The organism is Pseudomonas sp. NBRC 111143 (assembly GCF_001320965.1).
GTDB lineage: Bacteria > Pseudomonadota > Gammaproteobacteria > Pseudomonadales > Pseudomonadaceae > Aquipseudomonas > Aquipseudomonas machongensis.
In genome coordinates this window covers 1-57,671 of the sequence record NZ_BCBT01000010.1, presented here as the reverse complement: position 1 = coordinate 57,671, position 57,671 = coordinate 1, and the positions used below count along the sequence as shown (strand labels likewise).

At 63.7% G+C, this 57,671-nt stretch carries 44 protein-coding genes and 2 pseudogenes (1 of these 46 running past the window's edge); 19 read left to right on the top strand and 27 right to left on the bottom strand.

Going from position 1 to position 57,671, the window contains the following annotated elements; translation table 11 throughout:
* Positions 1-153, bottom strand: the 5' portion of a protein-coding gene (locus tag APH44_RS08105) for a glycine cleavage system protein R (protein WP_054892180.1). The gene continues 366 nt to the left of window position 1, outside the view; only the first 153 of its 519 coding nucleotides appear in the window; its start codon is at positions 151-153; its stop codon lies beyond the left edge, outside the window.
* A 435-nt stretch (positions 154-588) separates the two neighbouring features.
* On the opposite strand from APH44_RS08105, the gene APH44_RS08100 reads away from it, so the two are divergent.
* On the top strand, positions 589-2,766 hold the full coding sequence (locus APH44_RS08100; RefSeq protein ID WP_054892179.1) for a malate synthase G: 2,178 nt from the start codon (positions 589-591) through the stop codon (positions 2,764-2,766).
* 146 nt (positions 2,767-2,912) lie between these two features.
* Here APH44_RS08100 and APH44_RS08095 read toward each other — a convergent pair whose 3' ends face one another.
* Positions 2,913-3,356, bottom strand: a complete 444-nt coding sequence (locus APH44_RS08095) for a response regulator (protein WP_054892255.1) — start codon at positions 3,354-3,356, stop codon at positions 2,913-2,915.
* 216 nt (positions 3,357-3,572) lie between these two features.
* Between APH44_RS08095 and APH44_RS08090 the strand changes: the two genes are divergently transcribed.
* The 8 genes and pseudogenes from APH44_RS08090 (at position 3,573) to APH44_RS08060 (ending at position 14,713) form a co-directional block, all read left to right on the top strand.
* Entirely contained in the window at positions 3,573-5,510 is a 1,938-nt protein-coding gene (locus tag APH44_RS08090; RefSeq protein ID WP_054892178.1) for a putative nucleotidyltransferase substrate binding domain-containing protein, read from the top strand.
* Entirely contained in the window at positions 5,507-6,217 is a 711-nt protein-coding gene (locus APH44_RS08085; protein WP_054892177.1) for a PolC-type DNA polymerase III, read from the top strand. The genes APH44_RS08090 and APH44_RS08085 overlap by 4 nt, the downstream gene beginning before the upstream one ends.
* 136 nt (positions 6,218-6,353) lie before the next feature.
* A complete protein-coding gene (locus APH44_RS08080; protein WP_054892176.1) occupies positions 6,354-6,872 on the top strand; it encodes an RNA polymerase sigma factor in 519 nt (172 codons plus the stop codon).
* Positions 6,869-7,825: a FecR domain-containing protein gene (locus APH44_RS08075; RefSeq protein WP_054892175.1), complete on the top strand. Its 957-nt coding sequence runs from the start codon at positions 6,869-6,871 to the stop codon at positions 7,823-7,825. The genes APH44_RS08080 and APH44_RS08075 overlap by 4 nt, the downstream gene beginning before the upstream one ends.
* A 184-nt stretch (positions 7,826-8,009) precedes the next feature.
* Positions 8,010-10,441: pseudogene (locus tag APH44_RS08070) on the top strand (TonB-dependent siderophore receptor).
* Between the two features lie 115 nt (positions 10,442-10,556).
* Complete coding sequence (locus APH44_RS08065) at positions 10,557-11,669, top strand: PepSY domain-containing protein (RefSeq protein ID WP_054892174.1); 1,113 nt, start codon at positions 10,557-10,559, stop codon at positions 11,667-11,669.
* Positions 11,666-11,842 (top strand): hypothetical protein, encoded by a 177-nt coding sequence (locus APH44_RS30045; RefSeq protein ID WP_177339330.1) that lies wholly within the window; start codon positions 11,666-11,668, stop codon positions 11,840-11,842. The genes APH44_RS08065 and APH44_RS30045 overlap by 4 nt, the downstream gene beginning before the upstream one ends.
* Before the next feature lie 72 nt (positions 11,843-11,914).
* Positions 11,915-14,713, top strand: coding sequence for a dermonecrotic toxin domain-containing protein (locus tag APH44_RS08060; protein ID WP_054892173.1), 2,799 nt, complete (start codon positions 11,915-11,917; stop codon positions 14,711-14,713).
* Here the strand turns inward: APH44_RS08060 and APH44_RS08055 are convergent.
* The 8 genes from APH44_RS08055 to glnE all read right to left on the bottom strand — a co-directional run bounded on the left by APH44_RS08055 (position 14,686) and on the right by glnE (position 24,783).
* Positions 14,686-16,128 carry a lipopolysaccharide kinase InaA family protein gene (locus APH44_RS08055; RefSeq protein ID WP_054892172.1) on the bottom strand — a complete coding sequence of 481 codons (1,443 nt, stop codon included), beginning with the start codon at positions 16,126-16,128 and terminating at the stop codon, positions 14,686-14,688. The two genes, APH44_RS08060 and APH44_RS08055, sit on opposite strands and share 28 nt — an antisense overlap.
* Entirely contained in the window at positions 16,128-16,880 is a 753-nt protein-coding gene (locus tag APH44_RS08050; protein ID WP_054892171.1) for a lipopolysaccharide kinase InaA family protein, read from the bottom strand. Before APH44_RS08050 ends, APH44_RS08055 begins: the two co-directional genes overlap by 1 nt.
* The gene (locus tag APH44_RS08045; protein WP_054892170.1) at positions 16,877-17,611 is read right to left on the bottom strand and encodes a lipopolysaccharide kinase InaA family protein; all 735 of its coding nucleotides are present in this window, start codon (positions 17,609-17,611) and stop codon (positions 16,877-16,879) included. The genes APH44_RS08050 and APH44_RS08045 overlap by 4 nt, the downstream gene beginning before the upstream one ends.
* A complete protein-coding gene (gene rfaP, locus APH44_RS08040) occupies positions 17,611-18,417 on the bottom strand; it encodes a lipopolysaccharide core heptose(I) kinase RfaP (protein ID WP_054892169.1) in 807 nt (268 codons plus the stop codon). The genes APH44_RS08045 and rfaP overlap by 1 nt, the downstream gene beginning before the upstream one ends.
* Positions 18,414-19,538: a glycosyltransferase family 4 protein gene (locus APH44_RS08035; RefSeq protein ID WP_054892168.1), complete on the bottom strand. Its 1,125-nt coding sequence runs from the start codon at positions 19,536-19,538 to the stop codon at positions 18,414-18,416. The genes rfaP and APH44_RS08035 overlap by 4 nt, the downstream gene beginning before the upstream one ends.
* Complete coding sequence (gene waaC / locus APH44_RS08030; protein WP_054892167.1) at positions 19,538-20,596, bottom strand: lipopolysaccharide heptosyltransferase I; 1,059 nt, start codon at positions 20,594-20,596, stop codon at positions 19,538-19,540. Before waaC ends, APH44_RS08035 begins: the two co-directional genes overlap by 1 nt.
* Complete coding sequence (waaF, locus tag APH44_RS08025; protein WP_054892166.1) at positions 20,597-21,646, bottom strand: lipopolysaccharide heptosyltransferase II; 1,050 nt, start codon at positions 21,644-21,646, stop codon at positions 20,597-20,599.
* A gap of 203 nt (positions 21,647-21,849) precedes the next feature.
* Complete coding sequence (gene glnE / locus APH44_RS08020; RefSeq protein WP_054892165.1) at positions 21,850-24,783, bottom strand: bifunctional [glutamate--ammonia ligase]-adenylyl-L-tyrosine phosphorylase/[glutamate--ammonia-ligase] adenylyltransferase; 2,934 nt, start codon at positions 24,781-24,783, stop codon at positions 21,850-21,852.
* A gap of 384 nt (positions 24,784-25,167) precedes the next feature.
* Here glnE and aceE point away from each other — a divergent pair, with 384 nt between their 5' ends.
* The 5 genes from aceE (at position 25,168) to APH44_RS07995 (ending at position 33,894) form a co-directional block, all read left to right on the top strand.
* Positions 25,168-27,813, top strand: a complete 2,646-nt coding sequence (gene aceE / locus APH44_RS08015) for a pyruvate dehydrogenase (acetyl-transferring), homodimeric type (protein ID WP_054892164.1) — start codon at positions 25,168-25,170, stop codon at positions 27,811-27,813.
* A 12-nt stretch (positions 27,814-27,825) separates the two neighbouring features.
* Complete coding sequence (aceF, locus tag APH44_RS08010) at positions 27,826-29,472, top strand: dihydrolipoyllysine-residue acetyltransferase (protein WP_054892163.1); 1,647 nt, start codon at positions 27,826-27,828, stop codon at positions 29,470-29,472.
* A 284-nt stretch (positions 29,473-29,756) separates the two neighbouring features.
* Positions 29,757-32,450, top strand: coding sequence for a bifunctional diguanylate cyclase/phosphodiesterase (locus APH44_RS08005; protein ID WP_054892162.1), 2,694 nt, complete (start codon positions 29,757-29,759; stop codon positions 32,448-32,450).
* A 153-nt stretch (positions 32,451-32,603) separates the two neighbouring features.
* A complete protein-coding gene (gene msrA / locus APH44_RS08000) occupies positions 32,604-33,272 on the top strand; it encodes a peptide-methionine (S)-S-oxide reductase MsrA (protein ID WP_054892161.1) in 669 nt (222 codons plus the stop codon).
* Positions 33,273-33,279: 7 nt separating this feature from the next.
* Positions 33,280-33,894: a glutathione S-transferase gene (locus APH44_RS07995; RefSeq protein ID WP_054892254.1), complete on the top strand. Its 615-nt coding sequence runs from the start codon at positions 33,280-33,282 to the stop codon at positions 33,892-33,894.
* Between the two features lie 103 nt (positions 33,895-33,997).
* On the opposite strand, the gene creD is transcribed toward APH44_RS07995, so the two are convergent.
* The 4 genes from creD to APH44_RS07975 all read right to left on the bottom strand — a co-directional run bounded on the left by creD (position 33,998) and on the right by APH44_RS07975 (position 38,183).
* Complete coding sequence (gene creD / locus APH44_RS07990) at positions 33,998-35,326, bottom strand: cell envelope integrity protein CreD (RefSeq protein ID WP_054892160.1); 1,329 nt, start codon at positions 35,324-35,326, stop codon at positions 33,998-34,000.
* 106 nt (positions 35,327-35,432) lie between these two features.
* On the bottom strand, positions 35,433-36,866 hold the full coding sequence (creC, locus tag APH44_RS07985; protein WP_054892159.1) for a two-component system sensor histidine kinase CreC: 1,434 nt from the start codon (positions 36,864-36,866) through the stop codon (positions 35,433-35,435).
* Positions 36,866-37,546, bottom strand: coding sequence for a two-component system response regulator CreB (gene creB / locus APH44_RS07980; RefSeq protein WP_054892158.1), 681 nt, complete (start codon positions 37,544-37,546; stop codon positions 36,866-36,868). Before creB ends, creC begins: the two co-directional genes overlap by 1 nt.
* Positions 37,547-37,679: 133 nt before the next feature.
* The gene (locus APH44_RS07975; RefSeq protein WP_054892157.1) at positions 37,680-38,183 is read right to left on the bottom strand and encodes an ATP-dependent zinc protease; all 504 of its coding nucleotides are present in this window, start codon (positions 38,181-38,183) and stop codon (positions 37,680-37,682) included.
* A gap of 194 nt (positions 38,184-38,377) precedes the next feature.
* Here APH44_RS07975 and APH44_RS07970 point away from each other — a divergent pair, with 194 nt between their 5' ends.
* Complete coding sequence (locus APH44_RS07970; protein WP_054892156.1) at positions 38,378-39,265, top strand: acyltransferase; 888 nt, start codon at positions 38,378-38,380, stop codon at positions 39,263-39,265.
* 30 nt (positions 39,266-39,295) lie between these two features.
* Here APH44_RS07970 and APH44_RS07965 read toward each other — a convergent pair whose 3' ends face one another.
* The 8 genes from APH44_RS07965 to APH44_RS07930 all read right to left on the bottom strand — a co-directional run bounded on the left by APH44_RS07965 (position 39,296) and on the right by APH44_RS07930 (position 49,036).
* Positions 39,296-39,859, bottom strand: a complete 564-nt coding sequence (locus APH44_RS07965; protein ID WP_054892155.1) for a DUF2780 domain-containing protein — start codon at positions 39,857-39,859, stop codon at positions 39,296-39,298.
* A gap of 172 nt (positions 39,860-40,031) precedes the next feature.
* The gene (fdhA, locus tag APH44_RS07960; protein WP_054892154.1) at positions 40,032-41,231 is read right to left on the bottom strand and encodes a formaldehyde dehydrogenase, glutathione-independent; all 1,200 of its coding nucleotides are present in this window, start codon (positions 41,229-41,231) and stop codon (positions 40,032-40,034) included.
* Between the two features lie 266 nt (positions 41,232-41,497).
* Positions 41,498-42,355: a formyltetrahydrofolate deformylase gene (purU, locus tag APH44_RS07955; protein WP_054892153.1), complete on the bottom strand. Its 858-nt coding sequence runs from the start codon at positions 42,353-42,355 to the stop codon at positions 41,498-41,500.
* Positions 42,356-42,367: 12 nt separating this feature from the next.
* The gene (locus APH44_RS07950) at positions 42,368-43,000 is read right to left on the bottom strand and encodes a sarcosine oxidase subunit gamma (RefSeq protein ID WP_054892152.1); all 633 of its coding nucleotides are present in this window, start codon (positions 42,998-43,000) and stop codon (positions 42,368-42,370) included.
* 150 nt (positions 43,001-43,150) lie between these two features.
* A complete protein-coding gene (locus APH44_RS07945) occupies positions 43,151-46,168 on the bottom strand; it encodes a sarcosine oxidase subunit alpha (RefSeq protein WP_054892151.1) in 3,018 nt (1,005 codons plus the stop codon).
* Positions 46,165-46,500: a sarcosine oxidase subunit delta gene (locus APH44_RS07940; protein WP_054892150.1), complete on the bottom strand. Its 336-nt coding sequence runs from the start codon at positions 46,498-46,500 to the stop codon at positions 46,165-46,167. The genes APH44_RS07945 and APH44_RS07940 overlap by 4 nt, the downstream gene beginning before the upstream one ends.
* A 16-nt stretch (positions 46,501-46,516) precedes the next feature.
* On the bottom strand, positions 46,517-47,767 hold the full coding sequence (locus APH44_RS07935; protein ID WP_054892149.1) for a sarcosine oxidase subunit beta family protein: 1,251 nt from the start codon (positions 47,765-47,767) through the stop codon (positions 46,517-46,519).
* 15 nt (positions 47,768-47,782) lie between these two features.
* Positions 47,783-49,036 carry a serine hydroxymethyltransferase gene (locus APH44_RS07930; RefSeq protein WP_054892148.1) on the bottom strand — a complete coding sequence of 418 codons (1,254 nt, stop codon included), beginning with the start codon at positions 49,034-49,036 and terminating at the stop codon, positions 47,783-47,785.
* 270 nt (positions 49,037-49,306) lie between these two features.
* On the opposite strand from APH44_RS07930, the gene APH44_RS07925 reads away from it, so the two are divergent.
* Positions 49,307-50,347, top strand: a complete 1,041-nt coding sequence (locus APH44_RS07925) for a low specificity L-threonine aldolase (protein WP_054892147.1) — start codon at positions 49,307-49,309, stop codon at positions 50,345-50,347.
* A gap of 97 nt (positions 50,348-50,444) precedes the next feature.
* Here the strand turns inward: APH44_RS07925 and APH44_RS07920 are convergent, their stop codons facing one another.
* Together APH44_RS07920 and APH44_RS07915 are read right to left on the bottom strand one after the other, a co-directional pair.
* Positions 50,445-50,747: a cell division protein ZapA gene (locus tag APH44_RS07920; RefSeq protein ID WP_054892146.1), complete on the bottom strand. Its 303-nt coding sequence runs from the start codon at positions 50,745-50,747 to the stop codon at positions 50,445-50,447.
* A complete protein-coding gene (locus tag APH44_RS07915) occupies positions 50,744-50,974 on the bottom strand; it encodes a hypothetical protein (RefSeq protein ID WP_054892145.1) in 231 nt (76 codons plus the stop codon). The genes APH44_RS07920 and APH44_RS07915 overlap by 4 nt, the downstream gene beginning before the upstream one ends.
* Positions 50,975-51,243: 269 nt before the next feature.
* On the opposite strand from APH44_RS07915, the pseudogene APH44_RS30650 reads away from it, so the two are divergent.
* Both APH44_RS30650 and APH44_RS30645 read left to right on the top strand, forming a co-directional pair.
* Positions 51,244-52,008, top strand: a pseudogene (locus APH44_RS30650) (MCP four helix bundle domain-containing protein); the annotation flags it as partial.
* Positions 51,991-52,863, top strand: a complete 873-nt coding sequence (locus APH44_RS30645) for a methyl-accepting chemotaxis protein (RefSeq protein ID WP_370671078.1) — start codon at positions 51,991-51,993, stop codon at positions 52,861-52,863. The pseudogene APH44_RS30650 and the gene APH44_RS30645, both read left to right, overlap by 18 nt.
* Before the next feature lie 147 nt (positions 52,864-53,010).
* Here APH44_RS30645 and gbcB read toward each other — a convergent pair whose 3' ends face one another.
* A complete protein-coding gene (gene gbcB, locus APH44_RS07905) occupies positions 53,011-54,111 on the bottom strand; it encodes a glycine-betaine demethylase subunit GbcB (protein WP_054892143.1) in 1,101 nt (366 codons plus the stop codon).
* Between the two features lie 296 nt (positions 54,112-54,407).
* Between gbcB and gbcA the strand changes: the two genes are divergently transcribed.
* Positions 54,408-55,700 carry a glycine-betaine demethylase subunit GbcA gene (gbcA, locus tag APH44_RS07900; RefSeq protein WP_054892142.1) on the top strand — a complete coding sequence of 431 codons (1,293 nt, stop codon included), beginning with the start codon at positions 54,408-54,410 and terminating at the stop codon, positions 55,698-55,700.
* A gap of 615 nt (positions 55,701-56,315) precedes the next feature.
* On the opposite strand, the gene APH44_RS07895 is transcribed toward gbcA, so the two are convergent.
* Both APH44_RS07895 and APH44_RS07890 read right to left on the bottom strand, forming a co-directional pair.
* Positions 56,316-57,086, bottom strand: coding sequence for an electron transfer flavoprotein subunit beta (locus APH44_RS07895; RefSeq protein WP_054892141.1), 771 nt, complete (start codon positions 57,084-57,086; stop codon positions 56,316-56,318).
* A 10-nt stretch (positions 57,087-57,096) separates the two neighbouring features.
* Positions 57,097-57,671: electron transfer flavoprotein subunit alpha/FixB family protein (locus APH44_RS07890; protein WP_177342470.1), on the bottom strand; the 575-nt coding region annotated here is incomplete at its 5' end.

Genomic DNA, 57,671 nt, shown 5'->3' with positions numbered 1-57,671 from the left:
CACCGCCACCCGCAGGATACCGGCGAACTGCCCGGCCATGCGCGACATGCGGCTTTCCAGCCAGTTACCGCTGTGATCTGAGATGCACTGGGCGATGCGGTCGACCTGTCCGGCCTTGTCAGGGGCGATCACGGTGAGTACAAGATGATCCACGGGCCACTCCTCTACCTGCTCTTACAAGGGCATCGAATCAGTATAGGCAAGGCGCGGCAACCTGCCGCAGGGCAGACCGAGCAACAAATCGTGTACCGTTTAGAGATTTATCTGGAACAATCCACAGGTTTTTTGCGAACATACCGTCTCCCAGCGTGACCCCATGCGACCAACGGGTCGCACAACGACGCTTTTAGTCTGATGTTCACTCGCCTACTGCATCATGTAGTATGCGCCAGCGCGGACTACAAAACGTCGTTTGGATGTCTGCCAAGGCGCCTGTGAAAATACGCGAATCGCCCGCCAGCCTGTCTGGCAGGCTGCACCCAGCCGCGCTCGGGCTGCATGACGAGGGCATGTACTGGCCGCGTGTTTAGAGAAGCGCTACAGGCTTAATACAGAAGAGCGAAATAGCTGAGCAGAGTGAGGCAAGCAATGACTGGATACGTTCAAGTCGGTGGCCTTCAGGTCGCCAAGGTCCTGTACGACTTCGTCAACGACGAAGCCATTGCGGGGACCGGCATCGTCGCCGAGCAGTTCTGGGCCGGTGCAGAGAAGATCATCAACGACCTCGCTCCAAAGAACAAAGCCCTGCTCGCCAAGCGTGACGAGCTGCAAGCCAAGATCGATGCCTGGCACCAGGCACGCCAGGGTCAGGCCCACGACGCCGCGACCTACAAAGCATTCCTCCAGGAAATCGGCTACCTGCTGCCACAAGCCGACGATTTCCAGGCCACCACGCAAAACGTCGACGAAGAAATCGCCCATATGGCCGGCCCGCAGCTGGTGGTGCCGGTGATGAACGCGCGCTTCGCCCTGAACGCCGCCAACGCCCGCTGGGGTTCGCTGTATGACGCACTGTATGGCACCGACGCTATCAGCGAAGAAGGCGGCGCCGAAAAAGGCCAGGGCTACAACAAGGTACGCGGCGACAAAGTCATCGCCTTCGCCCGCGCCTTCCTCGATGAGGCCGCGCCCCTGGCTGCCGGCTCACACGTCGATTCCACCGGCTATCGCATCGACGCCGGCAAGCTGGTCGTCGCCCTCAAGGGCGGCAGCAACAGCGGCCTGCGCGACGACGCCCAGCTGATCGGTTTCCATGGCGACGCCGCAGCGCCGACGGCCGTGCTGCTCAAGCACAACGGCCTGCACTTCGAGATCCAGATCGACGCCAGCACCCCGGTCGGCAGCACCGACGCCGCCGGCGTGAAAGACATCCTGATGGAATCGGCACTGACCACCATCATGGACTGCGAAGACTCTGTCGCCGCCGTCGATGCCGACGACAAGGTCGTCGTCTACCGCAACTGGCTGGGCCTGATGAAGGGCGACCTGGCCGAAAGCGTGACCAAGGGTGGCAAGACCTTCACCCGCACCATGAACCCCGACCGCGAGTACGCAGCGCCCAATGGCGGCAGCGTCACCCTGCACGGTCGTTCGCTTCTGTTCGTGCGTAACGTCGGTCACCTGATGACCAACCCGGCGATCCTCGATGCCCAGGGCAACGAAATTCCCGAAGGTATCCAGGACGCCCTGTTCACCAACCTGATCGCGCTGCACAACCTCAACGGCAACACCAGCCGCAAGAACACCCGTAGCGGCAGCGTGTACATCGTCAAGCCGAAGATGCACGGCCCTGAGGAAGTGGCGTTCGCCGCCGAGATCTTCAGCCGCGTCGAAGACCTGCTGGGCATGCCGCGCAACACCGTCAAAGTGGGCATCATGGACGAGGAGCGCCGCACCACGGTCAACCTCAAGGCCTGCATCAAGTCGGCAGCCGACCGCGTGGTGTTCATCAACACCGGTTTCCTCGACCGCACTGGCGATGAGATCCACACCTCGATGGAAGCCGGCGCCATGGTGCGCAAGGGCGCCATGAAGAGCGAGAAATGGATCGGCGCGTACGAGAACAACAACGTCGACATCGGCCTGGCGACTGGACTGCAAGGCCGTGCCCAGATCGGCAAGGGCATGTGGGCCATGCCTGACCTGATGGCGGCGATGCTCGAACAGAAGATCGCCCACCCGCTGTCCGGCGCCAACACCGCCTGGGTCCCTTCGCCAACCGCCGCGACCCTGCACGCGCTGCACTACCACAAGGTCGACGTCCAGGCGCGCCAGCGCGAGCTGGCCTCGCGTACCCCGGCCTCGGTGGACGACATCCTGACCATTCCGCTGGCGACCAACACCCACTGGTCTGCCGACGAGATCCGCAACGAGCTGGACAACAACGCCCAGGGCATCCTCGGCTACGTCGTACGCTGGATCGACCACGGTGTGGGCTGCTCGAAGGTGCCGGACATCAATAACGTCGGGCTGATGGAAGACCGCGCCACCCTGCGCATTTCCGCCCAGTTGCTGGCCAACTGGCTGCGTCATGGCATCGTCACCCAGGAGCAGGTGCTGGAAAGCCTCAAGCGCATGGCAGCGGTGGTCGACAAGCAGAACGCCGGCGACGCCCAGTACCGCCCGATGGCGCCGAACATCGATGACAACATCGCGTTCCAGGCCGCGGTCGAGCTGGTCGTCGAAGGTGCGAAGCAGCCGAACGGCTATACCGAGCCGGTACTGCATCGCCGCCGTCGCGAGTTCAAGGCGCGTAACGGGCTGTAAGTTAGATCTACGACGGGGGTCGCTTTGCGGCCCAATCGCGGCACAAGGCCGCTCCCACAGGTACAGTGCACGGTTCGAAGCTTGCGCCGTACCTGTGGGAGCGGCCTTGTGCCGCGATTGGGCTGCGAAGCAGCCCTAGTCCTGCATTACTCGATCTTCAATTCTCTTTTCACCAGCCCCAGCAATTTCCCCAGATCCACCGGTTTAAGCAGAAAATCCACCACCCCCAGGTGCATCACGTCCACCGCCTCCTTCACATCGGTGTCACCCGACACCACGATGATCGACAACGCCGCCCGCTCCGACTCGCGAATCTGCCGAATCAGCTCCAGGCCATCCTTGGGCTCCATGCGCAGATCGGTGATCATCAGCGCGATGCGCGGTTCGTAGTGCAGCTTGAACATCGCCTCCTGCGCACCATCGGCCATCATGCAGTCGATGCCACGGCTTTTCAGGTACAGGCTCAGGGCCTCGCTGTTCACCGGGTTGTCGTCCACCACCAGCACCACCGGCCTGGGCGCCACTGGCGCGCTCACCACGGCCAACGCCTCGCGCTCGGCGTCACTCAGTATTTCGTCATGCTCAGCCATGGCCATCTCGTCAAAAAAATCTCGTGCTAGGTTTAGGACCGCGAAAACCGGCGTAGCCTACCCACCTTTCGTCGGATCCTTGACAGCGACTCTCACCGATAGACTTACGTCCAATGGGCATCCACGGGCAGCCAGCCGACCATGGAGGCCGAAAACAACAAAGCCGATACCTATAGATAGATATATATAGTTCGGCATAGCGATACGGTCAGCTTCATGAGCAAAAAGGACGCCTACACCCAGGCCGGCAGGACAGCGGTGCTGCAGAACATCCAAGGTACGCTGCAGTTTCTGCAGCGCTTCCCGCCGTTCAATCAGATGGAACAGGGCCACCTCGCCTATCTGGTGGAGCAGTGCCAACTGCGCTTCTATGCCAGCGGCGAAAGCATCATCAAGCCCGCCGACGGGCCCGTGGAACACTTCTACATCGTCAAGCAGGGCCGGGTGGTGGGCGAACGCCAGCATGTCACCGGCCCCGGTGTGGAAACCACCTTCGAGATCGCCAGCGGCGAATGCTTCCCCCTGGCCGCACTGCTCGGCGAACGGGCCACGCGCACCGAACACCTGGCCGGCGAAGACACCTTCTGCCTGCAACTGAACAAGGCGGCGTTCATCCGCGTGTTCTCGTTGTCCGGCGTATTTCGCGACTTCGCCCTGCGTGGCGTCAGCAGCCTGCTCGACCAGGTCAACCAGCAGGTGCGCCAGCGCGCCGTGGAAACCCTCGGCACGCAGTATTCGCTCAATACACCGCTGGGCGAGCTGGCCATGCGTCATCCGGTGGTGTGCACGCCCGACACGCCGCTGCGCGACGCGGTACGGTCGATGCACGAACAACAGGTGGGGAGCATTGCCATCGTCGATGAGCAGCGCTTCCCCATCGGGATCTTTACCCTGCGCGACCTGCGCCAGGTGGTCGCCGACGCCAGCGCCGAGCTCAGCGCACCGATCGACCGGCACATGACCGTCGCACCTTTCTACCTAAGCCCCCAGGCCAGCGCCTTCGATGCCGCCATGGCGATGACCGAACGGCATATCGCGCATGTCTGCCTGGTGGACAACGGTCGCCTTTGTGGGGTGGTGTCCGAGCGCGACCTGTTCTCCCTGCAGCGGGTCGACCTGGTGCATCTGGCCCGCACCATCCGCCACGCGCCGCGCCTGGAAGTGCTGGTGGCATTGCGCGGCGAGATCGGCCAGCTGGTCGAGCGCATGCTCGCCCATGGTGCTTCCTCGACGCAGATCACCCAGATCATCACCCTGCTCAACGACCATACCGTCTGCCGGGTGATCGAGCTGGCGCTGGCCGAACGCGGCGACCCCGGCGTGGCGTTCAGTTGGCTGTGCTTCGGCAGCGAGGGACGCCGCGAGCAGACCCTGCACACCGACCAGGACAATGGCATTCTCTTCGAGGCACGCGACAGCGCCGAAGCCGACGCCATTCGCGCGCGCCTGCTGCCACTGGCGCAATACATCAACCACAACCTCGCCCAGTGTGGCTTCACCCTGTGCAAGGGCAATGTCATGGCCGGCAACCCCGAGCTATGCCTGTCGCGTGCCGAATGGGCGCGGCGCTTTGCCGGTTTCATCCGCGAAGCCAGCCCGGAAAACCTGCTGGGTTCGAGCATCTACTTCGACCTGCGCGTGGTCTGGGGCGATGAGCAAGGCTGCGAAGTGCTTCGTCAGGGCATCCTCGCCCAGGTTGCCGACAACCGTATCTTCCAGCGCATGATGGCTGACAACGCCCTGCGCCAGCGCCCGCCGGTCGGGCGCCTGCGCGAGTTCGTGCTGACCCGTCAGGGCAACGACAAGGCCGCCACCCTCGACCTCAAAGTCCAGGGCCTGACACCCTTCGTCGATGGCGCCCGCCTGCTCGCCCTGGCCAACGGCATCGGTGCCAACAACACACTGGAACGGTTGCGCCAGCTGGTGGCCAAGGGCGTCATCGATGCCCTCGATGGCGCCGCCTTCGAAGAGGCCTATCACTTCATCCAGCAGACCCGCATGCAACAGCACCAGCGCCAGAGTCGCGATAACCTGGCCTACTCCAACCGCGTCGACCCGGACAGCCTCAACCATCTGGACCGGCGCATCCTGCGTGAATCGCTGCGCCAGGCCCAGCGCCTGCAAAGCAGCCTGGCGCAGCGGTACCAGCTATGAAGCTGTTCGCCTGGCTACGCTCCAGCGCACCGACGCTCGACGATGAATTGCGCCAGCGCCTGGCCGCGCTGCCAGGCCCGGCAGCGTACGGCGTGCAGCCTCTGCGCGAGCAGCGCTGGGTAGTACTGGACCTCGAAACCAGCGGTCTGAACCTCAACCGTGACCAGGTGCTGTCGATTGGTGCCGTGGCCATCGAGGACGGCGGTATCGACCTGGGCCGCCAGTTCGAACGCACCCTGCACCGTCCCGAACAGAAGACCAACGCCAGCGTGCTGATCCACGGTCTGGGGCCCAGCGCACTGGCGGCAGGCAGCGACCCGGCCGAAGCGCTGGTGGACTTGCTGGAGTTCATCGGTGACAGCCCGGTACTGGCCTTTCACGCGCCGTTCGACCAGGGCATGCTCGGGCGCGCCTTGAAGGAAACCCTCGGCTATCGCCTGCAACATGTCTTCATCGATGTGGCGGAACTGGCACCGATGCTCAACCCCGACACCGTGCTACGTGAGGCAGGCCTGGACGACTGGGTGGCACGCTTCGGCCTTGAGGTACAGGCGCGCCATCATGCCAGCGCCGACGCCCAGGTCACCGCAGAGCTGGCCTTGATCCTGTTCAGCCAGGCACGACGCCAGCAACTGGACAGTCCGCTGCAACTGGAACAGCGGCTGAGGCAGTGGCGGCGGCGCGCCGTGCACAGCCATGGCCTGTAGGCAGGCGCTGGCCGTTTCGCGGATAAACCCGCGCCCACAGTCATTCTGACCAGCGTCAATTGCATCCCCCCGCCTTCCTCTGCCACAATCGCGAATCATTATCGTTATATAACGCATTCTTCCCCGGGGAACGCCCTTGTCCTCTGCGCACAGCCCACATGCCGAGCTGGTCGGCAGCCTGTACCGCGACCACCGCAGCTGGCTGCTGGCCTGGCTGCAGCGCAGCACGGCTTGCCGCCAGCGCGCCGAAGACCTCAGCCAGGACACTTTCGTGCGCCTGCTTGGCCGCGAACAGTTGATCGCGCCTCGCGAACCCCGCGCGTTTCTTGTCGCCGTGGCCAAGGGGCTGCTGTTCGACCATTTCCGCCGCGCCGCCCTGGAGCAGGCCTACCTTGCCGAGCTGGCGTTGCTGCCTGAAGCAGAGCAGCCTTCGCCAGAAACCCAGCACCTGATCCTCGAGGACCTCAAGGCCATCGACCGCCAGCTGGGCAAACTGTCGAGCAAGGCACGCACCGCGTTCCTGTACAACCGTTTGGACGGCATGGGCCATGCCGAGATCGCCGAACGCCTGGGTGTGTCGGTGTCGCGAGTACGCCAGTACATTGCCCAAGGCATGCGCCAGTGCTACGTGGCGTTGTACGGGGAGCCGACTTGAGCAATACGCCGGTCTCGGCCAAGGTCCTGGAAGCCGCCATTGCCTGGAAACTCTGCCTGGAGGGCGGCGACGGCACCGCCGATGAGCGCCACGAATTCACGCGCTGGCACGCCGCCAGCGAGGAACATGCGCGCGCCTGGTTCCAGCTTGGCATGCTCGACCAACGCGTGGGCGCGGCTGCAGGCCCTGCCCGCCACGCCCTGCTGCAGTCACGCGCCGGCCTGCGCCAGCGGGTTGGCAAGCTCGGTGGCGGGCTGGCCGGGATGCTCGTGCTCGGTGGCCTGCTGGCCTGGATCGGCGCCCCTTCGCTGGCACCCAGCTACTGGCTGGCTGATCAACGCACCGGGACCGGAGAGCTGCGTACCCTGCGCCTGGAGGACGGCACACTGCTGAGCCTGGCCACCCACACCGCGGTCGATATCGACTACGAGGGCGAACAACGGGTGATCGTGCTGCACCAGGGGGAGATCTCCATTGAAACCGGCCACGACGACCCTCGCCCGTTGTGGGTGCGCACCGACGATGGGCGGCTGCGTCCGCTGGGCACGCGCTTCCTGGTCAAACGCGAAACTGCCGGCACACGCCTTGAAGTGCTGCAGGCCCAGGTAGCTGCGCAACCGAGCAACACGGGCAACGAAGAAGTGCTGAACGAGGGCCAGCAAGTCTTGATGCACAGCAACGGCCTCGGCCTGATCGGCCCGGTCAGCGCCGGTGCCGACGCCTGGACCCGGGGCATGCTGGTGGTCGACAACGTGCGCCTGGCGGACCTGGTCGCCGAACTCGGTCGTTATCGCAGCGGGCACTTGGGGGTGTCGGATGAGGTCGCCAACCTGCGCGTGACCGGCAGCTTCCCGCTGACGGATACCGACCTGGCGCTGGCTTCGCTGGTGCCGGCCTTGCCGGTGAAGATCGAACGGCGGACGCCCTGGTGGGTGACCGTCGGGCCGCGGTGAATCAGTACCGGCCCTATCGTTCCTCACATCGGTGGTGCACCTGTAGGAGGAGCGGGCTTGCCCCGCGATAGGGCCGGAACATCCCTGCAATAACCCCAGACAAAAAAATCTCCACCCCCCTGTCACTTTCCAAATCTCGCTCGGCAAGGAAGCAGTTAGCACTTATCCGTCTAGGAGCCACTGCATGTCCCGTGCTGTCGAGTCTTACCTGCGTCCCAGCCTGATGGCCCTGGCCATCGGCCTTGCCACCCCTCTGGTCAGCCCCATGCTGCTGGCTGCCGAGCAGTCCAGCGTGCGGGCCTACGACCTGCCCAGCGCGCCGCTGGCCGGCACCCTGAACCGGATCGCCAGCGAGGCCGGCATCGCCCTGGCCCTGGATCCGAGCCTGGCCAGCGGACGTACCTCGGCACCGGTTCGTGGCACCTTCAATGGCATCGGCGCCCTGCAGGCCGCCCTGCGCGGCACCGGCCTGCAACTGCAGCAGGGCAGCGCAGGCAGCTACAGCCTGGTCGCCGTGCCGGAAGGCAGCCTGGCGCTACCGGAAACCAGCGTGAACGCCTCCAGCGACAGCGAAAGCGCCTGGGGCCCGGTCGATGGCTACCTGGCCAAGCGCACCGCTGCCGGCACCAAGACCGACACCGCACTGGTCGAGGCCCCGCGCTCGATCTCGGTTGCCACCCGCCAGCAGATGAGCGACCGCGGCGTGCACAGCCTCGATGACGCGGTGAAGTACATGCCAGGTATCGTTTCCGCCAGCTTCGGCAGCGATACTCGCTACGACTGGATGCGCGTGCGGGGCTTCGAGCCGACCCAGTTCCTCGACGGCCTGCCACTGCCACGCGGCGTCTACGCCAACCCAAAACCGGAAACCTGGAACCTCGACCGCCTGGCCCTGCTGCGCGGCCCGGCGTCATCAATCTATGGCCAGACCCCACCCGGTGGTTTGCTGGATATCGTCAGCCGCCGCCCGCAAGCCGAAGCCGCACATGAGATCGAGGTGCAGTACGGCAGCGACAACCACCGTCAGATCAACTTTGCCAGCACCGGCAAGATCGACGATGAAGGCCGGTTTCTCTACGGCGTCAGCGGTGTGATCCGCGATGGCGGCACGCAGATCGACCATATCGACGACAAGCGCTACAACATCGCTCCGAGCCTGACCTGGAACATCGACGAGGACACCTCGCTGACCTTCCTCAGCCAGTTCACCCGTGACGATACCGGTGCCACCAGCCAGTTCCGGCCGATACAAGGCACCAAGATCGACATGCCGTTTGGCAAGATCTCGCACCACAAGAACCTCGGAGACCCGGACTACGAGTTCTACGATCGCACCTATTACGCGCTGGGCTATGCCTTCGAGCATCGCTTCAACGACGTCTGGCAGTTCCGCCAGAATCTGCGTTACACCAAGTCGACCTGGCGTTCCAGACCATCACTCCCGGTAGCTACTATCAACCCGGAGGCCCGGTGAAGGACGATGGCACCGTCAGCCGCATGTCCACCAACACCGATGAAGACATCAGCCAGTTCGCGGTGGACAACAACTTCCAGGGCGACTTCGCCACGGGGGACATCACCCATACGCTGCTGATCGGCCTGGATCACCAGCGTATGAACAGCAACTACCTGTCGATCTTTGGCTTCAACGTGCCAGACAGCAACGTCCTCAACCCGGTCTACGGGCTGCCGATCACTCGCCCGGATCGCTCCACGGCGTTCTACGACTACAACCAGAAAACCCGACAGACCGGCCTGTATGTTCAGGACCAGATGGCGCTTGGCAACTGGCGCCTGACCTTGGGTGGCCGTGAAGACTGGGTGCACACCGGTACCAAGTTCTTCAACAAGAACGATGCCACCAACACCCAGCGCGACAAGAAATTCAGCGGTAACGCGGCGATCAGCTACGTCTTCGACTCGGGCTTTGTGCCCTACCTTTCCTACGCAGAATCGTTCCAACCCTCCAGTAATGCCAGTGCGTCGCCCACCGACTCGTTCAAACCTACCGAAGGCCAGCAATGGGAGCTGGGCGTCAAGTACCAGCCGCCGGGCTCGAATACCCTGCTGACGGCTGCTGTGTATGACCTCACCCAGAAAAACGTCTCGGTCACCAACAACGTGGGTGGCGTATCGATCACCAGCCAGACCGGCGAAGTGAAGGTACGTGGTCTGGAGCTCGAGGCAGTCTCAGATGTCACCGAGAACCTGAAGGTGATCGCTGCCTACACCCTGGCCAAATCGGAAGTACAGGACGGCCAGTTCAAGGGCAACCGCCTGCAACTGATGCCCAACCAGCAAGCCTCGCTGTGGGCCGACTACACCTGGCACAGCGGTGTGCTCGACGGCTTCGGCATCGGCGGCGGTGCGCGCTACACCGGCAACACCTACGGCGACCAGGGCAACACCTACCTCGGCAAGGCCAAGGCCTACACCGTGTTCGACGCTTCGGTGCACTACGACCTGGGCCGCCTGGACAACAGCCTCAAGGGCGCCTCGGTGGCGGTCAATGCCACCAACCTGCTGAACAAGGACTACATTTCGACCTGCGATTCGTACTACTGCTACTACGGCGACCAGCGTAGCGTTGTGGTCAGCGCCAACTACAAGTTCTGAGTGATGCATCGCGGGGCAAGCCCGCTCCTACAGGTACACCACAATCCTGTGGGAGCGGGCTTGCCCCGCGATTGCGTCCTGAAAAACAGCACAAGCTGCAAAGGCTGCAACCCTGATGAAAAGCCAAACCATCCGCCGTTGGTCGGCGATCCACACCTGGACCAGCCTGATCTGCACGCTGTTCCTGCTGCTGCTCGCCCTAACCGGCCTGCCGCTGATCTTCCACCACGAACTCGAACACCTGCTCGGTGACGCCCCGGAACTGCGCGAGATGCCTGCCGACACGCCGCATCTGGACCTGCAGCAACTGGTAATCAAGGCCGAGCAACACCGCCCCGGCGAGGTCATGCAGTATTTCGGTTTCGAGGATGACGAGCGCAACGGCGTGGTGGCGATCACCGCAGCCACCGCTGGCACCGAACCCAACGCCTCGCACACCTTCATGCTCGACGCCCGCACCGGCGAGGCGGTGGCCATGCCTGCAGCCAATGGCGGCTTGATGATGACCATCCTGCGCCTGCACGTGGACATGTTCGCCGGCCTTCCCGGCAAACTCCTGCTGGCCGCCATGGGCGTGCTGTTCGTCGTTGCCATCGTCTCGGGCACGGTGCTCTACGCTCCGTTCATGCGCCGCCTGCAGTTCGCCACGGTCCGCACCGATAAATCGCGACGCCTGCGCTGGCTCGACCTGCACAACCTGATCGGCGTTGTCACCCTGACCTGGGCGCTGGTGGTCGGTGTCACCGGGGTGATCAGCGCGCTGTCCGACCTGGTCATCGCGGCCTGGCGCAATGACAGCCTGGCGGCGATGGTTGCGCCCTATCGCGATGCCCCGCCACTCACCGAACGCGCGCCTGCCACGCAGTTGCTGCAGATCGCCGAACAGGCCGCGCCCGGCATGCGTGCAGACTTCATCGCATTTCCCGGCACACGCTTTTCCAGCGAACACCACTACGCGGTGTTCATGAAAGGCGCGACACACCTGACCTCGCACTTGCTGACGCCGGTACTGATCGATGCCCGTACCCTGGAAGTCACCGCCATTGGCGATCGCCCCTGGTACATGGACGCCATGGGCCTGTCACAGCCGCTGCACTTCGGCGACTATGGCGGACGGCCAATGCAGATCCTCTGGGCGGTACTGGATGTGCTGACCATCGTCGTCCTGCTCAGTGGCCTGTACCTGTGGTGGGGCAAGCAGCGCAAGCCCCGCGAGGTGCGGACATGAGCCACCGCTCGCAAAGCACTCGCCGGATCTTCGCCTGGCCAACCGCCATCGCCCTCCTGAGCGCTGCGGGGCTGTTCGCGGCTCTGCTCGGGGATGGCGCCTGGGATGTGCTGTCCTGGGCGGGGCTGGGGATACCGGCGCTACTTGGAGTGCGCGGCCTGTCGAGACGATGAGGTAATTGGCTAACGCGCCCACCGAGGCCTGGCACGCCAAGCTGGCCGCTCCATCACTACGGAGCGCAGCCAATGAGCCTGCAACATTTCCAAGCCTTCGATCAACAGCTGAGCGACCTGCTTGCGTCGCCGCCCCGGCCTGAGACCTCGCAGCCCTGGCTCAAGGCACGCCAGCGGTATTTCGCAGACCTCGCCGAGTATTGGCTCGACACCGGCGTCACCGGCGAAAGTCGTAAAGCACGACTGGTCAGCTTGCTACGCGCGCAATTGCTCGCACAGATCACCCTGCGCGTCGATGATCACACCCTCGGTTCGAACCACGCCGAACTGCTCAAAACCAGCATAGAAATGCCGCTGCCCGGGCAACGCCAGCACCTGCCTCCTGCCGAGCGCCCACAAATCTACCGCCCACTGCTGGACATCGGCACCCCTCATTGGCGCGAGTACCTGCCCGGCGCCTTCGTCATTGTCGAAGGCGGCCCCGAGGGCAGCATGCCCGACCCTGCCGAGTCCAGCGACTACGCCTTGCTGTGCAGTCTGTCCCATGGCATCGAGGCGTTCGACGACCTGGCAGAACTGCACACCGAGCTGTGCGAGCGCATGGACGACCTGCAGCAGAGCAGGCCGCTGTTGCAGTTGATGGCCGGCGATGAACAGCGGGAGCTTGCGCGCAATGCCGAACGCCTGCGCTACGAATGGTTCAACGATGATCCGTTGCAGCTGCAGGTACAGGCCCTGATAGATAGCCAACATGCACGTCTGACCCAGGTCTGGGAAAACGCTGCCCAGACATCGCCACTCGACTGGCCAACCCTGACCAACCAGCTGGAAACGGCCGCCGACCTGCTGCCGCTGGCCGACAGCAGGTCGGCCCTGCGGACACGCTATGCCCTACTGCTGGAGAGAAACAGCCCCGCCTGGCTCAAGAACGCGTCGACACAAGGCCTGATCCATATCATGCAAACCATGCAAGAGCTGGTGATCGCCATCGACAAGGCTGCCGCGCCAGGGATTCTCAATCACGATCAGTTCCTGGACCGCGAAGGCCTGAGCGCCTGGACCTGTAAACAACTGCGTACAGCCATGCGCCAGCAGTATCAATTCGATGCCGACCCGCTTGATCTGCATGTCAGCGTGACGATGGCACGCCAGAGAGGGCCAGTCTTCCATCCCGGCCTCACTACCGGCTACATCCCCGCTGCCAGCCGCCCACAGGTCGGCGACACCGTGGAGTTGGTATTGCAGAGCTATCGCCTGGATGAGTTGGCCATGCTCAACGTCAGTTGGCTTGACGTCGACTACTGGCTGACAGCACGAGTGCACCGTACGGACGGCAGCCCCGTGACCGAGATCACCCCGGCGCAGATCAAGCAGATGGTTCGCGCCCTGGACGTTGGCGAGAGCTACAGCCGCTACCTGCGCACGCACCTGCTGGAGTCACCGACGGCCAAGTGGCGACGCGACAGTTATGCCGCCATCAGCAGAGCGCGCATGCGCGCCGAGGCGGCCAAGGCGCGATACGCCGGCCATTACCTGGAAGACCCTTTCGAACGCGGCTATCTGTGGAGCAGCACCGTGCTCGACCATCCCGACAGCGAGCAGCGCAAGGCACTGAAAATAACGCGCCTGAGCGTGCAACAACTGTTGATCGACGGCCACACCGTGCAGGGGGTCATGCTCGTCACTCCCGAGAACGCCGGCATGCAGCGCTTTCTGGTCTATACACCGGATGCCCCGGATCGACGCGCCTGGCGTGAATATCGCAACGCTCGGCACATGCTGCGCACGCTACGCGAGAAGCCAGCCCTTCGTGACTATGTCAAAGAACGCATGCCCTTGGCCGACCCGGATAACGTCGAGCGCTGGCTGTCCAAGGGAGGGTTGGGCTCACGGGTAAGGCGCCCGGAAATCACCGGCGACTTTCAGCACGCACGCTATCGGGCCGAGGTCCACGCAGCACTCTCAGCGGTGGACGCGGCCACCAATACGAAACTGGAGCTGCTGGGCGATCTCAGCCTGCATGTGCTGTGGGTCATCCTCGACCTGCTCAGCCTGGTTCTGCCCCTTCGTGCCCTGGCAGTGCTGTCGTTCGCCCGTGCCGCGATCTCGATAATCGATACCCACAAGGCGTACGTCGAAGGTGACCGCATCGGCATGCTGCGCTCGCTGGTCGATGCCTTCAGCTATGCCAGCGACGGCATCAACAGCGTCTCCGGTTCAACGGTGCTTCGCCGGGCAATTCGAGCCATGCCACCGACGCCGCCACTGTCACTTCCCCCGGCCATGGTCAGCGCGGTCAATACCAGCAAGCTTCGCTACCGAGTCGACGGCATTCACAAGGAGGGCATCTATGAACAGCCCTCACCCTATCCAGGATTGACCTTCTACTTCATCAAGGACAGCGCCGGCCAGAGTTACCAGGTCGCGTTCGACGGTTACCGCTGGCGAGTGGTCGATCCGCGCAAGCCGGACGCTTACACCAAGGTCCCGGTCAAGCGTCGCGAGGACGGCGAATGGGTCGTCGACTCCCCTGTGCTGTGGTACGACGGCCTGCCAGACCTGAAAGCATTGTTCGACACCTGTCGGCTCGCCGAAGTGCCTGCGGGGGAAAAACACGAAGATGCCGACGGGTTGTACCAAAGCGACCAACGGCTTTACCTGCTTGCCGGTGGCCATGCCCTACCGCTGCGCGCGCATCTGCTCAAGAACCACTACCGGCTGATGCTTGCCGGGCAAAACCGCGAAAGCCCCGCCTCCGCCATCTTGCGCTGGCAAGACGGACAATGGAGCCTTCGCGTACGCCAGGCCGGTCGCAGCAGCGACTGGCTGACGCTGCCGCAGGCTTACTCGGTGAGCCGAGGCAGCAATTGATCGAGACGCTGGTGCAAGGCACTGCTGCTTGGCCAGTTGCGCAGCAAGCGCGCACGGTCACGTGCGTAGGCAGGAGCGAAGCTGAGCTGAGTGGCGTGCTGGGTCATGGCATCGAGGTCGATCAGCGACCACTGGCCGTTCTGCCAGAACAGGTTGTGGCCCTTTAAGTCACCATGGCTGATGCGTTCGGCAATCAGCCTCTGCATCAGTTTGACCAACGCCTGAACCTGTTCTTCAGGCACTTCGCCATTCTCGACGTAGGGCGCAAAACAGGCCGTGAGATCAGGACCGTCGGCGTATTCGGTCACCAGGTAGGCGGTGCTGCGCAACCCCATCACCCGTTGCTCGAGCACCGCTAGCGGGCGCGGCGTGGCGATGTCGAGAAACTCGAGGCGATGGCCTTCGATCCAGGAATGCCAGGCACGACTCGGGCGCCAGAAACGCTTGAACCAGTGGGCGGTGTTCTTGATGTTGTAGCGCTTGAGCACCAGCGTGCGGCCACCGGCCTCGATACGTGCCACGCTGGCGGCACCGCCGGTCTTGTACAGGTGGCCCTGCTCGATCAGCGTATCGGCCTGCTCCAGTACCGGCACCAGGGCAGACACCTCCTCGCGCCGAATCGCACGCAAGCCTGAGAGGCTGCGCTCGACGCTGAACAGCGTGCACTCGCGCCCGGCTTTGTCCAGGTAGTCTTTCAAGCGCCAACTGCGCACCTTGTCGACCTGCTTCTGCAGGGCTTCGAGCGGCAGCGCATGCTCGCCATTGGCCAGCAGGTAATGCACCAGCGCCTCTTCGATGAAGGGTTCCAGGCGCTTGGGCAACTGGGCGAACAATACCCCGAGGTTTTCCAGCACGCGCTGGCGCGACAGTTGCTGGCCCGGCGTTTCAGCCTTGATGCCGGCACCATCGATCAGGTAGAGGTGGCCCTCGTGGCGCAGCAGGTTGTCCAAGTGCAGGTCTTCCTGCCACAGCCCTTTGGCATGCATCTGCGCCACTGCGGTCAGCGCCTCGCCGAGCACCCCATGCTGCTCGTCCGCCAGCATCGGCAGATGCTCGACCTTGGCCCAGGCGTCGCCCAGGTTTTCGGCGTTTTCAAGGAACTCGAACAGCAGCCAGCCACCCTCGCCATCCTTCAGGCCATCGGCCAGCAGTCGGGGCGTGGTCAACCCCTGCGCAGCCATCAAGCGCGCGCCCTCCAGCTCACGCTGGAAATGGCGGGCGGCGCTGCTGCCGACCAGCAGTTTGGCCAGCACCGGCGTGCCGCGCCAGATACCGGCACCGACATAGCGCTGCCCTGGCAGTACGCGCAGCAGGCTGAGCAACTGCAGCTCGGCACTGCCGGCAGCATCTTCGAGCGTCACGCTCAAGGGCAGGCTCGGGCTGCGCCCGGCATCCTTCAGTTCAGACAAGCGCATCAGCGGGCCTCTTTTTCACGGCGGCGTTGCGTCAGGCGTTGCAGCCAGGTGCCGACCAGCGCGCTGTCGGCCGGCTGCGCCAGGTAGGCGGCGAGCAGGCTGCGCACATCCGCCTCGCTCCAGGCACGGGCACGACGCAGCAAGGGCTCGAGGTCCTTGAGGCGGTCACGCATGCCGAACAGCAGTGGCCGGGTCTTTTCCAGGTCGATCAGCTGGGCCTGCCAGCCTTCGCGGCGTTCGCGCAGGAAAATATGCTTGGGATAGAAACAACCATGCACCTGGCCGGCGCCGTGCAGGGTACGCGCGAGCTCGCCACAGGCCGCGAGAATACCCTGGCGTCGAGGCTCGGGCAGTTGCGGCCATTGGCCGAGGAAGCTCTCCAGGTCATTCCACTCGTCGAGCGCTCGGGTCATCAGGATCGCCCGATGCTGGCCGCCCTGCTTGCGCTCGCCATAGAACACCGCCTGCAGTGCCGGGATGTTGAGCTTTTCGTAGCGGCTGATATTGCGGAATTCGCGGGCGAAGGTGGGCTCGCCGAACGGCCGGTGCAGGGTACGCGTGAGGTAGTCGCTCTGGCGCTTGAGGTAGTAGCCCTTGCCCTCGAGCTCCAGGCGGAACACGCTGCTCCAGCCGCCGCGCCCGGTGTTGGGTTCGTCGACGGCATCCAGTTGCAGCGCCCACAGCGCCTCGAAGTCGTTCAGGCCATGGCGTTGCAGCAGCGCATGGTCGGCGCTGGCCAGGTAATCGGTCATTCCCTTCCCTCGAAGAAGCTCACCACCTGGCGAATCCGTCGCTTGTCACGGGCATTGAGCCGCGCGTGCCCGCGATATTGCAGGTAGAAGCGCAGGCGCTGGGTGGCCGAGAGGTGATATTTGGCGACCTTGTCCAGGCACGCCAGATCCTTGATAAGCCGGTGGCGGAGCATGAAGCCACGCCAGAAATCGCCCGTCGGGCAATCGATGAAGAACAGCGTCGCCTGATCATCCACCAGCAGGTTGCGCCACTTCAGGTCATTGTGGGCGAAGTGATGATCGTGCATGACCCGGGTATGGCGAGCCAGTTGACGACTGACATGCTCGACCCATGTGCGATCAGCCAGGCGCGGATCGTTGCGCTCGGCCAGCGCCGAAAGGTCTTCGGTGCGCGGCAGCTCGCGGGTGATCATCGCCCCGCGACCGAACGACAGCCCCTTGCGCTCCAGCCCCCAGGCCACCACTTCGGCGGTAGGAATGCCCCACTTGGCGAACTGCTTGAGGTTCTGCCATTCAGCCTTGATCCGTGGCCGTCCGAGGAAGCGACGCATGTGCTTGCCGGCACCGGTGTAGCGTTTGACGTAGTAGTTGACCCCGTCGCGCTCGATGCGGATGACCTCGCTGAGCGGGTCACGGGTCAGGCGCTCGCCGTCGAGGGCGAACACCGCGTCGATACTGCCGAAGTCCGCCGCCAGGTGTTCGTAGCCCGGCGCCAGTGTCCAACCCGCCATCAGAGCGCATCCCCATAGCGTTGCTTGCGATCGTAGAGTTTCTGCGCCTTGCGTTCGAGCCAGGCGAGCAGTGCGGCTTCCTCGGCGAGCACCTGGCGCAGCGGGCGCTGGAAATAGCCCTTGAGGAAGCGCAGCTTGTCGCGACGCGTCAGGCCGATGTCCAGGGCCGAGAAATACAAGGCGGCCAGGTCCTTGTCGCGCCAGCGACGGGTGATTTTCGTACGGGTCTGTGCGCGGTGCAGGTCGATCACCGACAGTTTGAAGTCTTCAGGCGTCACGGGCCGGTCAGTGTGCAGCAGGAAATGGCAGATGTAGCAATCACGGTGGTTGACGCCTGCACGGTGCATGCCGCCGACCATCTTCGCCACCTCATCGATCAGCGCACGCTTGAGACGCGGCTCGGGGGGCTGCCTGAGCCAGTCGATGCTGAAGTCTTCCAGGCTGACGGTGGGGGCCAGCTCCTCGGTGACGATGAACGAATGCTGGGTGGCCGGGTTGCTGCCACGTTCGCCATAGGCGACGGCGGTCATGGTCGGCACGCCGACCTCCTGCAAGCGCTGGATCGCCAGCCATTCCTGGCCGGCACCGAGTACCGGCAGCTTGGCGCTGAACAGGTTCTTGAAAATCTCGCCCCAGCCGATGCCGCGGTGGATCTTGACGAAATAGCCCTCGCCCTCGACCTCGGTGCGCAAGGTTCGGCGCCCTTCGAGCTCGCGGTATACCTCGCCCTGCAGGGCTTCGACGGCATCGAAGGGATCGCGCCCGGCCCACAGGCGCTTGAACGGTTCGGCCAGCATCAGCTTCATGCGTGCTCCTGGCCGAGAATCACATCGGCGGCGTGCTGCGGCATGCTGTAGAGATCGGCGCTGTCGGCAAAGGCCAGGCCGTTGCGCGCCCAATCGGCGCGGGCCTGGGGGTCTTCGAGCATGCGCTGGAGATAGGCGTTGAGCTGCTCTTGCTCGAACGGCTCGTCGAGCACCAGGCCGCTGTCGGCCTCGGCGATGTAATGGGCATAGCCACAGACCTTGGATACCAGCACCGGCAAACCGGCGACCAGCGCTTCGAGCAGCACGGTGCCGGTATTTTCGTTGTAGGCCGGGTGGATCAGCAGGTCGGCGCCGAGCAGGAAGCGCGGGATGTCGCTGCGCCCCTTGAGGAACTGCACCTGGTCACCCAGGCCGAGCGTGGCGCTCTGCAACTGGAACACCTTCGGGTCGTCCTGGCCGATGACCATCAGCCGGGTGCGCTTGCGCAGGCTCGAAGGCAATGCGGCCAGGGCTTTGAGGCTACGATCGACGCCTTTGGTCTTGAACCCCGAGCCAATCTGCACCAGCAACAGGTCGTCATCGTCCAGCGCGAACTCCTGGCGAAACGCTGCGCGGATCTCGGCCGCATTGGCCGGCGCCCGGCGATCCTGGGAGATGCCCGGTGGCAACAGGTGGAAACGCTCCACAGGTGTGTCGTAGTGCTTGATGAACAGAGGCTGTTGCACTTCAGAGATCATCAGGATCTCGGTGGCAGCCTCCTTGGCGAACACGGCACGCTCGTATTCGGCGAAATGCCGGTAGCGGCCCCAGCGACGATACAAGCCGCCGCGCAGAGTCTGTGCCTTGTCCTCGAAGCAGCCGTCGGCAGCATAGTAGACGTCCAGCCCCGGCATCTTGTTGAAGCCAATCAGACGGTCGACCGGGCGTTTGGCCAGGTCGGCAGCCATCCAGGCGCTGAGTTTTTCGTTGCGGCGGTGGTTGAACAGGGCCTTGACCGGCGCCACCAGCACTTCGAAGCCTGGGGGGATGTCACCTTCCCAGATGAGTGTATAGACGCGGATCTGATGCCCACGCTTCTGGCACTCCAGGGCGATGCGCATGAAATCGCGCTGCAATCCGCCGAAGGGGAAATATTTGTAAAGCACGAAAGCCAGTTGCATCAACGAACATCCTCAGCCAGCAGCAGCGCGCTCAAGCGGCCCGCCACATGCTCGGGATTCAGGCGAGTGAAGCACAGCGGCCACTCGCGTTTGAGATCGAACCGGCGCAGGTCCTCGGCGCTCGGTTTGTAGGTGCACTTCTTCTGCAGGCAAGGCGCACAGGGGAAGTTGCTGGCCTGGTGGATCTGGGCGCGTCCGTAGGCACCGGTCAGACCAGGATTGGTGGGGCCGAACAGCGAGATGGTCGGCACGTCCAGCGCTGCGGCCAGGTGGCCGAGGCCGGTGTCCACCGCCACGCAGGCCTTGGCCGCCGCGAGTATGCGAGCGACCCCTGCGAGGTTCAATTTGGGGAGTACCTGGCAGTTTTCCAAGCCTTGGGCGATGCGATCGGCACGAGCCTTCTCCGCAGGATTGCCCCAGGGCAGCACGACTTTCATCTTGCGCCGCCCCATGCGCTCGGCCAGCTCACGCCAGTAGGCTTCCGGCCAGTGCTTGGTGGCCCAGGTGGTGCCATGCAGGAACACCACGTAGGGGGCGGTCGGGGGCAGTTGCAGGCGGTTCAGGTCCAGGCCGTACTGGCCGATGCCTTCAGGCAGGTCGTAGGCCAGGGACAAGGCGAACAGCTGGCGTACCCGTTCCACCGCATGCTGGCCGACCGCTACCGACAGGCGTCGGTCATAGAAGCGGCTGGCCCAGCCTTCGCGCGCCGAATAGCGGTCGAGCCCGGCCACCGGCGCCTTGACGTAACGGGTCAGCCAAGCCGACTTGACCAGCCCTTGGGCATCGATCACCAGGTCGTACTTGCGCTCGCGCAGGCGCTGCTTGAACGCCTTCCACTCGCCGCTCTTGAGCGTTTGCCAGAGATTCTTGCGCCAGCGCCGGATCGCCACCGGGATCACCTGGTCGACCGCCGGATGCCAGCTCGGGATCTCGGCAAAGCCCTCCTCCACCACCCAGTCGAAACGAATGCCGGGGATGGCGTGGGCGGCGTCGGTCAGCGCCGGCAGGGTGTGGATCACATCGCCCAGCGACGAGGTCTTGATGATCAGTACCCGCACTTAGTCGACCTCGGCCACGGTATCGATCAGGTTCGGACCACCCAGGCTGTGCAGGGCGGCAATGACTTTTTCGGGCTCGAGCAGGCGCAGGCAATTGTAGTGGCCGAAACGGCAGGTACGTTCGAAGCACGGGCTGCACTCGATACCGGTGCGCACTACCTCGACCTGGTCGGCCAGTGGCGGAGTGAAGCCCGGCGAGGTCGAACCATAGACCGCCACCAGCGGGCGGTTCAGCGCCGCCGCCACATGCATCAGGCCGGAATCGTTGGACACCACCGCATCGGCGCAGGACATCAGGTCGATGGCTTCGGCCAGCGAGGTCTCGCCGGCCAAGTTGCTGGACTCTTCACGGAAGCCCGGAATCAGGCGGTCGCGGATCTGCTCGCCGACCGGATGATCGTTCTTCGAGCCGAACAGCCACACCTGCCAGCCCTGGCGAATCATCGCATCGGCAACAGCGGCATAATGCTCCGCCGGCCAGCGCTTGGCCTCGCCGAACTCGGCACCTGGGCACAACGCAAGCACCGGGCGATCCAGCTCCAGGCCGAACTTGGCCAGGGCGGCATCGCGGCTCTGGTCTTCGATACGCAGGCTTGGGCGGGGATAGGGTTGTGGCAGTTGAGCGCCCGGCTCATAGGCCAGGGCCATGAAACGTTCGATCATCAACGGGTAGCGCGCCTTGTCGAGCTTGCGCACATCGTTGAGCAGCAGGTAGCGCATCTCGCCACGCCAGCCGGTGCGCTGGGGGATGCCGGCGAAATAAGGCACCAGTGCCGACTTGAGCGAGTTGGGTAACAAGATCGCCTGGTCGTACTGGCCGGCCAGTGACTTGCCGATGCGCCGGCGCGTGGCCAGCTCCAGGGCACCGTGGCCGAGCGGGAAGCTCAAGGCCTGGCGCACCTCGGGCATGCGCTCGAGGATCGGCCGGCTCCACTCGGGGGCCAGCACGTCGATCACGCAGTCGGGGTGACGCTGTTTCAGGCACTGGAACAGGGTCTGCGCCATCACCATGTCGCCGACCCAACTGGGTCCAATGATCAGTATTCTCATGCTTTATCCAGAAACATTCGGGGAGGCTGCAGGCTGCTCTACAACCTGGCCTCCCCTCTTTATATTCAGGCTATGTGGCGGACAGTGTACCACTGACATGCCTCATTCGCGGGCAAGCCCGGTCCCACAGGTACCACACAGATCTTGAGTGCTGTGGTGTACCCGCGGGAGCGGGCTTGCCCGCGAAGAAGCCAGCGCGGTAATCAGCTCAGACCCAGCTCACCCCAGATCCGCCGCACCTCGCGGCGCTCATCGACAAGCTGCCCGGCATCGATCACCCCGGCCTGTTTCTGCAGTGCCTGGCGGTGCGAGGCGGAGCGGAAGGTCTTGTACACCTCGCGCAACAAAATCGCGTCTTCGGCGGGCATCAACCCGGCCTGCTCCAACTCTTCGAGGATGCGAATGTTATCGGTCCAGCGCAGCAGGGCCGGATGGTCGTGGGACCAGGCCAAAGCGGCGTATTGCACCATAAATTCGATATCCACGATACCACCGGCATCCTGCTTGACATCGAACGGCTGGCCGGGCTCGAAGGCGTTGTCGGCGGTACCGGCAACGGTGCTCTTGCTGCCCAGGCTGGCGCGCATCTTGGCGCGCATCTCGCTGACCTCCTGACGCAGCGCGTCGAGATCGCGGGCCTTGCCCAGCACGCCGGCACGTACCGCTTCGAAAGCACTGCCGACCTGCTTGCAGCCCACCAGCACACGCGCCCGCACCAGGGCCTGGTGCTCCCAGGTCCAGGCCTCGTTCTGCTGGTAGCGCTCGAAGGCCCCGAGCGAGCTGACCAACAGCCCCGACGCACCGGAGGGGCGCAGGCGCATGTCCACATCATAGAGCTGGCCGGAGTTGGTCTGGGTAGTCAGCAGGTGAATGATGCGCTGGCCCAGGCGGGTGAAGAACTGCGCGCCGTCGATGGGCTTGGCGCCATCGGTCTCGGCGTTCGGGTCGCCGTCGTGGATGAATACGAGGTCCAGGTCCGAGCCATGTCCCAGTTCGATGCCGCCGACCTTGCCGTAGCCGACGATGATGAAACTTGGGTCGCACAGGGTGCCATCACTGCGCTTGGGCTGGCCATGACGGGCCACGGTCTGACGCCAGGCCAAGGCCAGCACCTGGTCGAGGATGGCCTCGGCCAGCCAGGTCAGGTAGTCGCTGACCTTCATCAAGGGCAGGTTGCCGCTGATTTCAGATGCCGCCACCCGCAAGCTGTGGGCCAGCTTGAAGTGACGCAGGGCCTCCATCTGCTGCTCCAGGTCGTCCTCGGGAATGCGCGTCAATCTCTCGCGCAGCTCCGACGCCAGCTCAGGCGCCAGCGGCGGGCTGAACAGGCGGCCTTCGTTGAGCAGTTCGTCGAGCAGCAGCGGGAAGCGCGTGATCTGCTCGGCGATCCAGGGGCTGGCGGCGCACAGGGTCAACAGACGGCGCAAGGCGCCTGGGTTTTCGGTCAGCAGCACCAGGTAAGCCGAACGCCGAGCCACCGCTTCCACCAAGGGGAGCACTCGCTCCAGCACCAGGTCAGGGTTCTGGTGCTCCACGGTCTGCGCCAGCAGGCGTGGAATAAAGGCGTCCAGACGCTCGCGGCCAATGCGCTGCATCGAACGCAGCGACGGGCTGGCACGCAAGGAGGCCAAACGACGCAGGGCCTCGCCCGACTGCTTGAACCCGGCCTCTTCCAGTTGGCGACCGGCGGCCTCCTCGTCCTGCGCCTGCTCCCACAGCGGCGACCACTCGCCGCCCACTACCAGCTCGCCCTCGGCTTCCTCTTCATCTGGATCGGCGATCACCTGGCGGAAGTGCCAGTCGACCCGGCCGCGCCACTGCATCAATTGGTCGTGGAACGCCTGCCAGTCGGCAAAGCCAAGGATGTAGGCGACCCGTTCGCGGTCGAGCTCCGAGTCCGGCAGCATCTGGGTCTGGCGGTCGGCAATGGCTTGGATCGCGTGCTCGGTGTAACGCAGGAACTGGTACCCATCACGCAGTTCGCTTACCACTGCCGGTGGCAGGTAACCCTGCCCCTCGAGCGTTGCCAGGACCTTGAGCAGCGGCCGCTGCTGCAGGCTCAGATCGCGCCCGCCGTGGATCAGCTGGAAGGCCTGGGCGATGAACTCGACCTCGCGGATGCCACCAGCACCGAGCTTGATGTTCTCTGCCATGCCCTTGCGCCGCACTTCCTGCTGGATCAGCTGCTTCATGGTGCGCAGCGCCTCGATGGCAGAGAAATCCAGGTAGCGCCGATAGACGAACGGTCGCAGCATCTCCTGCAACTGCGCCCCGGCCACCTGGTCGCCTGCCACCACGCGGGCCTTGATCATGGCGTAGCGTTCCCAATCGCGCCCCTGATCCTGGTAGTACTGCTCCAGGGCATTGAACGAGAGCACCAACGCGCCTGCCGAGCCATAGGGGCGCAGGCGCATGTCGACGCGAAACACGAAACCGTCGACGGTCACCGGGTCCAGCGCCTTGATCAGGCGTTGCCCGAGGCGGGTGAAGAACTCCTGGTTATCCAGCGAGCGCTTGACCCCTTCGGTCTCGCCGCCTTCAGGGAAGGCGAAGATCAGGTCGATGTCCGACGACAGGTTGAGCTCCACCGCGCCCAGCTTGCCCATGCCCAGCACCACCATGTGCTGCGGCTGGCCAGTGCGGTTGCCGATCGGCGTGCCGAACTGCTGGCAATGGCGCGGGTACAGCCATTGATAGGCTTCGTCGATCGAGGCGTCGGCAAGCTCGGACAGGTCGCGGCAGGTCTCGCCCAGCTCGGCCTGGCGGGTGATGTCGCGCCAGATGATCCGCACCTGCTGGCGATTGCGCGCACGGCGCAGGTTGCGCGCCAGCTCGTCTTCGCTCTGGGCCGCGTCTGCGGCAGCTTTTATATGGGCACGCAACTGGCCGGGGCCATAGGGGCGATCCATTTCGCCGCTGGCGAGCAGCTCGAACAGCGTTGCCGGTTCGCGCTGCGCCTGCTCGAGGACGAAATCGCTGGCTGCAGCCACCTGATCGAACTGCAGGCGATGCGCCGCGCTCCAACTGTCTGGATCAAGATCCGGATGCGCCGCCAGCGCCTCCTGCAGGAATTGTCGGTTACGGGCGACCAGCGGTTGCAGGGCGCCAGGCAGATCGAGCGGCAAAGGCAGGCGCATGGTCTATCCTTGATCGGCGTGAATGAGAGGGGTGAGTGCAGGCGAAAGAGGGACGGACCGCGGTTGGACTGTCATACAAAAGTTGTAAATAGCTGAAAAAATCAAATCATTGGTACGAAACATCAAGAAACCTCTTGTGCCAGTGCGATACCAACCAACAGGAACGTTTTTCTCCACAACCCGAAAGGCGGCCATAAGCCGTTTTTCTGTAGTATTACTACTCCCCCGACTGCTCAAAAGCATGAAATGCCGAAGCATTTGTAGTAAAACTACACGGCGCCGGATGACTGTCCGGCAAATCCAAGAATTCACGACGTCTGCCCAAAAGGCCAGTCGCAAACTCAGGCTTCCGATTCTGGTTGCCTTTCCGCCCTGGAGCAAGCCATGCAAGACCTCGATCCTATCGAAACCCAGGAATGGCTGGATGCCCTGGAGTCGGTCCTCGACAAAGAAGGCGAAGACCGCGCTCATTACCTGATGACCCGCATGGGCGAGCTGGCCACCCGCAGTGGTTCCCAGCTGCCTTACGCGATCACCACGCCATACCGCAACACCATCCCTGTCACCCACGAAGCACGCATGCCTGGCGACCTGTTCATGGAACGCCGCATTCGCTCGATGGTGCGTTGGAACGCCTTGGCCATGGTCATGCGCACCAACCTGAAGGACTCGGACCTGGGCGGACACATCTCGAGCTTCGCCTCCAGCGCCACCCTCTACGACATCGGCTTCAACTACTTCTTCCAGGCCCCGACCGAAGAGCACGGCGGCGACCTGATCTTCTTCCAGGGCCACGCTTCGCCAGGCGTCTACGCCCGCGCCTTCATGGAAGGCCGCATCAGCGAAGAGCAGATGAACAACTTCCGCCAGGAAGTGGACGGCAACGGCCTGTCTTCGTACCCGCACCCATGGCTGATGCCTGACTTCTGGCAGTTCCCGACCGTTTCGATGGGTCTGGGTCCGATCCAGGCGATCTACCAGGCACGCTTCATGAAGTACCTGGAAGCCCGCGGCTTCATCCCGGCCGGCAAGCAGAAGGTCTGGTGCTTCATGGGCGACGGCGAGTGCGACGAGCCGGAATCCCTGGGCGCGATCGCCCTGGCCGGCCGCGAGAAGCTGGACAACCTGATCTTCGTCATCAACTGCAACCTGCAGCGCCTCGACGGCCCGGTTCGCGGCAACGGCAAGATCATCCAGGAACTCGAAGGCGTGTTCCGTGGCGGTGGCTGGAACGTCAACAAGGTCGTCTGGGGCCGCTTCTGGGACCCACTGCTGGCCAAGGACACCAACGGTGCCCTGCAGCGCCGCATGGACGAAGTCATCGACGGCGAGTACCAGAACTACAAGGCCAAGGACGGCGCGTACGTCCGTGAGAACTTCTTCAACACCCCAGAGCTCAAGGCCATGGTCGAAGACCTGTCCGACGACGAGATCTGGAAGCTCAACCGTGGCGGCCACGACCCGTACAAGGTCTACGCGGCGTACCACCAGGCTGTGAACCACAAAGAGCAGCCGACCGTCATCCTGGCCAAGACCATCAAGGGTTACGGTACCGGTGCTGGCGAAGCCAAGAACACCGCGCACAACACCAAGAAAGTCGACGTCGACAGCCTGCGTCACTTCCGCGACCGCTTCGACATTCCGGTCAAGGATGCCGACCTCGAGAACCTGCCGTTCTTCAAGCCTGAAGAAGGTTCTGCCGAAGCCAAGTACCTGGCCGAGCGTCGCGCCGCACTGGGTGGCTTCGTGCCACAACGCCGCGCCAAGAGCTTCAGCGTTCCGACCCCGCCACTGGAGACGCTCAAAGCGATCCTCGACGGCTCGGGCGACCGCGAAATCTCCACCACCATGGCCTTCGTGCGCATCCTGGCGCAACTGGTCAAGGACAAGGAAATCGGCCAGCGCATCGTCCCGATCATCCCGGACGAAGCCCGTACCTTCGGTATGGAAGGCATGTTCCGCCAGCTGGGCATCTACTCGTCGGTCGGCCAGCTCTACGAGCCAGTCGATAAAGACCAGGTGATGTTCTACCGCGAGGACAAGAAGGGCCAGATCCTCGAAGAAGGCATCAACGAAGCCGGCGCCATGTCGTCCTTCATCGCTGCCGGTACTTCGTACAGCTGCCACAACCAGCCGATGCTGCCGTTCTACATCTTCTACTCGATGTTCGGCTTCCAGCGTATCGGCGACCTCGCCTGGGCCGCTGGCGACAGCCGCACCCGTGGCTTCCTGATCGGCGGTACCGCCGGCCGTACCACGCTGAACGGCGAAGGCCTGCAGCACGAAGACGGTCACAGCCACATGATGGCGGGCACCATCCCGAACTGCCGCACCTACGATCCGACCTACGGCTACGAGCTGGCGGTGATCATCCAGGACGGCATGAAGAAGATGACCGAAGAGCAACAGGACATCTTCTACTACATCACCGTGATGAACGAATCCTACCAGCAGCCTGCCATCCCGGCCGGCGCCGAGGAAGGCATCATCAAGGGCATGTACCTGCTGGAAGAAGACACCCGCGAAGCGGCGCACCACGTTCAGTTGATGGGCTCCGGCACCATCCTGCGTGAAGTCCGCGAAGCGGCGAAGATCCTGCGTGAAGAGTTCAACATCGGTGCCGATGTGTGGAGCGTCACCAGCTTCAACGAACTGCGTCGCGACGGCCTGGCCGTGGAACGCGCCAACCGCCTCAAGCCTGGCCAGAAGCCACAGCAGACCTACGTCGAGCAGTGCCTGAGCGGTCGCAAGGGTCCGGTCATCGCCTCCACCGACTACATGAAGCTGTTCGCCGAGCAGATTCGCCAGTGGGTACCAAGCAAAGAGTTCAAGGTCCTGGGTACCGATGGCTACGGTCGCAGCGACAGCCGCAAGAAGCTGCGTCACTTCTTCGAAGTCGACCGTCACTTCGTGGTGCTGGCTGCCCTGGAAGCCCTGGCTGACCGTGGCGAGATCGAACCGAAGGTTGTCGCTGACGCCATCGTCAAGTTCGGCATCGACCCGGACAAGCGCAACCCACTGGACTGCTGAGGAGTAACTTAAGTGAGCGAACTCATTCGCGTACCTGACATCGGCAGCGGTGAAGGTGAAATCATCGAACTGTTCGTCAAGGTCGGCGACCGCATCGAAGCGGACCAGAGCCTGCTGACCCTGGAGTCGGACAAGGCCTCCATGGAGATCCCGGCCCCCAAGGCCGGCGTCATCAAGGAGCTGAAGGTCAAGCTGGGCGATCGCCTGAAAGAAGGCGACGAACTGCTGGTCCTGGAAGCCGAGGGCGCCGCTGCGGCGCCTGAGGCTCCGGCCGCCGCCCCGGCTGCTGCTGCCCCTGCGGCGGCAGCACCCGCCGCTGAAGCCGCCCCTGCTCCTGCGCCTGCCGCAGCACCGGCTGCCGCCAGCGTGCAGGACATCCACGTGCCGGATATCGGTTCGTCGGGCAAGGCCAAGATCATCGAAGTGCTGGTCAAGGTCGGCGACACCGTCGAAGCCGACCAGTCGCTGATCACCCTGGAATCCGACAAGGCTTCCATGGAAATCCCATCGCCTGCCGCAGGCGTGGTCGAAGAAGTCCTGTGCAAGCTGGAAGATGAAGTCGGCACTGGCGACCTGATCTTCAAGCTGAAAGTCGCGGGCGCAGCGCCTGCTGCCGCTCCGGCACCAGCTGCTGCCCCGGCAGCCGCCAAGGCCGAGACTGCTCCGGCAGCCGCACCCGCTGCTGCCGCCCCAGCTGCTGCCCCTGCACCGGTTGCCACCGCACCGGCTGCTGGCAGCAACGCCAAGGTTCACGCAGGCCCTGCCGTTCGTCAGCTGGCGCGTGAATTCGGTGTCGACCTGGGCGCTGTTGCCGCCACTGGCCCGCACGGCCGCATCCTGAAAGAAGACGTGCAGGTCTACGTCAAGGCGATGATGCAGAAGGCCAAGGAAGCACCGGCAGCCGCCGGCGCGACCGGTGGTGCCGGCATCCCGCCGATCCCGGCCGTGGACTTCAGCAAGTTCGGTGAAGTCGAGGAAGTCGCCCTGACCCGCCTGATGCAGGTCGGTGCTGCCAACCTGCACCGCAGCTGGCTGAACGTGCCGCACGTGACCCAGTTCGACTCCGCCGACATCACCGAGCTGGAAGCCTTCCGCGTTGCGCAGAAAGCCGTGGCGGAGAAGGCCGGCGTCAAGCTGACCGTCCTGCCGCTGCTGCTCAAGGCCTGTGCCCACCTGCTCAAGGAGCTGCCGGACTTCAACAGTTCGCTGGCGCCGAGCGGCAAGGCCATCATCCGCAAGAAGTACGTCAACGTCGGCTTCGCCGTGGACACCCCGGATGGCCTGCTGGTCCCTGTGATCAAGAACGTCGACCAGAAGAGCCTGCTGCAACTGGCTGGCGAAGCAGCTGCGCTGGCTGAAAAAGCCCGCACCAAGAAGCTGTCGGCCGACGACATGCAGGGTGCCTGCTTCACCATCTCCAGCCTCGGTCACATTGGCGGCACCGGCTTCACGCCGATCGTCAACGCGCCGGAAGTGGCGATCCTCGGTGTTTCCAAGGCGACCATCCAGCCAGTCTGGGACGGCAAGGCCTTCCAGCCGAAGCTGATGCTGCCGCTGTCGCTGTCCTACGATCACCGTGTGATCAACGGCGCTGCCGCTGCGCGCTTCACCAAGCGCCTGGGCGACCTGCTGACGGACATCCGCACGCTGCTGCTGTAATGCTGCACCCCGCCTCCCCCAACCGGGGAGGCGGTACCGATTTCGAGCTGCCACGCTCGTACCTCAACCCCGCCCATGGCGGGGCTTTTTTTGCCTGGAAACACCCTCCCCATGAAGGGCCGCGAGGCGCACAAGCTTCAGATTTCCCACGCCCAGCCGACAACCTGCATACGCTGCCCCATATGGCCGCTTGCCAGCCCACGGGACATGATGCACCCTTGCTCAACGCGCCGCCGCTTACCTGCGGCATACCGCGCCAAACGCCTTGTTCAAGCGAGTCTTCGATGAAAAGCCAACCCGATGCCGCCAGCCGTGTGGCGGCCGAGGTCGTGACGCAGTTACCCGTGCCCTCGCGGCTCGGGATGCTGCGTTTCGAGCGGCTGAACGAAGCCAGTTGGGCGATGCTCTACCTCGACCCTGGCTGCGATCGCCAGTTCGGCCTGCCCGCGGCCGAGCTCTGCGCCCTGATCGGCTCGCCCTATGCCAGCCTCATGGAGCCTGAAGCGCGCTACAAGCTGCATGACGAGATCCAACTGCAACTGGCGCGGCGCAACCACTACCGCGTGCGCTATACCCTGCACGCGGGCTCCGGGCCCCTGCGCTTGCTGGAAGTCGGCGAGGCCTACAAGCAGCACAATCGCCAGCTGCTGCGCGGCTACCTCACGGTGCTGGACGACCAGGCCGAGGAAACCCCAGGCCAGGACGCAAACGATCTCGAGTCACGCAACAGCCGCCTGCAGCTGGCCCTGCAACTCAACCAGCGCGCCCAGCAGGAGCAACTCGAACACCTGGAGCGGGTGCGTGCCCAGCAGGACCTGATCCTGCGCCTGGCACGCCAGCGCTACAGCGCCAGCAACTCCTTGCTCGAAGCGGCCGAACTGATCACCCGTAGCGCCTGCGAAATCTACAAACTCGACTGCGCCAGCATCTGGTACCTCAACGAGCAACGCCTGGAACCGATCACCGCCTGGTTCCAGCACGAGCAGGCTCACCGCCTGCCGCAGCCGATCGACGCCAGCCACTACCCGGATTACCTAGACGCCCTGCACGCCAGCCGCGCCATCGACGCCCACAACGCCAGCCATGACCCACGCACCCGTGACATGGTCCAGGGCCTGCTCAACACCGCCGACAATGCCATGCTCGATGCCAGTATCCGCGTCGACGGCCAGGTAGTCGGCGTGCTGTGTCTGGAGCAGACCGGCCAGCCGCGGGCCTGGCAGTCCGACGAAATCGCCTTTGCCGGTGAGCTGGCCGACCAGTTCGCCCAGGTCATCACCAACCACAACCGCCGCACCGCCACCAGCGCCCTGCACCTGTTCCAACGCGCGGTAGAGCAAAGCGCCAGCGCCTTCCTGCTGGTCAACCGCGACGGGGTGGTGGAGTACGTCAACCCAAGCTTCACCGCCATTACCCAGTACAGCACCGACGAAGTGCAGGGCCACCACCTGGCCGAGCTGCCGGCACTGGAAAACCTCAGCCAGATCCTGTTCGACTCACCGTCGAGCCTGGCCATGGGCAACAGCTGGCAAGGTGAATTCAAGAGCCGGCGCAAGAGCCTGGAGCCCTACTGGGGCCAGTTATCGATTTCCAAGGTGTATGGCGACAACCGCGAGCTGACCCACTACATCGGCATCTACGAAGACGTCACCCAGAGCAAGCTTGCCCAGCAACGCATCGAGCGCCTGGCCTACACCGACAACCTCACCAGCTTGGGCAACCGCCCGGCGTTCATCCGCAGCCTCGACGAACGCTTCGCTCGCGACGGCGACATCCCGATCTGCCTGCTGCTGGTCGACATCGATAACTTCAAGCGGATCAACGACAGCCTCGGCCACCAGACCGGCGACAAGCTGCTGATCAGCCTGGCCCGCCGTCTGCGCAACAGCCTGAGCAGCGGCGGCAGCCTGGCGCGCTTTGCCAGCAACGAGTTCGCCGTACTGCTGGACGACACCAGCCTCGAAGACGGCCAGAACATCGCCCAGCAGTTGCTGCGCACCCTCGACAAACCCATGTTCGTCGACAACCAGCTGATCAACGTCACCGCCTCCGTGGGCCTGGCCTGCGCGCCCCTGCACGGCGCCGACCCGCAGACCCTGATGAAGAACGCAGGCCTGGCCCTGCACAAGGCCAAGGCCAACGGCAAGCATCAGGTCCAGGTGTTCACCGAAGTGCTCAACGCCGAGGCCAGCTACAAGCTGTTCGTCGAGAACAACCTGCGCCGGGCCCTGACCCAGAACGAGCTGGAGGTCTTCTACCAGCCCAAGCTGTGCCTGCGCAGTGGTCGCCTGCTGGGCCTGGAGGCGCTGCTGCGCTGGAACCACCCCGAGCGCGGCATGATCCGCCCCGACCAGTTCATCAGCGTGGCCGAGGAGACCGGCCTGATCATCCCCATCGGCAAATGGGTGGTGCGCCAGTCGTGCCGCATGAGCCAGGAATTGCGCGAGGCCGGCATGGGCAACCTGCACGTGGCGATCAACCTGTCGCCCAAGCAGTTTTCCGACCCCGAGCTGGTCAGCTCGATTGGCGCCATTCTCAAGGAAGAAGCGCTACCCCCGCACCTGCTGGAGCTGGAGCTGACCGAGGGCCTGCTGCTTGAAGCCACCGAAGACACCCGGCGCCAGCTCGACGAGCTCAAGCAGCTGGGTCTGACCCTGGCCATGGATGACTTCGGTACCGGCTATTCATCGCTGAGCTACCTGAAGAAGTTTCCCATCGACATCATCAAGATCGATCGCAGTTTCATCAGCGAGATTCCCGCCAACCAGGACGACATGGAGATCACCTCGGCGGTGGTGGCCATGGCCCACAACCTCAAGCTCAAGGTGGTCGCCGAAGGCATCGAGACCTCCGAACAGCTGGCGTTCCTGCGTCGCCACCGCTGCGACGTCGGCCAGGGCTATCTGTTCGACCGGCCGATCCCCGGGCGCGAGCTGGTCGACAAGCTCAGGCGCTACCCGCGCGGGCCGGTGGCCTGACAGGCGCGCAAACCTCGGGCACTATAGGGGCCATGTGGGCCTCTTCGCGGGCAAGCCCGCTCCTACAATGGCAGGCTGCAATGCAACCCTGCAGGAGTGGGCTTGCCTGCGAACAAGCCACAATCGCTCCCACTGTCAGACAGAGGAACAATCATGGTCCTGCGCTCGGAAATCCTCGTGAACAAAAACGTCATGCCCACTGCCGAACAGGCCCTGCCTGGCCGCGAAACTCCCATGCCCCTGCCCGAATTCCACTATGTGTTCGAAGGCACCCCGCTGCTCGGCCCATTCTTCGAGGGCAGCATCGACTTCGCCATCTTCGGCCTGGGCTGCTTCTGGGGCGCCGAACGACGCTTCTGGCAGCGTGAAGGCGTGGTCAGCACCGTGGTCGGCTACGCCGGCGGCTTCACCCCGAACCCGACCTACGAAGAGGTCTGCTCGGGGCTGACCGGCCACACCGAGGTGGTACTGGTGGTGTTCGACAAGGACAAGGTCAGCTACCGCGAACTGCTGGCGATGTTCTGGGAACTGCACAACCCGACCCAGGGCATGCGCCAAGGCAACGACATTGGCACCCAGTACCGCTCGGCCATCTATTGCACCTCGCCCGAGCAACTGGAACTGGCCAAGGCCAGCCGCGATGCCTTCCAGGCCGAGCTGAACAAGGCCGGTTTCGGTGAGATCACCACCGAGATCGACCAGGCGCCGACCGTGTACTTCGCCGAGGCCTACCACCAGCAGTACCTGGCCAAGAACCCCGAAGGCTACTGCGGCATCGGTGGCACTGGCGTGTGCCTGCCGCCCAGCCTGCAGGGTAATTGACATGGGTATGGTGCTGTTCCATGCGCCGCTGTCGCCTTTCGTGCGCAAGGTCTTGCTGGTGCTGCACGAGACCGGTCAGCTCGACCGCGTACGCCTGCAAACCGTCAACATCAGCCCGGTGAGCGGTGACGAGCAGCTCAACCAGGACAATCCGATCGGCAAGATCCCGGCCCTGCGCCTGGAGGACGGTAGCGTGCTGCACGACAGCCGGGTGATCTGCGAGTACCTCGACAGCCAGCACGTCGGCAACCCGCTGATCCCCCACGAGGGCTCGGCGCGCTGGCGGCGCCTGACCCTGGCCTCCCAGGCCGATGCGATCATGGATGCGGCGGTGTCGAGCCGCTATGAAAGCTTCCTGCGTCCTGAGGACAAGCGCTGGGATGGCTGGCTGCAGGCGCAGTCACAGAAAATCCGCCGAGGCCTGGCGGATCTTGAGCAGAATCACCTGGCAGAGATCGCCTCTGGCTTCGATATCGCCGCGATCGGCGTGGCCTGCGCGCTGGGCTACCTGGACCTGCGCCAGCCGGAGTTCGGCTGGCGTGAGCAACAGCCTGGGCTGGCTGCATGGTATGCCCAGGTAAGCCAGCGGCCGTCCATGCTGGCTACCGTGCCGGTCGCCTGAAACCCCCGTTCGCGGGCAAGCCCGCGAACGCCTCAACCCGGCCTGGCAGGAAACAACGACCCCACCCGAACCGCCAACCAGCGCCCGATCACCTTGTCCTCCCTCATGCCGCCCTCCCCACCCGCGACCAGTCCAGCCGCCGGGTCAGCACCATGAACACGCCAAGCAAGCCAAAGCACAGCAGCGAGCCCATCAACAGCGCATAGTCCTCCGCGCTCAGCAGCCCGTAGAGCAGCCCATACAGCGCCGCCAACCCCACCGCAAAACCCGCCCCGCGCACCGTGCTGTGCAGCACATGGCTCAAGTAGAAGCCGATCAACAGCACGCAGGCTCCTGCCGACAAGCCATACGCCAGGCCAAAACCCAGGTGTTCCGACAGTGACAGCAGCAACAGGTAGAACAGCGCCAGCGCCACCCCCACCAGCACGTATTGCATCGGGTGCACGCTGAGATTCTTCAACACCTCGAACAGGAAGAAGCCTGCAAAGGTCAGCGCGATGAACAGCAGCGCATACTTGATCGCACGCTCACTCCGGAGGTACTGGTCCACCGGATCGACGAAGCTCACACCGAAGGTGCGCCCACTGAAATCCGCGCACTTGTCCGCACCGGCGCATTGGCGCAGCGCGTCTTCCAGGTTGGTGGCAAAGAACGTGGTCTGCCAGCGCGCGGTGAAACCCTGGGCATCGATCTCACGGCTGGCCGGCAAGTAGCTCCCGATGAAGCTCGGATGGGGCCAGTTGGCGTGCATCTCGACCCGGCTGCTGCGCCCCACTGGCAGCACATGGAGTTGTCCGGTGCCCTGCAACGCCAGGTCGAAGGCATAGCCGAACTCGCGGGCAGCCTGGCCATCCAGCCAAGGCAGGGTGACGTGCACTCCACCGGCCATCCAGTCCAGGCCGGTGCCTGCTTCGAACGGCAGGCGCTGATCGTCGAGGCTCAGTTCCAGGGCATTCTCGATGCCTCGGATATCGCTGATGCCCACCACCATGAACGGCTTGTCGAACCGGTAGTCTTCGTAGTCCTCGTCGACGCCCCAGCGCTCAGGCAGCTTGAAGCGGCCACTGACACGGTTCCTGGCATGGAACAACCGCGCCTGGTAAATGCCGCGGGCGCGCAGTTCGGTATCGACCTGGCTGTCGACCTCGAAGGTTTCCGGCAGGAAGTACAGGTGGCCGCTGACGGTGCTGGTTTCCTGCACACTCTTGCCGTCCTTGTCGATCCAGCGGCGCTGGTACTTGCGGTACGGCACTACCAGCAGCGGGCCGCTGATCTGCTGGTCGAAGCTCGAACTCTGGGCGATGTCCTGCAGCACACCATCGCGCACGGCCTGGCGTTCATCGATCAGGCCACTGATCATCAACAGAGGGATCAATAACAGCAGCATCAGCAGGGCGATCATGCCGAGCTTGAAACTCAGGGGCTTGTTCATGGGGCTTTGGCTCCAGTTGTGATGGGCGCAGCTTGCGCCGCGCACATGGAGCCGATAGGGAGGGTTTGTGCAGATTGTGTGGAGATGACGAGGCGGACAGCAGGAATCAGCTCACGCGCCGCGCAGGCAGCCACAGCCTGACCCGCACCCCGCCCTCGACGTTATCCACCGCCAGCGCTCCGCCATGCAGTTGCATCACTTCCTCGACAAAGTTGAGCCCAAGCCCGGTGCTCTTGCGCCCGGTGCCTGGCCGGGGCAGGGAATAGAAGCGCTCGCTGACCCGCTCGATGGCGTAATCCGGAATCGCCTCCCCCTGGTTGAACAGGCTCAACGCGACCCGATCACCGTCGTGCACCAGCTCGAACGACAAGGTGCCGCCTGCCGGCGTGAAGTCGAGTGCGTTGTCCACCAGGTTTGCCAGCGCCTGACGCAGCAAGAAGGGGTCGCACAGCAACAACACCCCGCCCGTCACCTGTTGCCTGATCTGCAACCCGGCACTGTCGATCCGCGCCGCATACCCGTGCAGCAACTCGTCGACCAGCGCAGCGAGCGGCACCTGCTGCTCGTCTTCCAGCGCCTGCATCTGCTCGACCCGCGCCAGGTTGAGCAAGCGCTCGATCATCTGCTGCAAACGCTCGCTCTCGCGCTCGATATTGCTGGCAAAACGCGCCCGCTGCTCATCCGGCATCGGCCCCTGCAACAGCTCGGAAGCCCCACGAATCGCCGCCAGCGGGCTTTTCAGCTCATGGGTGAGGGTATGCACATAGCGCTCGACATACGCCTTGCCCTCCAACTGGGTGCGCATGCGCTCCACCGCCGTGGCCAGTTGCAGCAGTTCACCGCCCTTGTAGTGCGGCAGCGCCGCGCGCTCGCCCTCACTCACCGCCTGGGCGTACCGGGTGAGACGGCGCAACGACCGCGCCAGCCACCAGGACAGCGCAGCGCCCACCAACAGCCCGAGCACGATCAACCCCAGGCCGAGCGTCAGCAAACGTTGCTCGGAGCGGTCGATATAGGGCTGTAGCGAACTGTTGGGCTTGGCCACCGTCACCACACCGATGACCTGGCCGTTGTCCATGATCGGTGCCGCCACATGCATCACCGAGGTGCTTTCGTCGTCCGGGTCGCTGCGGGTCGAACGCGCGCCATATTGGCCGCGCAGGGTCAGGTAGACGTCGTTCCAGCGCGAGTAATCCTTGCCCAGGGCCTGGCCACTGGAGTCGAGCAGGACGATGCCCTTGGCGTCGGTGACATAGATGCGGTGGCTGACCTGGTTTTTCGCCAGGCCCCAGATATCCGCACCTGGGCGGCGCTGCCCGTAGGATTCGAGCACTTGAGGCAGACGACTTTGCCCAAGCGTGCCGGCCTTGACGTCATCGTGAAGGATTTCTGCCAACAGGTTGGCGGTATCCACCAGGGTTTCCTCGGAAGACTGGCGCACCACCGGGCGAATCTGTTCGCGCACGGTATTGAGCAGGAAGTAACCCGACAACCCGACGAACAGGAAGTACACCAGAAAGATCCGGATCCCCAGGCGCATCAGGCGTGATCCGGGCTATAGCTATAGCCCAGGCCGCGATGGGTCTGGATTGGTTCGGCATCGCCAGACACCAGGCGCAACTTCGCGCGCAGGCTCTTGATGTGGCTGTCGATGGTTCGCTCGTAACCGGCATCTGAAGCCACGCCCAGCCCGTCGAGCAATTGCTCGCGGCTGAACACCCGACGGGGTTGCTCGAGCAGGCATTGCAGCAAGCGGAATTCATGGCGAGTGAGCGTCAGCGCCTGGCCACGATAGAGGATGCGCATCCCCAGCGTATCGACCTCGAACAGCTTCGCATCGACTGCCGTCTCGGCTCTGGGCGCCATGCGCTTGAGGATCGCCCGCACCCGCGCAGCCACCTCGCGCGGGCTGAACGGCTTGACCACATAGTCGTCGGCACCGATTTCCAAGCCTACGACCCGATCGATCTCACCATCGCGGGCACTGAGGAACATCACCGGCACCTCGCTGAAGCGGCGCAGCTGGCGGCAGGTTTCGAAACCACTGATATCCGGCAGGCCGATGTCGAGGATGACCAGGTCGGCCGGGCGCTGGCGCATCTGTTCGAGCGCGGCGCTGCCCAGGGTCACCCAGGTGGTGCTATGGCCGTCGGCCTGGAGGGCGTAGACCAGGGTGTCGGCGATGGCGGACTCGTCTTCGACGATGAGGATGTGGGGCATGGGTGAGGCTCTGAGGGGCTGGTCGTCGATTGTCTGACCGAGCCCCTTCGCGGGACAAGCCCACTCGCACAATTGCAGGCTGACGCTGCAGCTGCGGGGATCGGGCTTGCCTGCGAGAGGCCAGGCCGGACGATCAGCAGTCCGGCTTGTCTGCCGTATACCGCCGTGCCGGGTTCACCGCCGCCTTGAACTCACGCAGCGCCTTGGCGCCGATCAGCAGCGGGTAGTTGAAGTTGCTGCGGTCGGTCAGGTTGACCTCCACCGTACGCTTGACGTCACCCAGGCACAGCTCCAGGTCCACCACCGGGCGGCGGGCAGCCTCGGCCGGTTCGTCCTCGTCTTCCTCATCGCCTGAGCGGGCCTTGATCTTGCTGATGCGAGCCACCTTGTGTTCATAGACCTTGCCGTCGGCATCCTTGGTCGCCAGGCGGAACCGCACCCAGTCCTCGCCGTCGCGGGTGAAGGTCTCGATATCCTTGGCCGACAGCGATGCGGTCAGCGCGCCAGTATCCATCTTGGCCTTGAGGGTCTGGCCGATCTCGGGGAGCTTGATGTACTCATAGCGGCCATAGAGTGTCGGCTCGGCGGCCATCACCGGCAACGCCAGCAGCGACAGGAGGGCAAGCAGTGGTTTCACGGGAAGCATTCCTTGAGATGAGACAGTGCTTAGACTACGCGGGGAGGATAGGTTCGTTGTCACAGCCTATCCAACATAATGTGAAACATTTGTCCCTTCCATTGGGCATTGGACGTTTGGCGTAGGACGTTACCCTGCTTATCATTGCCAACCGCAAATCTCACACAACACTTTCATACAACAAGAGTCTCCTTATGCGTCGCCTGCTGACCGGCATTCTCACAACTGTCCTGCTGCTGCTCAACACCCTCGTGTTGATCTGCCCGCTGATGGTCTTCGCCCTGCTCAAGCTGGTGCTGCCCGGCCGTGGTCGCGACTATGCCTCCTGGGCGGTGATGTGGATCGCCGAGACCTGGTCGGAAATCGACAAGGCCATCTTCGCCCTGTGCATCCCCACGCAATGGGACATCCGCGGCATCGAGACGCTGAACGCGAACACCTCCTACCTGTGCGTCAGCAACCATCAGAGCTGGGTCGACATTCCCGCACTGATCGAAAGCCTCAACCGTCGTGTGCCGTTCTTCAAGTTCTTCCTCAAGAAGGAGCTGATCTGGGTACCGCTGCTGGGCCTGGCCTGGTGGGCGCTGGACTACCCCTTCATGAAGCGCTACAGCAAGGCCTTCCTCGACAAGCACCCCGAGCTCAAGGGCAAGGACCTGGAAATCACCAAGGCCGCCTGCGAGCTGTTCAAGCGCCAGCCGGTGACGGTGGTCAACTACCTCGAAGGCACGCGCTTCACCGAAGCCAAGCGCGAACAGCAGCAATCGCCGTTCCGCCACCTGCTCAAGCCCAAGGCCGGCGGCGTCGCCTTCGTGCTCGCCGCACTGGGCGAGCAACTCGACGCGCTGCTCGATGTGACCATCGTCTACCCCGGCAACAAGGCCCCAGGGTTCTGGGACCTGCTCAACGGCAGCATCAGCCGGGTAATCATCGACATCCGCGTACGCGAGCTGGACCCGGCATTATGCGAAGGCGACTACGAGAGCGATCCGGCGTTTCGCCAGACCGTGCAGGCCTGGGTCAACCAGCTGTGGGAAGACAAGGATCAACGCATCGAGCAACTGCGCGCAGAGTTGCGCTGAGGCTGGCGTTGCGCGAAACCTGCAGCAGCGTCAGACCGACGGCACCGCTGCCGCCGGGCTGCCCCACAGGCTGCCCAGGCTCTGCAGCAACGAGCCGGCAATGCCCTGCTGCCCCAGATATTGCAGGATCAACGGCGCGAACTGGCCAATCATGCCGGTATCCATGCCCAGCGCCTTGAAGGCGTTATCCAGGTCGTTGCGATTCTCGACATTGCCCAGGGCATTGCTCAGCGCCGACGAGCGCTGGCTGTTCTGCCCCAGCAACTCGCCCAGCCCGTTGAGCCCGCCCAAGGCGTTGGCACCGGACAACAGGTCAAGACCGGGCACCGCCTTGGTCAACTGGCCATAGTCGTCATTGCTCAGGTTGTTGCGCGCAAGGCCCAGCATGGCGCCAGCGCCGCCGACAGCCTGTTCGGGGGTGATCTTCAGTTCGCTGCCCAGGGTATTGAGCAGATTGGCCTGGGCGGCCGGCGCCTGGACCTGGCCTTTCGGGGTCTGCATGGCCGAGACAGCGTTGGCGGCATCGTTGAGGTTGAAGGCGAACACCGGGCTTGCGGCCAGGGTCATCAGGGTTGCCAGGGTGAATGCTTTCATCGGAGGACCTCGTAGGCCGGGATGGCCTGGGAAACGAGGCGTTGGACTGGGGGGCTGAAGCTTTGTTCCAGGCCGGATGTCGGTAAGGGACGAACCCGCCCCCACAGGCAGTCACCCCACCTGTGGGAGCGGGCTCGTCCCGCGATTGGCCCGCAAAGCGACGCCAAAGGCCTCAGGCAGCGCTGAAGGTCCTGTGCGGATCGATCACGAATTTCTTCGGCACGCCCGCATCGAACTCGCCGTACCCTTCCGGCGCCTGGTCCAGGCTGATCACCTGAACACCGACCACTTCGGCAATATTGATCCGATCCCACATGATCGCCTGCATCAGCTGGCGGTTGTACTTCATGGTCGGGGTCTGGCCGGTGTGGAAGCTGTGCGACTTGGCCCAGCCCAGGCCGAAGCGGATGCTCAGCGCGCCGATCTTCGCCGCCGCGTCCACCGCACCCGGATCTTCGGTCACGTACAGGCCCGGAATACCGATCTTGCCGGCCACACGGGTGACCTGCATCAGCGAGTTGAGCACGGTCGCCGGAGCCTCGTGCTTGGCGCCTTCATGGCCGTGGCCGCGGGCTTCGAAGCCTACTGCATCGACGGCGCAGTCCACTTCAGGCTCGCCGAGGATATCGATGATCTGCTCGTGCAGCGGCGTGTCCTTGGACAGATCGACCACCTCGAAGCCCTGGGACTTGGCGTGGGCCAGCCGCAGCGGATTGAGGTCACCCACGATCACGCACGCGGCGCCCAGCAGGCGTGCCGAAGCGGCAGCGGCCAGGCCGACCGGGCCGGCGCCAGCCACGTAGACGGTGCTGCCTGGGCCAACGCCCGCGGTGACAGCGCCGTGGTAGCCGGTGGGCAGGATGTCGGACAGGCAGGTCAGGTCGCGGATCTTCTCCATGGCCTTGTCGCGGTCGGGCAATTTCAGCAGGTTGAAGTCGGCGTACGGTACCAGCACGTATTCAGCCTGGCCGCCAGTCCAGTCACCCATATCGACATAACCGTAGGCACCGCCGGCACGGGCCGGGTTGACGGTCAGGCAGACGCCGGTATGCATCTCCTTGCAGGAACGGCAGCGCCCGCAAGCAACGTTGAACGGCACCGACACCAGGTCGCCGATCTTCAGGCGCTCGACATCCCGGCCCAACTCGACGATCTCACCGGTGATTTCGTGGCCGAGCACCAGGCCGACCTGAGCGGTGGTGCGGCCACGGACCATGTGCTGGTCGGAGCCGCAGATATTGGTGGAGACCACCTTGAGGATCACGCCGTGCTCGATCTTCTTGCCGCGCGGATCCTGCATCTTGGGGTAGTCGATCTTCTGCACCTCGACCTTGCCTGCGCCGAGATACACCACTCCACGATTACCAGACATGCTCTTACCTCGCTTGATTTGTATTTATGCAGCGGTGGTTGAAGCGCCGCCATCCTTGGGCGGCCTGTGTTACTGGAATGAGGGGAATTGTGGGCTTGATGGGGGATGTCGCAGTGACTGGATGCGACAGGGGGTTGTCTGTTTACGGCAGGTCGAAAGCGGTGATGCCATTCGCGGGCAAGCCCGCGCCTACAGGCACAGTGCCGTTCTCAGACACGCGCCCCCCCGTAGGAGCGGGCTTGCCCGCGAAGAGGCCAGTGCAGGCGTCAGAGAACCACAGTCCGGTTGGCATTGAGGAACACCCGTCGCTCGATGTGATACCCCACCGCCCGCGCCAGGGTCAGGCATTCGATATCGCGACCCTTGGCGATCAGATCTTCAGGATAGTGGCTGTGATCGACCACCTCGACGCCCTGGGCGATGATCGGCCCTTCGTCGAGGTCGTTGTTGATGTAGTGCGCGGTCGCGCCGACCATCTTCACGCCCTTGTTGTACGCCTGGTGATAGGGCTTGGCACCCTTGAACCCCGGCAGCAGCGAGTGGTGGATGTTGATCGCCCAGCCATCCAGGCGCCGACACAGCTCTGGCGACAGCACCTGCATGTAGCGGGCGAGAATCACCAGTTCGGCGCCGGTTTCCTCGATCACCTTGAGCACCTTGCGCTCCTGGCCCGGCTTGTCGTTCGGGTCGAGCGCGAAGTGGTAGTAGGGGATCTTGTGCCAGTGCGCCAGCGGCTCCAGGTCGGGGTGGTTGGAGATCACTGCGACCACCTCCATGCCCAGTTGGCCGATGCGCTGGCGATACAGCAGGTCGTTCAGGCAATGGTCGGCCTTGGACACCATGATCACCACCTTGGGGCGGTGATTGGGTGCAGTCAGCTCGAACGCCATGCCGAACGCTTCGCTGCGCTCGGCGAACCCGGCACGGAAGGCGTCTTCATCGAAACCGTCAGGTGCGCGGAACTCGACACGGATGAAGAAACGCCCCGACAGCCGGTCATCGAAGGAATGGTGCTCGGTGACGTAGCAGCGCTGCTCGAAGAGATGACGCGTGACCACATCGACCGTGCCGAGCATGCTCGGGCAGTCGGCGGTGAGAATCCAGGTGTCCGGTGCCCGACTCATGATCTGCGCTCCTTATGCCTCTATGGCCAGGCCGTACTCGGCCGATGCGTCCTGCAGCCACAGCCACCAGTAGTCGGAGAAGCTGCGGCGGATCACCAGCTCCCAGGTGTCTTCGGCAGTGCGACGGATCACCAGTTGCGACTTGGCGAACACGGTACCCACGGCCTTGCCGACCGGGAAGTTGTTCGGGTGTACATCATAGCTGGTGGATTTCATCAGCACGTCGCGCACGTTCGGGCCGCGCAGCTCGAGCAGGGTCTGCCCGCCACTGACATTGACCACCTGGACGTGCTGGCCTTCGAGGGCATCGCGCAGCTTCTGCTCGACGCTGAACTCCTGGCCGCCCGGGACGATCAGCAGCCATTCGTCGGGGCCCACCCACTGCAACGACATTTCACTGTTGGCGACCACCGTCAGCGCCACCGGCAGCTCCAGGCCCAGGGCTTTGTGCACGGCACCGGCGAACTGCGGGTCATGGCCGTCGCCACGAAGGGTCAGGTGACCGAGGAATTTCTTCTCGCGCAGGGTCACGCCTGCGTTGTTGCGGCCCTTTCCGACCAGGCTGGCCAGGTCTGCATGGTGCAGCGGCGATTGGGCCTTGGCATCACTGCCGGGGTTCTGCTGGAAGACGTTGATAGCGCTCATTTCTTACCTGCCTTGAATTCTTGTGCGACGCGACCCGAGACCCTGTAGGAGCGGGCTTGCCCGCGAAGAGGGGGGTGAATGCACCATCGCATACGCGGGCAAGCCCGCTCCCACAGGGACCTCATTCCAACCAGGAGTACTGGCTGGGCCTTAGACGTTCTGCCGCTCACCCTTCGGATCGAAGAACACCGAAGACACGATCTCTGCCTCGATCACGCTGCCATCGGCCTGTGGCGAATAGACCCGCTCGCCGAGGCGCTTGAGGCCACCCTTGACCACGCCCATGGCAAACGAATAGCCCAGGGAGTTGGCCTTGTAGCTGGAGGTGACGTGACCGACCATGTCCATCGGGATTGGCTGCTTGGGATCGAATACCAGCTGGGCGCCTTCAGGCAGCCACACGTTCGGGTCGACAGGCTTGAGGCCAACCAGTTGTTTGCGGTTCTCGCGGGTGGTGTCCTCGCGGTTCATACCGCGCAGGCCGATCCACGAGTACGGCTTGTTGCGCCCCACGCACCAGCTCATGTTGAGGTCGTCCGGAGTCATCGAGCCGTCGGTGTCCTGGCCGACGATGATGAAACCCTTCTCGGCGCGCAGCACGTGCATGGTCTCGGTGCCGTATGGCGTGAGGTTGTACTGCTTGCCCGCCTCGATGATCTTTTCCAGCACGCCCATGGCGTAGTTGGCCTGGACGTTGACCTCGTACGACAGCTCGCCGGTGAACGAGATACGGAACACCCGCGCCGGTACACCACCGACGTTGCCTTCCTTCCAACTCATGAACGGGAAGGCGTCCTTGTCCAGGTCGATATCGCTGATCTGCTCCAGCAGCTTGCGGCTGTTGGGGCCGGACAGGGTCATGGTCGCCCAGTGGTCGGTCACCGAGGTGAAATACACCTTCAGCTCCGGCCATTCGGTCTGGTGGTACAGCTCCAGCCACTGAAGCACACGGGCGGCACCGCCAGTGGTGGTGGTCATGATGAAGTGGTTGTCGCCGACGCAGGCGGTCACGCCGTCGTCGAAGACCATGCCGTCTTCCTTGCACATCAGGCCGTAGCGGGCCTTGCCCACATCCAGCTTGGTCCAGGCGTTGGTATAAACGCGGTTGAGGAACTCGCGCGCATCCGGGCCCTGGATATCGATCTTGCCGAGCGTGGAGGCATCGAGCAGGCCCACGCTGTCACGCACCGCCTTGCACTCACGAGCCACGGCAGCGTGGATGTCTTCGCCAGGCTTGGGGAAGTACCACGGACGCTTCCACTGGCCGACATCCTCGAACTCGGCGTTGTTCTTCACGTGCCAGGCGTGCAGCGCGGTGAAGCGCACCGGCTCGAACAGGTGGCCACAATGACGGCCCGCCACCGCGCCGAACGTGACCGGCGTGTAGTTGGGGCGGAACATGGTGGTGCCCATTTCCGGAATGGTGATACCCAGCGAGCGGGCGGCGATGGCCAGGCCGTTGATGTTGCCCAGCTTGCCCTGGTCGGTACCGAAGCCCAGCGCGGTGTAGCGCTTGACGTGCTCGACCGACTCGAAGCCTTCGCGGGTGGCCAGCTCGATGGCGGCCGCGGTGACGTCGTTCTGCTGGTCGACGAACTGTTTCGGGGCGCGCGCAGTGCCCTTGTCGTGCGGCACCTGGAACAGCGCCACAGTGGCCTCTTCCTTGCGTTGCAGGGCCTTGGGCAGGCTGCCGACGCTGGCCTTGAAGCCGGCCTCGGTGGCGGCGCGAGCCCCCCCTTCGAAGCCATCGGCGAGGGTGTCGCCCAGCGCATAGACGCCGTTCACGCCACCGACGCACACGCGCTTCTGCGGCGCGTCGCCCGGCACGAAGCCGAGGATATCGTCACGCCAGACCGGGCGTCCGCCCAGGTGCGAAGCCAGGTGCACCACCGGGCTGTAGCCCCCGGACGTGGCCACCAGGTCGCATTCGAGCCATTCGCCAGGGCTGGTGACCTTGTGCGCAGGTACATCAATGGCCGCCACACGTGCACCGGTGACGTGCTTGCCGCCACGGGCTTCGATCACTGCACTGGAGGTGAGGATGCGGATACCCTTGGCACGCGCCTCCTCGACCAACGAACCGCGCGGGTTGTGGCGCGCATCGGCGATGGCGATCACCTGCAGGCCGGCATCGTGCCAGTCCAGGGCGGTGCGGTAGGCATGGTCGTTGTTGGTCGACAGCACCAGCTTGCGGCCCGGCGCCACGCCATAACGGCGCACATAGGTGGAGACCGCTCCGGCCAGCATGTTGCCCGGCAGGTCGTTGTTGCCGTACACCAGCGGACGCTCGTGAGCGCCGGTGGCCAGCACCACACGCTTGGCCCGCACACGGTGCACGCGCTGGCGTACCTGGCCGATCGGCGCGCGGTCGCCGAGGTGGTCGGTGAGGCGCTCGTGGATGGTCAGGAAGTTATGGTCGTGATAACCGTTGACCGTGCTGCGCGGCAGCAGGGTGACTTCCGCCAGCCCCTGCAGCTCGGCAAGGGTAGCAGCCACCCAGTCGGCGGCCGGCTTGCCGTCGAGGGTCTCGCGGCTGTCGAGCAGGCTGCCGCCGAACTCTTCCTGTTCGTCGGCCAGGATCACCCGCGCACCGCTACGGCCAGCCGCCAGTGCAGCGGCCAGGCCTGCCGGGCCGGCACCGACGATCAGCACGTCGCAGTGCTGGTTCATGTAGTCGTAGCTGTCCGGGTCGTTCTGCAGCGGTGCACGGCCCAGGCCCGCCGCCTTGCGGATGTACTTTTCGTAGGTCATCCAGAACGACTTGGGATACATGAAGGTCTTGTAGTAGAACCCCGGCGGCATCATGTTGCCGCCGACCTTGCCAATGATGCCCATGACGTCGTTGTTGACGTTCGGCCAGCCGTTGGTGCTGCTGGCCACCAGGCCCGAATACAGCGCCTGCTGGGTGGCACGCACGTTGGGGATCTGGGTGGCTTCGCTGGAGCCGATCTGCAGGATGGCGTTCGGCTCTTCGGTACCGGCGGCGATGATCCCGCGTGGGCGCGAATACTTGAAGCTGCGCCCGACGATCTCGACACCGTTGGCCAACAGCGCGGCGGCCAGGGTATCGCCGGCATAACCCTGGTAGGTCTTGCCGTTGAAGGTAAAGTTCAGAACCTTGCTGCGGTCGATGCGACCGCCGCTGGCGAGGCGATAGACCTGGCTCATACTTTTTCTCCCTGGCCCTTGGCGGTCGCCGGTGCGGCGCTTTGTCTGGATGCGGCGGTCACCTGAGGTTTCTCACCGATCTTGTAGGTTTCGAGAATCTCGTAGGTCACCGTGTCGCGGGTCACGTTGAAGTACTGGCGGCAACCGGCGACGTGGTCCCACAGCTCATGGTGGATACCGCGCGGGTTGTCGCGGAAGAACATGTAGGTACCCCACTCTTCGTCGGAGCAGGCGTTCGGGTCCAGCGGGCGGGCGATGTGCGCCTGGCCTGAAGCGTGGAATTCTTCTTCGGAGCGCAGCTCGCCGCAGTGGGGACAGAAGATTTGCAACATGACGATTGTCTCCGGGTCAGTGGGCGACGGCAGCAGCGCCGTGTTCGTCGATCAGCGCGCCGTTGTAGAAACGGTCGATGGAGAAAGGCGCGGCCAGCGGGTGCATCTCGCCCTTGGCCAGGCTCGCCGCAAAGACGTTGCCCGAACCTGGCGTGGCCTTGAAGCCGCCCGTGCCCCAACCGCAGTTGAAGAACATGTTCTTGACCGGAGTCTTGGAGATGATCGGGCAGGCATCCGGGGTGGTGTCGACGATGCCGCCCCACTGACGGTTCATGCGCACGCGCGACAGGATCGGGAACATCTCGACGATCGCCTGCAGGGTATGTTCGATGATCGGGTACGAGCCACGCTGGCCATAACCGACCCAGCCGTCGATGCCGGCACCGATCACCAGGTCGCCTTTGTCGGACTGGCTGATGTAGCCGTGCACGGCGTTGGACATGATCACCGAGTCGATGATCGGCTTGATCGGCTCCGACACCAGTGCCTGCAAGGGGTGCGACTCCAGCGGCAGGCGGAAGCCAGCCAGCTTGGCCATGTGCCCGGAGTTACCGGCGGTGACCACGCCGACGCGCTTGGCACCGATGAAACCCTTGTTGGTTTCCACACCGATCACTGCACCGTTCTCCTTGCGGAAACCAATGACTTCGGTCTGCTGGATCAGGTCCACACCCAGGGCGTCGGCGGCCCGGGCGAAGCCCCAGGCGACCGCATCGTGACGGGCCACGCCGCCGCGACGCTGCACGGTGGCGCCCAGAATGGGGTAACGGGTGTTCTTCGAACAGTCCAGGTACGGGATCTCGGCTGCGACCTGGTCGGTGAGGATCAGCTCGCCGTCGACGCCATTGAGACGGTTGGCGTTGACCCGCCGCTCGGAATCACGGATGTCCTGCAGGGTGTGGCACAGGTTGTAGACGCCGCGCTGGGAGAACATCACGTTGTAGTTGATGTCCTGCGACAGTCCCTCCCAGAGCTTCATGGCATGCTCGTAGAGGTGCGCAGACTCATCCCACAGGTAGTTGGAACGCACGATGGTGGTGTTGCGTGCGGTGTTGCCACCACCCAGGTAACCCTTCTCGACCACCGCGACGTTGGTAATGCCATGTTCCTTGGCCAGGTAGTAGGCCGTGGCCAGGCCATGACCGCCGCCGCCAACGATGACCACGTCGTAGACCTTCTTGGGAGTTGGCGTGCGCCACATGCGCTGCCAGTTCTCGTGGTGGCTGAGGGAGTGCTTGAGGAGGCCGAAGCCCGAATAGCGTTGCATGGTGTTCTACTCCACTCAGCGGTAGACCGGGAAGTCGGCGCACAGGGCGGCGACGTTCTTGGCGACATCGGCTTCGACGTCGGCGTCGCCCAGGTTGTCCAGCACATCGCAGATCCAGCCAGCCAGCGCCACGCACTGGGCAACCTTGAAGCCGCGGGTGGTGACGGCCGGGGTGCCGATGCGCAGGCCCGAGGTGACGAACGGCGACTGCGGATCGTTGGGCACGGCGTTCTTGTTGACGGTGATGTGGGCGCGGCCGAGGGCGGCGTCGGCATCCTTGCCGGTCAGGCCCTGGCGAATCAGGCTGACCAGGAACAGGTGGTTATCGGTACCGCCGGAAACCACGTCGTAGCCACGCTCGATGAACACCTGGGCCATGGCCTGGGCATTCTCGATGACCTGCTTCTGATAGCTCTTGAACTCGGGCTCCAGTGCCTCCTTGAAGCACACCGCCTTGGCGGCGATCACGTGCATCAGCGGGCCGCCCTGAGCGCCGGGGAACACGGCGGCGTTGAGCTTCTTCTCGATCTCTTCGTTGGACTTGGCCAGGATCAGGCCGCCACGCGGGCCGCGCAGGGTCTTGTGGGTAGTGGTGGTGACCACGTCGGCGAAAGGAATCGGGTTCGGGTACAGGCCCGCAGCGACCAGGCCGGCAACGTGGGCCATGTCGACGAACAGCAGCGCACCGACTTTATCGGCGATCTGGCGGAAGCGTGGGAAATCGAGGGTTTTCGAGTAGGCCGAGAAACCTGCGACGATCATCTTCGGCTTGTGCTCGACGGCGAGGCGCTCGACTTCGTCGTAGTCGATCAGGCCGGTATTGGTGTCGATTCCGTATTGAACGGCGTTGTAAAGCTTACCCGAGGACGACACCTTGGCGCCGTGGGTGAGGTGGCCGCCGTGGGCCAGGCTCATGCCCAGGATGGTGTCACCGGCCTGCAGCAGGGCGAGGTAGACCGCACTGTTGGCCGAGGAGCCGGAGTGCGGCTGGACGTTGGCGTAATCAGCGCCGAACAGCTGCTTGGCGCGCTCGATGGCCAGCGCCTCGACCTTGTCGACGTGCTCGCAACCACCGTAGTAGCGCTTGCCCGGATAGCCTTCGGCGTACTTGTTGGTCAGGCCGCTGCCCTGGGCCTGCATCACGCGCTTGCTGGTGTAGTTCTCCGAGGCGATCAGCTCGATGTGATCTTCCTGGCGCTGTTCCTCGGCATTCATCGCCGCCAGCAGTGCATCGTCGTAACCCTGGATCTGGTCTTGCTTGCTGAACATCGTGTTTCTCCCGGCAGCGATCGCTTCTTGTCTGATGAGGGTCTTCTCACCCTTTGCAGCGATGGTATGACTGGGCCGGGGGGCACAGATGCCTGCGCGCGCCTTGCAATGGCGCGTTTACGACATTGTGGTGCAGGGACCGTGGTGCCCCTGCAGGAGCGGGCTTGTCCGCCAAGAAGCCGGCACTGACACCCCACACCCGGCTTGTATAGGCAACTGCTGAATCGATGGTTTAGAGTGCTGCCTTGCGTCGTAAAAAGGACAGGCGTCATGACCGATAACAACCAACAATTCGCCAGCGACAACTATTCCGGCATCTGCCCCGAAGCCTGGGCGGCGATGGAAAAGGCCAACCAGGGCCATGAGCGCGCCTACGGCGACGATCAGTGGACCGAACGCGCCTCGGAATATTTCCGCAAGCTGTTCGAGACCGACTGCGAGGTGTTCTTCGCCTTCAACGGCACCGCCGCCAACTCCCTGGCCCTGGCCTCGCTGTGCCAGAGCTACCACAGCGTGATCTGCTCCGAGACCGCCCACGTCGAGACCGACGAATGTGGCGCGCCGGAGTTCTTTTCCAACGGCTCCAAGCTGCTGACCGCACGCAGCGTCAACGGCAAGCTGACCCCAGACTCGATCCGCGAGGTCGCGCTCAAACGCCAGGACATCCACTATCCGAAGCCGCGCGTGGTCACCATCACCCAGGCCACCGAAGTCGGCAGCGTGTATCGCCCCGACGAGCTCAAGGCGATCAGCGCCACCTGCAAGGAGCTGGGCCTGAACCTGCACATGGACGGCGCACGCTTCTCCAACGCCTGTGCGTTCCTCGGCTGTTCGCCGGCGGAGCTGACCTGGAAGGCGGGCGTCGATGTACTGTGCTTCGGGGGCACCAAGAACGGCATGGCGGTGGGCGAGGCGATCTTGTTCTTCAACCGCGAACTGGCCGAAGACTTCGACTACCGCTGCAAGCAGGCCGGGCAGCTGGCCTCGAAGATGCGCTTTTTGTCGGCGCCCTGGGTGGGGCTGCTGGAGGATGGCGCCTGGTTGCGTCACGCACGACATGCCAACCACTGCGCGCAGTTGCTGGCGTCGTTGGTCAGTGACCTGCCGGGTGTCGAGCTGATGTTCCCGGTGGAGGCCAACGGGGTGTTCCTGCAACTGCCGGAGTTCGCCATCGAGGCCCTGCGTAACAAGGGCTGGCGCTTCTATACCTTCATTGGCAGCGGCGGCGCACGCTTCATGTGCTCATGGGATACCCAGGAAGCACGCGTGCGAGAGCTGGCGGCGGATATCCACGCGATCATCAACGGCTAAGCGAGAAGGCTGGCGGCGGGAGCGGGCTGTCCCACTCCCCGCAAAACGCGTCAGTTCAAGATCATCAGCAGGACAGTCGTCCTGCCTCGGGAAGGGTTCAGGCCTCGCCAATGGTCCGGGCGATAGCGTCCACCGCAGCATCCACCTTCGCCTGGGTGCGCTCCAGCGTCTGCGCGTGCTCGCGCTGTAACTCGATCTGCTTGGAGCACAGGTTCAAAGCCGCCAGCACCAGCAACTTGTCGCCGATCAATGTGGGGTAGTTGCGCTTGGTCTCGGCCAGAGCGACGTTGAGCATTCGCACGGCCTGCGAGAGCGTCTCTTCCTGGCCCTCGGGCGCCTTCAGCGAGTAGTCGGTGCCGAGAATGTTCACCACATTGATCGGCTGCGCTTGCAGTCTCATGCGCCTACGACACCTGCACTGGCACGCTCGACCAGCGCCTGGATACGTGCGGCGGTAGCGCCGTGCTTCTCTTCCTGCTCCATCAGCGAGAGCTGCAGGGTCTCATTCTCTTCCTTGGCCTGGGCCAGTTCCTGATCGAGCTTCTGGTTCTGCTCGGTCAGTTGCGCGTTCTTGTGCATCAGGTCGCCGACCAGTTGCTCCAGTTGATTCAGGGATGCTTCCAACATGCGTCTATCTCGGTTGTTGCAAAGGGCGCACACGATAAAGAAAAGCTCGCGCCCCCGCCATTAAAAATCAGGTAAGGGAGGGTGTGTTCCGGCAGATTGACAGGCTTGCGGGCACCTTGTTCCGGCCTGGATCAACCGCCTGTCAGGAAGAGCGAGTGTAAATCCTCGTTTAGCCCCCCGTTGCCTAAAGACTCGTGCGTTCCGACCGATAGGCAGGTAGGTCAAATTCCTTCGCATGGACGCGAGCCTTCCCTCCGGATCTCGACGTCATGTCCCTACGCAATCTGAATATCGCCCCACGCGCCCTGCTCGGCTTTTCCCTGATCGGTGTGCTGATGCTTAGCCTGGGTATTTTTTCACTCATCCAGATGGGCAACATCCGGCAGGCGGGCATCATTATCGAGCAGGTCAATGTCCCGAGTATCAAGCTGCTGGACGAAATGACCGCGCTCAACCTGCGTCTGCGCACCCTGTCCTATCGCCTGCTGGTCAACCGGGAATCCCAGGCCGATACCATTCGCCTGATGGACGAACGCAACGCCCAGATCGACAAGGCCCGCAGCGCCTACGCGCCACTGATCGCCGAGCCTGAGGAACAGGCCGCATTCGACCAGTTCGGCCAGTTGCTGACACAGTACCGCCAGCTCGAAGCGCGCATGCGCAGCCTGAGCCAGGCCGGCCAGCTCGACCCTATGCGCGAGATGCTCAACCGCGACCTGCTGGCCAACTCGGACCAGATCAACAAGGCCATGGAACACCTGCTGCAGATCAACACCACGCAGACGCGCAAGACCAACGAGGAAGCCGCACGCCAGTACGACAGTGCCTTCATGCTGGTGATCGGCCTGCTGGTCGCTGCCACGGTGCTCACACTGCTGTTCGCCCTGATCCTGACTCGCAGCATCGTGGGTCCGATCGACGACGCCCTGCGCGCCGCCGAGCAGATCGCCGAAGGCGACCTCACCCAACGCGTCACCACCGACGGCACCGACGAAGCCGCTCGTCTGCTGCAGGCCATGGCCAAGATGCAGGACAAGCTGCGCGACACCCTGCAACTGATCGCAGGCTCTGCCACCCAGCTCGCCTCGGCCGCCGAGGAGCTCAACAGCGTCACCGACGAAAGCGCGCGCGGCCTTGCCCAGCAGAACAACGAGATCCAGCAGGCAGCGACTGCGGTTACCGAGATGACCAGCGCTGTCGAAGAGGTCGCACGCAATGCCGTCAGCACCTCGGAGGCCTCGGGTGAAGCCAGCCGCTCCGCTGGCGATGGCCGCGACCTGGTGATCGAGACGGTCGGCGCCATCGAGCGCATGAGCAGCGACGTGCAGACCACCGCCAGGCTGATCGAGGACCTGGCCGGGCAGTCCCGCGATATCGGCAAGGTGCTGGACGTGATCCGCGGCCTGGCCGACCAGACCAACCTGCTGGCACTCAACGCCGCCATCGAAGCGGCACGTGCCGGTGAAGCTGGACGGGGCTTCGCGGTGGTAGCCGACGAGGTGCGGGCATTGGCCCACCGCACCCAGCAGTCGACCAGCGAGATCGAGCGGATGATCGGCAGCATCCAGGGCGGCACCGAGCATGCGGTGGAATCGATGCGCACCAGTACCGATCGAGCCGAATCGACCCTGAACATCGCTCGCGGCGCTGGCCTTGCATTGGACACCATCACCAGCGCCGTAGCGCAGATCAACGAACGCAATCTGGTGATTGCCAGCGCCGCCGAGGAGCAGGCCCAGGTGGCCCGCGAAGTGGACCGCAACCTGGTGAACATCAATGACCTGTCGGTGCAGAGCGCGACCGGCGCACACCAGACCAGCATGGCCAGCGCCGAGCTGTCACGTCTGGCGGTGGATCTGAACGGGTTGGTGGCGCGGTTCAGGACCTGAACACGCAAATCCTGCAGCAGCAACTGTCTTGTTCAAAATCTAAAGGCCAGCCCAATCCCCTGTGGGAGCGGGCTTGTCCCGCGAACACGGGCGTAGCCCGTGCCAGGCAGCAGCGGTTCGCCGCACCGACAGGTACGGTGCAACGGATCAATACTCGATCCGCACATCCCCCTTGGGCACGCTGCAGCATGACAGGATGTACCCTTCGGCTTCGTCTTCCTCGGTAATGCCGCCGTTGTGGTCCATCTCCACCTCACCGCCGAGCTTGAGCACCTTGCAGGTGCCGCAAATGCCCATGCCGCAGGCCTTGGGAATCATCAGCCCGACCTTCGCCGCCGCCGCGTGCACCGTCTCGCCCGGGGCGATGCGGATGCTCTTCTCGCTGCCGACGAACTCCACCAGGTTGAGGTCGGCCACATCCACTTCCGGCGCCTCGGCGGCCGCTTCGGCGTGCTCGACCGCATCGGCCTTGGCCTCGGCCGGCGTCGCACCGAACGATTCCTCGTGGTAGTTCTTCATGTCGAAGCCGACCGCTTCGAGCATGCGCTTGACCGCGTTCATGTAGGGCGTCGGGCCACAGCAGAAGATCACCCGCTCGAGATAGTCCGGCGCAATAAGCTCCATCAGCCGTTGGTTCAGGTAACCGCGATAGCCCGCCCAGGGCTCGCCCAAGCCGTGCTTCTCGCAAATGATGTGCAGGCTGAAGTTGGGAATGCGCGAGGCCATGTGTTCCAGCTCGCGGTGATAGATGATGTCCTTGGGTGAGCGGGCGCTGTGCACGAACACCATGTCGACGTTGGCGTTGGTGTCGTAGAACCAGCGCGCCATGGACATCACCGGGGTGATGCCGACGCCGCCGGAGAGGTACAGCGCCTTCGCGGCCGGGAAGTCGATGGCGTTGAACAAACCGACCGGGCCGTGTACGGGAAGCTCTGCGCCCTCGTGCATGGTGTCGTGGAGGAAGTTCGACACCAGCCCGCCAGGCACGCGCTTGACCGTGATCGAGAAGCTGTAGGGGACTGAAGGCGAGCTGGAGATGGTGTAGGAACGCATCACCGGCTTGCCTTCGATCTCCAGCTCCAGCGTGACGAACTGGCCCGGCTTGAAGAAGAACATGATCGGCTGGTCGGCCATGAAGCAGAAGGTGCGCACGTCCCAGGTCTCCTGGATGACCTTGACGCAGCGCACGATGTGGCGGCCGTTGGCCCAGGTCTGGGTGGTGACCGGATTGAGGAAGGTTTCGGACATGTTCTTCTCCAGCAGCCGACTATCGGCCTTCTTATGGCTGCGATAATGCGCAACGCCGAGACGTCGCACATTCCCATCCGCGACATCGGCGTGCTTATCGCGACCAGCCCCGAGGTACAAGGGCTGGCGCGTCGGAATTCGATTCGGCCATGTCGCCCATGGATATGGTTCGCGAACGGCGCGAACGCACACTCCTCGGCAAATAGAACCGCTGTTCTTTCGCTGACAGCCTTGCGCCAACCACAACAACGATTAGCCACCTTTCGCCGGCCGACAACGGCCTTGAGGATATAACGATGGACGTCACCGCAACCCTGAGCCTGGGCGATCCACTGGAACCTGCACGCAAGGCCACCGCCGAGATGCTGCAGACCCGCGAGCGGACCTACTCGCTGCCGCAGCCGTTCTACTGCGACGAGCGCCTGTTCCAGATCGACATGCAGGAGATCTTCCACAAGGAGTGGCTGATCGCGGGAATGACCTGCGAGATTCCGGCGAAAGGCAACTACCTGACCCTGCAGATCGGCAAGAACCCGGTGATCGTGATTCGCGGCACCGAAGGCAAGGTGCACGCCTTCCACAACGTCTGCCGCCACCGCGGTTCGCGCCTGTGCGTCAGCGACAAGGGCAAGGTAGCCAAGCTGGTGTGCCCATACCACCAGTGGACCTACGAGCTCGACGGCCGCCTGCTGTTCGCCGGCACCGAGATGGGCGCCGACTTCGACATGAACCAGTACGGCCTCAAGCCGATCAACGTGAAGACCGCTGGCGGCTACATCTTCATCAGCCTGGCGGAAAATCCGCCGGCCATCGACGAGTTCCTCGCCACGCTCGACCACTACATGGAACCGTACGACATGGAGAACGCCAAGGTGGCCGTGCAGACCACCTTGATGGAAAAGGCCAACTGGAAGCTGGTCCTGGAAAACAACCGCGAGTGCTACCACTGCAACGGTTCGCACCCCGAATTGCTCAAGACCCTGCTGGAGTGGGACGACACCAACGATCCGCGCGCCGACCAGGCGTTCAAGGACCACGTCGCCGCGTCCGCCGCTGCCTGGGAAGCCGAGAAGATTCCATACCTGCACAAAAGCCATGGCCTGCGTAACCGCATCGTGCGCATGCCGCTGCTCAAGGGCACCGTATCGATGACCATGGACGGCAAGCAGGCGTGCAAGAAGCTCATGGGCCGCATCAAGAACCCCGACCTGGGTTCGATGCGCATCCTGCACCTGCCGCACTCCTGGAACCACTGCATGGGCGACCACATGATCGTCTTCACGGTGTGGCCGATCAGCGCCCAGGAAACCATGGTCACCACCAAGTGGCTGGTGCACAAGGATGCCGTCGAAGGCGTCGATTACGACCCTGAGCAGATGCGCAAGGTGTGGGATGCCACCAACGACCAGGATCGCCGCCTGGCCGAAGAGAACCAGCGCGGGATCAACTCCACCGCCTACCAGCCGGGCCCGTACTCCAAGACCTACGAGTTCGGTGTGGTCAACTTCATCGACTGGTACAGCAACCGCGTCCTGGCCAACCTGGGTGCAGAGCCCGCGCCATACCTGAAGGAAGTCAAGGTTCAGTAAGCCTTCACGGAGGGTGATAAACGCCACGACCGAGTGATCGGCCGTGGCGTTTTACATTGCAATCCAGAGGAACTGAACATGTTATCCACAGAGTTGTTCAGAGGGGTTGTGGACAGGAATCGAATATCTGCCGAAAGCCGATTGATCATTATTTGATCAAATCCTTGCAAGCCTTTGATTCAAAGGCCTGCAGGCAATATCGAACACCTTGTCCACAGATACGCCAACAGATTTTGTGGGCACATGCAGGGTTGTTGGAAAAGTGCTGTGGATAATGGCCCAGGAGCCTTATCAATCATGATCTTGAGAGTGATCATCGGGGTTTTGATCAATTATTGATCATTATCTTGCAGGCCAATGAAATCAAGGCATCTAGCGGTCGCCCAACATATTATCCACAGAGCCGCCAACAGTGATTGTGGGAAACATCATGGGAATGACCCGTGATTGCCACGGACGATTCACGAAGCGGGCTGTATGTTTTTTGATCAATCCCCTACAGGCTTTGATTTCAAAGGGCTGTAGAGAAGCGCGAACACTTTATTCACAGGGTCGCGAACAGATTTGGTGGGCAACTCTTTGTAACAGCTGGAGCCGCTCTGCGGCCCCAACCAGTCAGCGCAAGACGCCTTCCTCCACCAACAACTTGAGGATCGCCTCGGCGCCCTCCTGTGGAGAAACATCCTTGAGCACCTTGCCGCCGCCGCCGCTGGCCTTGGCCGTGGCCGCCTTCATCCGGTCGGCACCGCTCTTGGCCTTGATCACCTTGAGCCGCTTGGGCCGCGGGCGGGCAGGCTGCAAGGCGTCGCCTTCGAGCAACTGATCCTCCACCACCGCCACGTTACGCGCTGCCAGCACACCCCGCCGTGCAGGGCCAAAGGCGCTCTGGCGCGGCTTGGGCGCCGCGTTATCCACAGTCGCGAGCAACGGCAGGCGCACCTTCAACCGGCGTCGTTGACCGCGCGGCAAGGCTTGCAGGACCTGGGCGGTGCCATTCTCGATCGATTCCACCTCGGCCAGGCCCACCACCAACGGCCAGCCCAGCCGCTCGGCCAGCAGAAACGGCAACATGCCCGAGCCTTCACCCGTCTCGGCCTGGCTGCCGGTGAGCACCAACTGGGCACCGGCATCGCGCAGGTAATCCCCCAGTACCCCCAGCACATCGGCCCCCGCGGGCTGCTCGAGGACATCCAGATGCTCCAGGCCCATACCCAGATAGGCACGCAGGGCCTCTTCGCGCGGGTCGCCGGCATGCACCACCTGCAAGTTATCCCCAGCCAGCTGCAAGCCCAATTCGACAGCGCGTGCATCCTGCTCGGCGCGGCGGGCGCGGCCAGAGCTGGGGTGGGCACCGATGGAAACCAGGCTGATGACTTTCGTACTCATGCTCGTGCCCTTATGCCGCGTCGCGCTGAGCGCCGCTGCGGTAGTTGTCCACAGCCTCGATCAGTGCCTGGAGAATCGCCGCGCTGTCGCCAATCACCGACAGGTCGGCCCGTTTGATCATGTCGCAGCCGGGGTCCATGTTGATCGCCACCACCTTGTCGCAGGCACCGATCCCCTGCAGGTGCTGGATCGCCCCGGAGATACCCACAGCCACGTAGACCCGCGCCGTGACCCAGGTGCCGGTAGCCCCGACCTGGCGGTTGCGCGGCATGAAGCCGTCGTCCACCGCCACCCTTGAAGCGCCTTCGGTAGCGCCAAGCGCCACGGTCGCCCTGTGGAAAAGCTCCCAGTCCTTCACGCCGTTGCCACCGGAGACGATGAATTCCGCCTCGGCCATGGCGATCGAGGCTGGATCCACCGCGACTGGCCCCAGGTCTTCGATACGCGACAGGCTGCGCGCCACGCCTGTGGACAACTCCACCGGCAACGCTTCGTGACGGGTTTCGCTGACCGGCTCGGCGCATTCGGCGGCGGCCAGGATCAGGCGCGGCAGACCTCTCTGCAGGTCCTGCTGACCGGCACCGG

Bases quoted from the DNA above. Each gene is read 5' to 3' on its own strand.
- APH44_RS08100 (WP_054892179.1), top strand. From the start codon at position 589: ATGACTGGATACGTTCAAGTCGGTGGCCTTCAGGTCGCCAAGGTCCTG.
- APH44_RS08095 (WP_054892255.1), bottom strand. From the start codon at position 3,356: ATGGCTGAGCATGACGAAATACTGAGTGACGCCGAGCGCGAGGCGTTG.
- APH44_RS08090 (WP_054892178.1), top strand. From the start codon at position 3,573: ATGAGCAAAAAGGACGCCTACACCCAGGCCGGCAGGACAGCGGTGCTG.
- APH44_RS08085 (WP_054892177.1), top strand. From the start codon at position 5,507: ATGAAGCTGTTCGCCTGGCTACGCTCCAGCGCACCGACGCTCGACGAT.
- APH44_RS08065 (WP_054892174.1), top strand. From the start codon at position 10,557: ATGAAAAGCCAAACCATCCGCCGTTGGTCGGCGATCCACACCTGGACC.
- APH44_RS30045 (WP_177339330.1), top strand. From the start codon at position 11,666: ATGAGCCACCGCTCGCAAAGCACTCGCCGGATCTTCGCCTGGCCAACC.
- APH44_RS08060 (WP_054892173.1), top strand. From the start codon at position 11,915: ATGAGCCTGCAACATTTCCAAGCCTTCGATCAACAGCTGAGCGACCTG.
- APH44_RS08055 (WP_054892172.1), bottom strand. From the start codon at position 16,128: ATGCGCTTGTCTGAACTGAAGGATGCCGGGCGCAGCCCGAGCCTGCCC.
- APH44_RS08050 (WP_054892171.1), bottom strand. From the start codon at position 16,880: ATGACCGATTACCTGGCCAGCGCCGACCATGCGCTGCTGCAACGCCAT.
- APH44_RS08045 (WP_054892170.1), bottom strand. From the start codon at position 17,611: ATGGCGGGTTGGACACTGGCGCCGGGCTACGAACACCTGGCGGCGGAC.
- rfaP (WP_054892169.1), bottom strand. From the start codon at position 18,417: ATGAAGCTGATGCTGGCCGAACCGTTCAAGCGCCTGTGGGCCGGGCGC.
- APH44_RS08035 (WP_054892168.1), bottom strand. From the start codon at position 19,538: ATGCAACTGGCTTTCGTGCTTTACAAATATTTCCCCTTCGGCGGATTG.
- waaF (WP_054892166.1), bottom strand. From the start codon at position 21,646: ATGAGAATACTGATCATTGGACCCAGTTGGGTCGGCGACATGGTGATG.
- glnE (WP_054892165.1), bottom strand. From the start codon at position 24,783: ATGCGCCTGCCTTTGCCGCTCGATCTGCCTGGCGCCCTGCAACCGCTG.
- aceE (WP_054892164.1), top strand. From the start codon at position 25,168: ATGCAAGACCTCGATCCTATCGAAACCCAGGAATGGCTGGATGCCCTG.
- APH44_RS08005 (WP_054892162.1), top strand. From the start codon at position 29,757: ATGAAAAGCCAACCCGATGCCGCCAGCCGTGTGGCGGCCGAGGTCGTG.
- msrA (WP_054892161.1), top strand. From the start codon at position 32,604: ATGGTCCTGCGCTCGGAAATCCTCGTGAACAAAAACGTCATGCCCACT.
- APH44_RS07995 (WP_054892254.1), top strand. From the start codon at position 33,280: ATGGTGCTGTTCCATGCGCCGCTGTCGCCTTTCGTGCGCAAGGTCTTG.
- creD (WP_054892160.1), bottom strand. From the start codon at position 35,326: ATGAACAAGCCCCTGAGTTTCAAGCTCGGCATGATCGCCCTGCTGATG.
- creC (WP_054892159.1), bottom strand. From the start codon at position 36,866: ATGCGCCTGGGGATCCGGATCTTTCTGGTGTACTTCCTGTTCGTCGGG.
- creB (WP_054892158.1), bottom strand. From the start codon at position 37,546: ATGCCCCACATCCTCATCGTCGAAGACGAGTCCGCCATCGCCGACACC.
- APH44_RS07970 (WP_054892156.1), top strand. From the start codon at position 38,378: ATGCGTCGCCTGCTGACCGGCATTCTCACAACTGTCCTGCTGCTGCTC.
- APH44_RS07965 (WP_054892155.1), bottom strand. From the start codon at position 39,859: ATGAAAGCATTCACCCTGGCAACCCTGATGACCCTGGCCGCAAGCCCG.
- fdhA (WP_054892154.1), bottom strand. From the start codon at position 41,231: ATGTCTGGTAATCGTGGAGTGGTGTATCTCGGCGCAGGCAAGGTCGAG.
- purU (WP_054892153.1), bottom strand. From the start codon at position 42,355: ATGAGTCGGGCACCGGACACCTGGATTCTCACCGCCGACTGCCCGAGC.
- APH44_RS07950 (WP_054892152.1), bottom strand. From the start codon at position 43,000: ATGAGCGCTATCAACGTCTTCCAGCAGAACCCCGGCAGTGATGCCAAG.
- APH44_RS07945 (WP_054892151.1), bottom strand. From the start codon at position 46,168: ATGAGCCAGGTCTATCGCCTCGCCAGCGGCGGTCGCATCGACCGCAGC.
- APH44_RS07940 (WP_054892150.1), bottom strand. From the start codon at position 46,500: ATGTTGCAAATCTTCTGTCCCCACTGCGGCGAGCTGCGCTCCGAAGAA.
- APH44_RS07935 (WP_054892149.1), bottom strand. From the start codon at position 47,767: ATGCAACGCTATTCGGGCTTCGGCCTCCTCAAGCACTCCCTCAGCCAC.
- APH44_RS07930 (WP_054892148.1), bottom strand. From the start codon at position 49,036: ATGTTCAGCAAGCAAGACCAGATCCAGGGTTACGACGATGCACTGCTG.
- APH44_RS07925 (WP_054892147.1), top strand. From the start codon at position 49,307: ATGACCGATAACAACCAACAATTCGCCAGCGACAACTATTCCGGCATC.
- APH44_RS07920 (WP_054892146.1), bottom strand. From the start codon at position 50,747: ATGAGACTGCAAGCGCAGCCGATCAATGTGGTGAACATTCTCGGCACC.
- APH44_RS07915 (WP_054892145.1), bottom strand. From the start codon at position 50,974: ATGTTGGAAGCATCCCTGAATCAACTGGAGCAACTGGTCGGCGACCTG.
- APH44_RS30645 (WP_370671078.1), top strand. From the start codon at position 51,991: ATGGCCAAGATGCAGGACAAGCTGCGCGACACCCTGCAACTGATCGCA.
- gbcB (WP_054892143.1), bottom strand. From the start codon at position 54,111: ATGTCCGAAACCTTCCTCAATCCGGTCACCACCCAGACCTGGGCCAAC.
- gbcA (WP_054892142.1), top strand. From the start codon at position 54,408: ATGGACGTCACCGCAACCCTGAGCCTGGGCGATCCACTGGAACCTGCA.
- APH44_RS07895 (WP_054892141.1), bottom strand. From the start codon at position 57,086: ATGAGTACGAAAGTCATCAGCCTGGTTTCCATCGGTGCCCACCCCAGC.